Below are 56653 nucleotides of genomic sequence, written 5' to 3' on the forward strand. Positions count from 1 at the left end.
GTTGGCCCGCTGGTTGCCGCCGATCGCCCGGGGCGAGTCCGTGGTGGCCCTGGCCCTGACCGAGCCGGAGCACGGCACGGACGCCGCCAACATCGGGATGCGGGCCCGCCCGGAGGGCGAGGGCTGGGTGGTCAGCGGCGAGAAGACCTCGATCATGGCGGCGGTGTACGCCACCCACGCCCTGCTGTTCGTCCGCACCGGGGGTGCGGGGCCGCGCGGGATCAGCGCCTTCTATCTGTCCCTGGACACCCCGGGGGTACGGGTCGAGGGGCAGTCCGATCTGGGCTGCCGCTCCGGAGGGCGGGGGCGCATCCTGCTGGAGGAGGTCCGGCTCTCCCCCGCCGACCTGGTCGGCGCCGAAGGGATGGGGTTCGTCCAGGTGATGCGCGGGTTCGGGGTGTCCCGGGCGTACATCGCCCTGATGTCCATCGCGGTCGGTCGGGCCGCCCTGGACGCCGCCTTCGCCCATGCCGGGGGACGGGAGGCCTTCGGGCAGCCCCTGAGCCGCTTCCAGGCGGTGACCTTCCCGCTGGTGGAACACCTGACGATGATGCACGCCGCGCGGCTGGTCGCCTTCGAGGCGCTGACCGCGGCGGACACCGGTGGTGACCCTCGGCTGCCGGCCAACATGGCCAAGTGGTGGGCCCCCAAGGCCGCCATGGAGGCGGTGCACCAGTCCCTGCTGACCTTGGGGCACCTGGGCTGGTCGGAGGACGGGCCGATGGCCCAGCGCCTGCGCGATGTCGTGGGCCTGCAACTGGCCGACGGAACGGCCGCCGCCACGAAGCTCGTCGTGGCCCGGCACCTGCTCGGCCGGGAACGCGCACCGTGACCCGAGAAGGGAACTTCGACGGATAGGAAGGGCAGGGGTGGGACATGACCAGGGCGGAAGCGATCGTGGAGGAACGGCGCCGCTACCTGAAGGCGATCCTGGAGTCACGCCGGGGATCGGCGCGCCGGCACCTGAAGGTGCTGCGCCGACTGCGGGGCAACGGTTACTGCGTCTGGGAACGACACGCGGACCGGACCTGGTCGGGGTGACCGGTCAGCTGACCCCCGGCCTCGGGGTCGCCGCCGCGGCGGTGGCCTCCGGGGCCGGTTCCCGCTCGGCCTGACGCCGCCCCTGGCGGTAGACCCGCATCTTGGCCCGGACCCCGCAGATGTCCATCGAACACCACCGACTGCTGCGATTGCGGGACCGGTCGTAGAAGACCCATTCGCAGCGGTGCTCGTGACATGCCTTGAGTCGTGGCCAGGTGCCCTCGACCACGGACCGGGTAACCGCGGCCAGCACGGTGGCCAGCACTCCCCGTACCCCGTCCTGGGTGGGTAGCAGTGCCGGGTCACCGTCGTCCTGAGCGAAGCCGACCACCAGTGGGCACCCGGCCGAGATGTGGGCCACCGTGCGGCGGGCCGTCGTCGCCGGCGGCCCGCCGTTGTGTTCCCGGGCCAGGGCCCGCAGGGCCTCCCGCAGGGCGATCGCGTCCCGCCGGTCGAGCTCGTCCGGTTGCACCTCGGGCCAGCCGTTGCGGGCCAGCCAGCGGGCGAACCCCGCCAGATCGGCGAACTCGTCCGGCCCGAATTCGACATTGACGCTGTTGATGAAGGCCTGTACCAATGCCAGTCCGTCCGGTGCGGCCGTCCTACCTCCGGGCTGTCCTCTCATTCCGCGAACTCTACCGGCTATTCAAATACATCGGTAGCGCTCAAGTCGAGTAGTTGCGCTAATAGCGGCTCCCTTGTCCGCCTCATGTTACCGCCATAGCGTTTTGCTGGTAACCGACCGGCGACGGAGGGACGCATCGTGACGACACTGCTGATCCGAGGCGGCAGCCTCTACCCGGCCGATGACGAGCATCGGGTGCTGCCCGACGGCGCGGTCCTGGTCACCGGCGACCGGATCGCCGCCGTCGGTCCGACCGAGGAGGTGGAGGCGACGCTGCTACCGCAGCAGCGCGCGGAACTCAGGGTGCTGGACGCCCGGGGCATGATGATCCTGCCCGGCTTCGTGAACCCGCACTGGCACGAGATGTTCGCGATGCGCTTCCCGTTCAAGGGGGCGCTGCGCTCCCCCAGCGACCGGGAGGACCGGCCGGTCTTCATGGCCCTGGGCGGCGATGTCCGGGCGATCTCCGGGGCCTTCGACGACTTCACCGACCTGATCGCGGATCTCACCCCGGACGAGGCGACCGCGATCGCGCGGTACTCGATGTGGACCCAGCTGCGGTCCGGGGTCACCACCCTGGGCGACGTCGGATCCTTCAACCACCCGACCGCCCTGGCCGCCGCCGCCCGGAGCCTGGGCATGCGCTGCTCGATCAGCACCTGGGCCAGTGACGCCCGGTGCGCGCCCGGGGAGACCCGCTTCCGTCGCACCCGGGACGCCGACCTGGTGCTGGCCGGCATCGAGGAGGTGGTCCGGGACCTGGCCGGGGACACCACCGGCCTGCTCCGGGCCCGTCCCACCGCGGTCTACAGCCTGAACATGACCGACGAGCTGGGGGCCGGCTTCGCCGAACTCGTCCGGCGCCACGACCTGCCCTTCGCCACCCATGTCGGCGCGCTGCGCAACGAGGTGGAGGTGTCCCGGACCTACTTCGGCGCCACCCCGGTCCGCCGCTTCGCCGACCTGGGGCTGCTCTCGGACCGGTTCATGGCGGTGCACTGCGCCTTCGCCGACGAGGACGAACGCAAGATGCTGGTGGCCGCGAACGCGCACATCAGCTACTCACCGGCCAAGTACGGCCCGGCCGGCGAGGCCACGGTGACCGAGACCCGGGCCATGCCGCACTTCCGTCGGGCCGGACTGGACGTGTCCCTGTCCACCGACGGCGCACCCCTGCCGGTGGGCGGCATGGCGGAGAACATGCGGGCCGTCTGGCAGCAACTCAACGAGATGTCCGCGGACCCGACCGAGGTCCGGCCCACCGACGCCCTGGCGATGGCCACCCGGATCCCGGCCCGAGGGCTGGACTGGGCCGGCATCGGCAGCCTGGAGCCCGGCCACCAGGCCGACATCCAGCTGATCCGTACCCAGGACTGGCGGTACCTGCTCAATCCCCGCCCGTTGGAGGGCTTCCTGGCTCTGGGCGGCTCCCAGGACGTGGACACCGTGCTGGTCGCCGGGCAGGTCCGGGTGCGTGGCGGGCGGCCGGTCGACCTCGACGAGAGCGACCTGCAGGCGCAGTACCTGGACGCTCTCGCCTCCTTCTCCATACGTCGCCTGGGGGTCGATCCCGGGGTCGTGGCGCAGTGGATCCGCCGAGCCACCAACACGGAAGGCGATTGACATGACGAGCGGAACAGCAGTGGTCACCGGGGCCGCGGGAGGCATCGGCGCGGCCGTCGTCCGGGCCCTGGCCGCGGCCGGGGTCGCGGTCGCGGCGCTGGATCGCAACCCGGTGGCCCTGAAGGAACTGGCCGACGAGGTCGAGGGGGTGCGAGCCTATCCGGTCGACGTCTCCGTCAGCGCCGAGGTCGACGAGGTGATCGACCAGGTCGAGCGGGAGCTGGGTGGGATCGGTTACCTGGTCAACGCGGCCGGGATCCTGCGTACCGCAGCGGCCACCGAGCTCACCGACGAGGACTGGAACAACACCTTCGCGGTCAACACGACCGGGGTGTTCCATGTCAGCCGGGCGGTCGCCCGGGCGATGGTGCCCCGCCGCTTCGGGGTGATCGTCACGGTCGCCTCCAACGCCACCGCGGTGCCGCGCTGGCACATGGGTGCCTACGCGGCCTCCAAGGCGGCGGCCACCAGCTTCACCAAGGTGCTCGGGCTGGAGGTGGCCGGGCACGGCATCCGGTGCAACGTGGTCGCGCCCGGCTCCACGGACACCCCGATGCTGACCTCCCTCTGGGCCGACGATGACGCCCGGCGGATCTCCATCGAGGGCACCGCGGACACCTTCCGGGTGGGCATTCCGCTGGGCCGGCTGGCCAGTCCCGCGGACATCGCCGCGGCGGTGCTGTTCCTGCTGTCGGACCGGGCGTCCCACATCACCCTGCACGAACTGGTCGTCGACGGCGGTGCGTCGCTCGGCGCCTGACCCTGCCCCACGAAACCCTGGAGACCACGGAGGCACCCATGTCGATCCCCGCGATCGCGCCGTACCCGATGCCGGCCGAACACGAACTGCCGGTCAACACCGTACGGTGGATCATCGATCCCGCCCGGGCGGTGCTGCTGATCCACGACATGCAGCGCTACTTCCTGCAACCCTTCTCGGCCACCCAGTCACCGGTCAGCGAGCTGGTGCCCAACGTCCAGGCGCTGCGGGAGGCCTTCACCGCGGCCGGCGCACCGGTCACCTACACCGCCCAGCCGGGTGGGATGGACGACCGGCAGCGTGGCCTGCTGAAGGACTTCTGGGGCAGCGGGATGAGCGCCGACCCGCAACACCGGGCGATCATCGACCAGCTGGCCCCGGCCGGGCCGGATGTCGTACACACCAAGTGGCGGCCCAGCGCCTTCTGCCGGACCGGTCTGCTCGACCAGCTCCGCGACCTGGGTCGCGACCAGCTGGTCATCTGCGGGGTGTACGCCCATGTCGGCATCCTGATGACCGCCCACGAGGGCTTCTCCAACGACATCCAGACCTTCCTGGTGGCCGACGCCATCGCCGACTTCACCCCGGAGTTCCACCGCCTGGCGTTGGAGTACGCGGCCTCCCGCTGCTCGGTGACCGTCTCCACCCGCACCGCCCTGGCCATGATGCAGGGGGCACCGCGATGACCTGGCTGGAACGGGTCACCGCCCCGGACGGGCCCCCCTTCGCCCTGCTGCACCGGCCCGGCCACGACCCCGACACCATCGACCTGATCATCGGTACGGCGGACACGGTGGAGCGGATCGCCGACATCCCCCTGCCCGTCGAGGGGGGCAGCGGGGCCCGGCACGACCTGCTGGCGATCCTGCCGTACCGGCAGATCCGCGAGCGCGGCTTCGAGGCCCCGGACGACGCGGCACCCCTGGTCACCATCGCGGTGACCGAACAGCAACGGCTGCCGATCGCCGAGGTGCTGGCCACCCTGCCCCAGGCCCCGATCGAGTACGACGGCGGCCACTTCGACCTGGACGACGACGAGTACGCCGCACTGGTGCAGCAGGTGATCGACGACGAGATCGGCACCGGGGCCGGGGCCAACTTCGTACTCAAAAGGTCCTTCCACACCGAGATCACCGGCTGGTCGACGCGGACCGCCCTGATCTTCTTCCGTCGCCTGCTCGGCCGGGATCCGGGGGCCCACTGGACCTTCCTGGTGCACACCGGCGAGCGCACCCTGATCGGTTCCTCCCCGGAACGGCACGTCACCCTGGACGCCGGCACGGTGACGATGAACCCGATCAGCGGGACCTACCGGTATCCGCCCGGCGGCCCCCACCTGGCCGGGATGCTCGACTTCCTGGCGGACGCCAAGGAGGCCAACGAGCTGTCCATGGTGCTCGACGAGGAACTGAAGATGATGGGCCGGATCTGCGACCGGGGTGCCCGGGCGATCGGTCCGCAGCTCAAGCAGATGGCCCGGGTGGCCCACACCGAGTACCTGATCGAGGGGCGCAGCACCCGGGATGTCCGGGACATCCTGCGGGAGACCCTGTTCGCCCCGACCGTGGTGGGGGGTCCCCTGGAGAGCGCCTGCCGGGTGGTCGCCCGGTACGAGCCCGGGGGGAGGGACTACTACGCCGGGCTGATCGCGTTGATCGGCCGGGACTCCGAGGGGGCCCGGCAGCTCGACTCGGCGATCCTGATCCGCACGGCCGACATCGACCTGGCCGGCCGGATGCGGATCGGGGTGGGTGCCACCCTGGTCCGCGACTCCCAGCCGGTCACCGAGGCGGCCGAGACCCGGGCCAAGGCGGCCGGGCTGCTGGAGGCCCTGGCCGACCAGCCGGGTGCCCCCGCCACCTGGCCGGACACCTCGGTGGGTCTGCACCCCTCGATCCGGCACGCCCTGGCCACCCGCAACCGGCCCCTGGCCGACTTCTGGTTCGACGACCCGGAGGACCGGGATCGGATCCAGCCCGGGCTGGCCGGTCGCCGGGTGCTCGTGATCGACGCCGAGGACACCTTCACGGAGATGCTCCGGCACGCCCTGGTGGCCCTCGGTTTCGAGGTGGAGGTACGCCGCTTCGACGAAGCGTACGACCTGGACCGGCACGATCTGGTGGTGCTCGGCCCCGGGCCCGGGGACCCCCGGCAGTTCACCGACCACAAGATCATGACCCTGCGGACGGCGGCCCGGCGGCTGCTCGCCCTGGGGGTGCCCTTCTTCGCCATCTGCCTGGGCCACCAGGTGCTCAGCACCGTGCTGGGCCTGGAGGTGACCCGGATCCCCTTCCCCAACCAGGGCACCCAGCGGCGGATCCCGTTCCGGCACCGCACCGAACTGGTCGGCTTCTACAACACGTTCGCCGCTCAGAGCCCGACGCCGGAGATCACCAGCCCGGACCGGCCGGGGGCGATCACGGTGTTGCGCGAGGCGGACAGCGGCGAGGTGCACGGGCTGATCGGTCCCGGATTCGCCTCGGTGCAGTTCCACCCGGAATCCGTGCTGACCCCCGGCGGCATTCGGATCATCGGTGAACTGCTCGGTGAAGTACTGCCGCAGAGAGTGAGAAGCATTGCTGATCACCGATCCCTTGTAGCCACCTCGACCGGATTCCTAGCCTCGGAGGCAACGGTGCAAGCGACGGCGAGGAGATGAACATGCAGGCATTGCCCCGCCTCGGTGACTGGGCCGACCTGGACGAACTGCGCGACCTTCAGGCCAAGCAGATCCCCAAGGTCATGGAGTGGGCCTCCCGGGCCCCCTTCTACGCCGGGCGCGACCTCACCGAGCTCACCGAACAACCCCTGACCACCAAGCAGAACCTCCGGGACCAGTACCCCTTCGGGATGCTCGCGGTGCCGCGCCGGGACCTGGCCACCTATCACGAGTCCAGCGGCACCGCCGGCCAGTCCACCCCCTCCTACTACACCGCGGAGGACTGGATCGACCTGGCCGAGCGGTACGCCCGCAAGTGGGTGGGGATAACCCCGGAGGACACCTTCTTCGTCCGCACCCCGTACGCCCTGATGATCACCGGTCATCTGGCCCAGGCCGGGGCCCGGCTGCACGGCGCCACCGTGGTCCCCGGCGACTACCGCTCCCTGGCCATGCCGTACGCCCGGGTGGTGCAGGCCCTGCACGACCTGGAGGTGTCCCTGACCTGGTCGATCCCGACCGAGCCCCTGGTCTGGGCGGCCACCGCCCGGGCGGCCGGGCTGGATCCGGCGCGGGACTTCCCCGCCCTGCGCGCCCTGTTCGTCGGCGGGGAACCCCTGACCGGGGCCCGGCGTCGCCGGATCAGCGAGATCTGGGGGGTGCCGATCGTCGAGGAGTACGGCTCGACCGAGACCGGCAGCCTGGCCGGGGAGTGCCGGCACGGCCGGATGCACCTGTGGGCCGACCGGATGGTCTTCGAGGTGTACGACCCGCAGACCGGCCGGATCAGCCCCGAGGGCCGGGGTCAACTGGTGGTCACCCCGTTGTACCGGGAGGCCATGCCCCTGCTGCGGTACAACCTGGAGGACGACGTCGAGGTGTCCTACGAGGACTGTCCGTGCGACTGGCGGCTGCCCTCCATCCGGGTCATGGGCCGGTCGGTGTACGGCCACCCGGTGGCCGACGGCACGGTGACCCAGCAGCAACTCGAAGAGATCATCTTCAGCCTGCCGATCGAGCACGAGGTGCTGTTCTGGCGGGCCCGCGCCGATCGGGACCTGCTGCGGGTCCAGTTCGAGGTGCCCGCCGAGCACCGGGAGGCCGCGGTCGCCCGGGTACGGGCGGCGATCGCCGATGAGGTGGGGGTACCCGCCGAGGTGACCGCCCTCGAACCGGGCACCCTGCTGCCCTTCCAGGTGCTCACCCAGAAGAAGGACGTCGTGAAGCCTCGCAGTCTGCTGGCGGCGGGCGAGGACTGGAGCAAGGCCCTGCCGTTCAACTGACCGACCCGGAAGGTGACTGTCATGACGACCTCTCAGGCCCCGGCCCCGCCCGCTACGGCGGCCGACCGGGAACGTATCGCCCAACTGGTGTGTGGCCACATGGCCACCCGGACCATCTCCGCCGCGGCGGCGCTGGGGGTGGCCGACATCATCGGCCCCGACGGCTCCGACTCGGCGCAGGTGGCGGCTGCGGCCGGCACCGATCCCGGCGCCACCCTGCGGCTGCTGCGGGCCCTGGCCGCGCTGGAGGTGCTGCGGGAGACCGAGCCGGGGCGGTTCGCCCTCACCGGCATCGGCGAGCTGCTGCGCACCGACCGACCGGATTCGATGGCCGAGTTCGTGGCGATGACCACCGACCCGGCGATGCTGGGCGGCTGGGCCCACCTGGACCAGGCCATCCGCACCGGAGGGGAGGTCTTCTCGACCACCTTCGGTACCTCCTTCTTCGGCCACCTGGCCGGGGACCCGCAACTGTCCGCCCGGTTCAACGCGGCCATGCGGCAGGGCACCCGGCTGGCCGCCCAGGTGCTGCCGCAGGCGTACGACTTCGGTCGCTTCCGTACGGTGGCCGACATCGGGGGCGGGGACGGCACCCTGCTGGCGGCCGTGCTCGCCGCCCACCCGGAGGTCCAGGGCCTGCTGTACGACACGGCCGAGGGCCTGGCCCAGGCGGACACCACCCTGGCCGGGGCCGGGGTGGCCGAGCGCTGCACCCTGGCCACCGGGGACTTCTTCGCCTCGGTGCCCGCCGGGGCGGAGGCCTACCTGCTCAAGAGCATCCTGCACGACTGGGACAACGAGCGAGCCGCGGTCATCCTGCGGCATGTCCGGGCGGTCATCCCGCCGCACGGCCGGCTGCTCATCGTCGACGCGGTGCTGCCGGACCTGGTCGACGCCCAGCGGTCCCCCCTGGGGCATCTGGGTGATCTGAACATGCTGGTGCAGCTCAGCGGCAGGGAGCGCACCCGCAGTGACTTCACCGCCCTGTGTCAGGCCACCGGGTTCCGGCTGACCTCGGTGACCGGGCTGGCCCCGGCCCGGTTCTCGCTGGTGGAGGCGGTGCCGACCGGATGTTGAGGTTCCCGGACGTGGCCAGTTTCGAGGCCTGGCTGACGCAGTGGCACGAGACCGCCGACGAGGTGTGGGTGCTGTTCCCGAAGAAGGGCGTGGAGGTGCCCTCCATCACCCGCTCGGAGACCCTGGACGTGGCCCTCTGCTTCGGCTGGATCGACGGCAAGGCCATGTCCGGTAACGCTCCCCAGGGTTGGTGGAGCCAACGGTTCACCCCCCGACGCAAGCGCAGCACCTGGTCGAAGGTGAACCGGGTACGGGTGGCCAAGCTGATCGCGGCGGGTCGGATGCGTCCGGCCGGGCTGCGTCAGGTGGAGTTGGCCAAGGCGGACGGCCGGTGGGAGGCGGCCTACGACTCGCCCAGCCGGGCGGAGGTGTCCCCGGAGTTCGCCGCCGCCCTGGCCGCCTCGCCGGCCGCCACGGCGGCCTGGGAGAAGCTGGGCTCCGGCCGCCGGTACGTGATGATCGTGACCTTGCAGAAGCTGAAGCGTCCGGAGACCCGACAGCGACGCATCGGCGAGTTCATCGCGACGCTGGCAGCGAGTTCGTGAGGGACTCCAGCCGGTCCAGGTAGTGCGGGCTGTACATGATGCCGAGCACGTTGCCGAAGGGGTCGGTGACGGCGGCCGTGACGAATCCGGCCTCCCGCTTGGTGATGGGCTCGTACTCGACCGCCCCCATGGCCAAGAGCCGGTCGAACATGGCCTCGATGTCGTCCACGTGCCAGTACACCACCGCCCCGCCCGGGACGGCCGCCGCGCCGGGCGGGGCCCAGGCCCGGTCGATGATCCCGAGTTCGTGCTCGTAGTCGCCGATGCGCCATTCGAGGTACGCGCCCCCGCGCTCGAAATACGGCTCGCCGCCGAGCAGCTCGGCGTACCAGGCCCGGGCGGCCGGTACGTCGTCCGCCCAGTAGGTGACCGTACTGAGTCCGCGCAGGGCTGCGACATTTCCCATTTAGTACCCCTTTTGCAGGCGATAGCCGAATAGCACCTTGCGGGAGGATAGCGGCTGACCGCCCGCCATCCCGGGAAGCACCCGCCAAGGTGGACTCCGGCGTGTCCCAGAACCCGGCGGACCCCGGCCGGATTCGAATCGAGCACCCGAGTAGCAGCCCTTATCGCGGGCTCATTGTCCCCCTCCTGTTACCAGCATTACGTTTTTCATGGTAACGACATCGAAGCGCGGAAGGGATCGACGTGACCAGGACCTACCCCGCCTACATCGGCGGCCGGGACGTCTACGGAGACAACCCCCGGTACGTGCACACCATCTCCGCGCGGGCGCTGCTCGACGACACGTTCGCCGCCCTGCGACTCAAGCGCGACCTGGACGAGGGCCGGCCCGGGGTGTCCGTCCCCGACGGCGAGGTGATCGCCGGGGCCTGTCTGGTGGCCGGCGAGGACCTGGCCCAACAGGCCCTGGAGGCCGCCGCCGCGGCGGCTCCGGCCTGGCGCCGGGTGCCCCTGGAGGAACGGATGCGGATCGGCCGCCGGATCATCGAGCGGCTGGCCGAACACGGCGAGACCCTGGTCGAGCTGCTGGTGGCCGAGGGTCAGCCCCGGGACATGTCCGAGGGCATGGTCTTCGGGGTCCCGCACACCACCTGGAGCGCCCAGACCCTGGACTGGTGTGCCGAGCAGATGGCCGTGACCCGCGGCGACGACCAGCGGGAGATGCTGCTGCGCCGGGTCCCCGACGGGGTGGTCTGCCTGAACCCACCGCAGAACGCCGCCACGGTCAACACCCTGAACGGGCTGACCGCCATGCTCGCCGGCAACACCCTGGTCGTCCGGGCCCCGCGCGGGGTGGGACTCAGCTGCATGTACCTGCTGCGGGAGATCGTGGCACCGGTGCTGGAGGAGGCCGGCGCCCCGCCGGGCACCCTGAACGCCCTGTGCGCGCCGCCGCTGCTGGACAGCTGGGTGGCCAGCCCGCTGGTCGACGACATCATCTACTTCGGCGGCAGCACCAAGGGCATCCAGTTCGAACGGGACTGCGTGGCGGCCGGCAAGAAGCCGATCCTGGAGCTGGCCGGCAACGACTGCTGTGTGGTCTGGCACGACGCCGACCTGGACGCCGCGGTGGACTCCCTGGCCCAGTTCTTCATGAACTCCGGGCAGATCTGCAACGTGCCCAACCAGGTGGTCCTGCACCCCGCCATCGCCGACGAGGTGATCGAGAAGCTGGTCTCGGTGCTCAAGGAGATCCGGCCGGGCTACCCGGAGGAGCGCGGGGTGGTGCTCACCCCCGTACTCGGGGCCGACTGGTTCTACGGCTGCCTGGGTGAGGCCCTGGCCAAGGGGGCCAAGCTGGTGCACGGCGGGCGGCGGTTGGAGACCGACGGCAGCGTCTCGGACACCGGCTTCTTCATCGAGCCGACCCTGGTGCGGATCGACGGCCTGACCGGCGCCCGGGACCTGTCCGTGGTCCGCGACGAGACCTTCTTCCCCCTGTTGCCGGTGATCGTGCCGGAGAGCGGCAGCACCGACGAGGAACTGTTCGACCAGGTGCTCGCCTTCGTCGAGGACAACGCGTACGGGCTGCGCAACTCCCTCTGGTCCCGCAGCCAGGCCACCATCACCCGATTCCTGGACTCGATCACCAACGGCGGCAACCTGAAGATCAACGACTCGCACGGCAACTTCCTGCCCTTCCTGCCCAACCAGGGCGGCACCGGACTGACCGGGGGCGTCTTCGGCGAGGCGAGCCATCCGATGTTGCGCACCACCCACCTCCAGGCCGTCAGCATCGGCCGCCTGTAGCGAACGGAGGAACCGACATGACCACGCGCACTCTCAAGGCGGTGACCGGGGGCACCGCCGCCGACCTCATCCGCCGGCTGGCCGACGACGAGACCTTCCCGGCGTACGCCCCGGATCTGGTGGCCGTGCACCGCGACGGCGACCACAGCGACTGGGTCCTCGCCTTCCGGGGCGGGGTGGCCCGCTGGACCCAACGAAGGCGGGTCCTCGCCGACCGGATCGAGTTCGAGCAGACCGACGGTGACTTCCAGGAGTACGCCGGCCACTGGTCGGCCACGGACGGACCGGACGGCTGCGAGGTCGAGTACACCGTCCGGTTCCGGACCAGCGTCCCGCACTTCGCCGGAGCGGTGGAGTCGGCCGCCGGCCGGGTTCTCACCCGTACCGCCCTGGCGGTGTTGGAGGGGGTAGGTCGGACGGCCCGGGTTACCCGGGGCGGACGCATCCTGTCCGACCTTCCCGAGGAGGTTTCCGGCCATGCGATTCGATGACATCTGGGTGGCCGGTACCGGTGCCACCCTGGGTGACCCGGTGCCGGTCTCCGGGGCGGTGGCGGCCGGAGCGTACTCCGCGGAGGCCGCCGCCAGCACCGGGATGATCAGTTACTCCCAGTCCACCCAGGCCCCGCCGGAGATGGCGGTGTCCAGCGGTCGCCAGGCGATCAAGGCCGCCGCCGAACACGCCGTGGAGATCGGCCCGACCAGCCTGCACCTGCACAGCCACGCCGGCTTCCAGGGCATCGACCAGTGGTCCGCCGCCTGCTGGATCGCCGGGGAGCTGATCGGCACCCAGCTCGACACCATGCCGATCACGGTGGCCGCCTGGTCCAACGGATCGATAGCCAGCCTGGAGGTGGCGGCGAACGCGCTGACCGCCAACCCGGCCCTGCCCTCGGCCCTGATCACCGTCGCCGACCGCTTCGGCCCACCCGGGGACCGCTTCCACACCTCCCCCGGCATGGTCTTCGGTGACGGGGCGGCCGCCGCGGTGCTCACCCGGGGCGCCGGCCGGTTCCGACTGCTGTCCTGTGTCGCCGAGGCCGACACCGTCCTCGGCGGGCTGGCCCGGGGCGACGAGCCCTTCCGGCTGTCGCCCAGCCCGGAGCCGGCCGACTCGCGTCGACGTACCCGGGAGTTCCTGGCCCAGGGCGAGGTGTCACTGCGCGACATCCAGACCCGTACCACCCAGCGGGTGCGCAGCGTCGTCAGCCGTGCCCTCGACGAGGCCCAGGTCAGTCCGGACCAGGTGGACTGGATGGTCACCCCCTTCGTCGGCCGCACCCTCTACCACAACAGCTTCGTCCGCCCTCTCGACTTCACCCCCCGCAACACCCTGCTCGAGTTCGGTCTGACGATCGGGCACCTCGGCGCCGCGGACCAGATCCTCGGACTGCACCACCTGGCCGGATCGGACCTGCTCGAACCGGGGTCTCGGATCCTTCTGATCGGCACCGGCATGGGTTTCACCTTCTCCGCCGCGGTGCTCACCGCGGGCGACGACTGACGGAAGGACCAGCGCGATGCACACCGCCCAGAGCACCACCTCACGGATCAGCGCCACCGAACCGCTGATGTCCCCGGCCGGCCTCCGAGCCGACATCCCCCTCCCGGCCCTGCTGGCCGATCGGGTCGAACACGCCCGACACTCCATCGGCCGCATCCTGCACGGCGACGACGACCGCCTGGTGGTGGTCGCCGGCCCCTGCTCCATCCACGACCCACGCGCGGCCCTGACCTACGCGGAGAAACTCGCCGCGGTGGCCGAACGGGTCTCCGGCTCCCTCCAGATCGTGATGCGGGTGTACGTGGAGAAGCCCCGCACCCGGCTCGGCTGGAAGGGCCTGGTCAGCGACCCCCTGCTGGACGACTCGGACGACCTGGCCACCGGGCTGCGGGTGGCCCGCCGCACCATGGTCGACGTGTTGGGGGTGGGCCTGCCGGTGGGCTGCGAGTTCCTCGACCCGACCGTCGGCCGCTACCTGTCCGACCTGGTCTCCTGGGGCTCGATCGGGGCCCGCACGGTGCAGAGTCAACCGCACCGGCAGCTCACCAGCGGTCTGCCGATGCCGGTCGGGTTCAAGAACTCCACCTGCGGCAACGTCGAGGACTCCATCGACGCGATCGTCACGGCCGGACGCGGACACGTGTACCCGGGTCTCACCGACGACGGGCACGGGGCGGTCATGCGTACCAGCGGCAACCCGGACTGCCATGTCGTCCTGCGGGGCGGCGCCGACGGCCCGAACTTCAGCCCGCAACACGTCTCCCAGACCCTGGACCGGCTCCGCGCCGCCGACCTGTCCAGGGGTCTGTTCATCGACGCCAGCCACGGCAACTGCGGCAAGGACCACGTCCGGCAGCCCAAGGTGGTCGAGGACCTGGCGTTGCGGATCGCCGACGGCGAGCGGGGCATCGCCGGGGTGATGATCGAAAGCTTCCTCACCGAGGGCCGGCAGAACCTGGTGCCGGGACAGTCGCACCGGCTCATCTACGGGCAGAGCGTCACCGACAGCTGCGTGGGCTGGGAGCGCACCGAACACCTGATCGACCTGCTCGCCGACGCGGTGAGCACCCGCCGGTCCGCCTACGGCCTGGCGATGGCCGGCTGAAGCCGCTTCGGAGAGAGGAATCCGCCCATGTCCACGACATCCACCTCGTCGCTTCCCCTGGCCGGCTCCGGCCAGGGGGCGGCGCCCGCGCCGGCCCACCGGGTGCCCCTCACCGGCACCCCCGATCCGACCCGGGCGGTCGCCGCCCTGGCCGCCCTGCTGCGCCGCTACACCGGAGAGGACGAGATCCGCATCGGGCGGCGCGCCCCCGGGGTCCACACCACACTGCTCATGTCCTTCCCGGACACGGCCGCCCTCGGCACCCTGACCGAGCCGGCGGTGCAGCTCGGCGAGGAGGTGACCCCCCAGGGGGTCGTGGTCAGCGACGGGCTGCCGGCCCGGGCGGCCGAGGTGCCGACCGTGGTGGTCGGCGAGGCCGGCCTGGAGTTGCTGATGCCGGCCGACATCTTCGACGAGGCGGCCGTGGCCCAGTACGCCCGGCACCTGGAGCGGATCCTGGCCGCCGGGCCGGAGGTCTCGGTCGCCGAGGTGGCTCTGCTGACCGAGGCGGAGACCCGGCGCGCCCTGGTCGAGTGGAACGACACCGACGCCGCCATCCCCGCGCCGTTCATCCACGAGCTGGTCGCCGAGTACGCCCGCACCACCCCGGAGGCCGTCGCGGTGGCCCTCCCCGACGAGCAGGTCACCTACCGGGAGTTGGACAGCCGGGCCAACCAGTTCGCCCACCGGCTCCGGGCGGCCGGGGTACGCCGTGGCGACCGGGTGGGGGTCTGCTTCCCGCGCGGCGCGGACGCCCTGATCGCCCAACTGGCCTGCTTCAAGCTGACCGCGGCGGCGATCCTGATGGATCCCGGCTTCCCGGCCGACCGGCTGCGGTTCATGCTCGAGGACTCCTCCGCCGTCGCCGTGCTGACCAGCACGGAGCACACCGCCCTGGTCGAGGGGGCCGACTGCCCGGTCATCGACCTGTGGGCCACCGACTGGGCCGCCGAGCCGACCACGGAGGTGCACGAGCCGGTCACCGCGGACGACTTCATCCACATCGGATACACCTCCGGCTCCACCGGGGCACCCAAGGCCGTGCAGGCCCGGTTCGGTCCCGCCCGCAACCTGATCCACGCCATGCGTGAGCTGTGCGGGATGACCGCGGCCTCCCAGGGCACCTGGCTGGCCGCACCCGGGTACGGGATGATCCAGGTCGAGTGCTTCCCGGTGCTCGCGGCCGGTGCCACCGTGCACATCCCGGAGGCCAGCGTGGTCGCCTCCCCGGAGCGTCTCCAGGAGTGGATCCTCCGGTACGGCATCACCACCACCCTGCTGATGAAGCCGATGGCCGAGCGGCTGTGGCTGCTGGAGTGGCCGGCCGACACCAGGCTGCGCGACATCCGGGTCTGCGGCGAGCGGATTCAGGCCTGGCCCCCGGCCGGCCTGCCCTTCCGCCTGATCAACCTGTACGGCTCCTCCGAGGCGACCACGGTCTCCGCCTGCGACATCACCGCCCTGGGCCAGTCCCTGGGCGAGGCGGGCCGGGCCCGGGCCCTGCCGCCGATCGGCCGACCGATCGACAACGTGCGGACCTACGTGCTGGATGAGTGGTTCCGTCCGGTGCCCCCGGGGGTGGTCGGGGAATTGTGCGTGACCGGGGACAGTCTCTCCGCCGGGTACGTCAACCGTCCGGAGCTGACCGCCCAGAAGTGGATCAGCAACCCGATCGACCCGGAACGCTCCCCCATCCTGTACCGCACGGGCGACATGGCCCGCTACTGGGCGGACGGCAGCATCGAGATCGTCGGCCGCCGAGACGGCCAGATCAAGGTACGCGGCAACACCGTCCACCTGGCCGAGATCGAGATCGTCCTCGGCGCCCAGCCGGGGGTACGGCGTACGGCCGTGCTGGCCCGCGCGGACGGTCAGGGGGACACCCAGCTCACCGCGTACATCGAGCCGGAGGCGGGGGCCACCCCGGCGGTCCGGGACATCCGCCGGGCCCTGCGCAAGCGCCTGCCGGCCTTCATGGTGCCCTCCTCCTTCGTGGTCGGCGAGATCCCGCTGAACACCAACGGCAAGATCGACCGGGGCGCACTGCCGGAGCCGCCGCGGTCCCGGCCGGACGTGGACAGCCCCTACCAGGCCCCCACCACGGACCTGGAGCGGGAGCTGCACGAGCTGTGGACCGCCGCCCTGGAGGTCGAGGGGCTGGGGGTGCTGGACAACTTCTTCGACCTGGGCGGGGACTCGCTGCGGGCGGCCCGGGTGACCGGCCAGGTGGCCGACCGGTACCAGCTGGAGGTGGAGGTCGGGGACCTGTTCCACGAGCCGACCATCGCCCGGATGGCCGCCTACCTGGCCGCGGAGCGGGAGGCCCGGCCGGCCCTGGCGACGATCTGAACCACAGCGAAGGGGAGGGTCACCCGGTCGGGTGGCCCTCCCCTTCTGCGTTGCCTACGCGGTTCAGTCCCGCAGCTCCCGGTCGACCAGGTCACCGGCCGCCCCGACGTACCCGGCCGGGTCCAGCAGCCGGGTCAGCTCCTGCTCGCTGAGGTGCCCCGCGACCCGGGAATCGGCCCCCAGCACCTGGTGCAGGGGCTGCCCGGTCTGCTCGGCCACCCGGCTGGCCTCGGTGAGCAGGGCCCGGGCGGGGGCCCGGCCCAGGTGCGGCGTCAGTACGGCGGCCACCCGCTCGGTGGCCACCCGGTTGCCCGTCAGGGCCAGATTGGCCCGCATCCGCTCCGGCCGTACCGTCAGCCCGGCGGCCAGCTGTTCCGCGGTGTGCGCGGCGCCGCCGACCAGGCGCAGCAGCTCCCGCAGGGGCAGCCACTCGGCGTGCCAGACCCCGGCGGACCGCTCGTCCTCGGCGACCAGGCACTGGGTCAGGGCCGCCGCGTAGCAGGGGGCTTGCAGGGCGGCGCTGCGGATCAGGGTGGACAGCACCGGGTTGCTCTTGTGCGGCATGGCCGAGGAACTGCCCCGCCCGGCCACGGTCGGCTCGGCCACCTCACCGATCTCGGTACGCACCAGCACCAGCACGTCCGCGGCGAACTTCCCCAGGGCCCCGGCGGTGTGGGCCAGGGCGGCGGCCAGGTCCGCCATCGGGGTACGCAGGGCGTGCCAGGGCAGCACCACCGCGGCCAGCCCGGTCTCCTCGGCGTACGCGGCCGTCAACCTGGCGGGGTATCCCTCGCCATGGTGACCGTCCACATTGGCGTACTCCTGGTATCCGGCCAGGGTGCCGGCGGCGCCGCCCAGGGCCACCGGCAGCACCAGGGCGTCCAGCCGGTCCCGGGCGTCCAGCACCAGCCGACGCCACCCGGCCGCCTTGAGCCCGAAGGTGGTCGGCACCGCGTGCAGGGCCAGGGTCCGCCCGGCCATCACGGTGTCCCGGTGTCGGCCGGCCAGTACGCCCAGCGAGGTGGCCACCGCGGTCAGGTCGGCGCGGATCAGGGCGATCGCCCGCCGAGCCACCAGCATCGCCCCGGTGTCGAAGATGTCCTGGCTGGTGGAGCCGCGGTGCACGTACTCGGCCGCGGCCCGGTCCTTGGCGGCCACCCCGGCGGTCAGCGCCTGGACCAGGGCGACGACCGGGTTGGCGGTCTCCCGGGAGGCCAGGGCGATGGCGCGTACGTCGAAGGCCTCCACCCGGGCGCACCGGGTGATCACCTCGGCGGCCTCCGGCGGCAGGGTGCCCAGCCGGGCCTGGGCCCGGGCCAATGCCGACTCCGCGTCGAGCATGGCCTGGACCCAGGCAGAATCGTCGACGGCCGCCTCGACCGGTGTCCCGGCCCGTACCGGAGACAGCAGTCCGGTGGACTCCGTCACACGATCACCCCTATCGGGTCCTCGTCCGGCGCCTCCGCGAAGGCCCGGCGTACCTCGCGGGGCACCCGGGCCACCTCGGGCAGCCCCAGCACCTCACGGGCGATGGCGTCCGAATCGGCCAGGGTCACCGAGTCGACCCCGGGCCGGATGCCGGCCGCGGTCACCCAGTGCACCGACTCGGTGGGTACCCCGTAGGCGAACCGCCGGGGATGAGGGCGCCCGCAGCCGTCCAGCAGCCGGTAGGGGCGCTCCGTGACGGCCAGCCCGCCGGTCTCGTAGCTGCCGATCCGGTACGGGACCGCCTGATCGGTGTCCAGCAGATGCCGCAGCAGGGGATCCTCCGTACGGCGCAGGTCGGGTTCCGGCAACCGGGCCTCGATCAGCACCCGGGACCGGATCGGCTCACCGGGCACCGCGCTGGACCCGCTGACGAAGGCCGGCTCCGTGGTGTCCAGCCGGATCCAGGTGCCCGGACCGGTCAGGGTGAGCACCCCGGCCTCGATCAGGGCGATCATCTGCTCGACCCGGACGGCGGGGGGTCCGATGGAGAGGTACCCGTTCAGGGGGGTGTACCACCCCTCCAGGTCGTCCCGGTGCGACTCACCACTGAGACCGCCGTGGTCGACCGCCAGCCGGATCTCGTTGCGCAGGTCCCGCAGCACGTCCAGGGCCGCCTTCAGGGGTCCCTCGACATTGCCGGCCCGAGCCGCCCGCACATCGGCGCGCAGGTGCTCCAGCAGCCAGCCCTGGAAGTCCGTCCGGTCGACGAAGGTGCTGTCGCCGTACGGGCGGGCCAGCCGCTCCCAACTGAACCTGCGCCGCGGCGCGATGCCGTACGCCTCCAGCACCTCGGTGGTGTCCCCGCCGATCGGGACGGCCAGGAAGTCGGCCTGGAAGGCCATCGCCTCCGACCCCAGCCCGAGCAGGGTCGTGTAGTAGACGTTCTCCACCTCCCGGGCGATCACCGGCCACAGGTCCCGGGTGAAGTTGATCGGCCGGGGCAGGTCCGCCACGTACTCGGCGGTCAGCAGCAGCGGCAGGTGTCGGCCGGCCGCCCCCTTCTGGTTCTCGCCCCGGGACTGGTAGGGCACCCCCCGCCGGGAGCTGGCGTACAGCCGGGGTTCCCGGCCGGAGGGCCGGTAGGTCAGCCACCCGTCCGGCCTGGTGACGAAGGAGCCACCTCGGCCGACCGTCAGCAGGGCCATGTGGTCGAAGAAGTTCAGCCCCAGCCCACGCAGCAGCACCGGCTCCCCCGGCCCGATCTCGTCCAGATCCAGGTCGGCCGGGTTGGCCGGGGTCAGGTACCGCAGGTGGTGGATGCGGGACAGGCTGGCCGTACGGGCCTCCCGGGCGGTGGGCCGGACCTGCTGGTGACCGAGGGCCAGGACCACCGCGTCCAGGTCGTGCAGCCGGGTCCCGTCGGCCAGCCGTACCCCCTGCGGGCCGCCGGTGACCCCGTCGGTGTCGGCCAGGGCGATGGCCCGGGACCGGTGGCAGCGGACGGTCACATGGCGGGGGGCCTGCTCCACCACCCGCCGGAAGGCGGCCTGGAGGTAGCGGCCGTAGAAGGCCCGGGAGGGGTAGGAGTTCGGGCCGAGGGCACGCGCCTCCTCGTCGGGCTGGTCCAGCGCCCACTCGTACAGGCTGGGGCCGGGCTCGATCGGGCCCTCGATGCGTGAGCTGTCATCCGACCAGACCGTGATCTGGGCGGCCACGGTGTTCGTCATCAGGTGGCGGGACTGGTCACAGCGCCACACCGCCCCGGCGCCCGCCCCGGCCGGGTCGACGACATGCACCACGACCTCGTCGTGCGAGGGTCGGGCGCGTTCGTTGGCACAGAGTCGTTCCAGCACGGACAGTCCGCGAGGCCCGGCCCCGATGATGCAGATCTCGGTCATGCCGCCACTCCCTGCACGGTCGGGCGGACGGGGGCCCCGGCGACCCGGGTGCCGTGCATCCAGGCCAGGTGCTCGCGCAGGTCCTGCTGGGAGAGACCGCGCAGCCGCTCGTTGCGGCGGCGGGCCGCAGCTCCGGCCGGGTGCCACAGCACGACACTGTTCCGGGCCGCCCGCTGCACCGCCGCGGTCCGACCGGCCCGCTCGGCCGCGTACCCCCGCAGTCCGGCCTCGGGCGATGCCCCCGGGGTCAGGTGTCGGGCCAGCACCACCGCGTCCTCCAGGGCCTGGCAGGCACCCTGAGCGGCGTAGTGCAGCATCGGATGAGCAGCATCCCCGAGCAGGGCCACCCGACCCTCGGTCCAGGTGTCCACCGGTTCCCGGTCGACCAGGGTCCAGGTCTTCCACTCCTCGCCGAGGGCCAGCAGCCGCTGGGCCGTCCCGCCCAGGGCGGGGAACTCGGCCCGGGCCCGCTCCCGGCTGACCGGTCTGCCGGCCACCGCGGTGGTGCTGCCGTCGACGCTGCTGGCGGCCAGGTTCAGGTACCGGCCCCCGGCGATCGGGTAGTGCACGAAGTGGCATCCCGGCCCGGCCCACCAGACCACGGACCGGTCGTACCGCAGGTCCGCCGGCACCCGGTCCATCTCGACGACCGCCCGGTAGACCGTGATGCCGGAGACGATCGGATCACCGTCGCCGACCATCTGCTGCCGGATCGCGGAGTGCAGGCCGTCGGCGCCGATGACGACCTCGCCGTCAACCCGTTCCCCGTCCGCCAGGGTCACCCAGACGGAGAGGTCCTCCTGGCCGTACCCGAGGACCGGGGCGTCGCTGCGCAGTTCGATCGCGGCCGTGTCGCGGCAGGCGTCCAGCAGGGCGGTGTGCAGCTCGGCCCGGTGCACCACGACGTACGGGCGCCCGAAGCGACGCCGGTAGGCCTCGGTGAGTTCCAGGCTGGTCACGTGTTCCCCGGTGACCCCGTCCATGAACCGCAACTCGTCCATGCGTACCGCCCCGGCCCGCACGGTGGCCCCGACCCCCAGCTGATCCAGCGCGTGCAGGCCATTGGGGGCCAACTGGATGCCGGCGCCGATCTCGGCGAACCGTGCCGCCTTCTCCAGGACGGTGACCTGGTGGCCGGTGCGGGCCAGGGCCAGGGCGGTGGCGAGTCCGCCGATGCCGCCACCGGCGATGATCACCCGGGACATCAGGCCCTCCCGTCCCCGGCCAACAGCCGCGCCAGCTCCAGCCTCTTGATCTTCGTGGTGGCGGTGTGCGGCAGGTCCCCGATGCGCCACTGGATCGGCTCGCCCATCGCCGGCAGACCGGCTACCGCGGCCCGCCAGGCCACCGGGTCCAACGGGCGGTCGTCCCGGGTGCACACCACCGGCACCGCGCCGCCGTCGGCCCCCGGCACGATGACCACCTCGGCCAGTTCCGGGATCCGGCTGAACAGGGTGTCCTCGGCGGCCAGGGTGGAGCCGAAGCCCTCGATCAGGTCGACCTCGCGGTCCAGCAGGTGCACACACCCCCAGCGGGTGCGATAGCCGACATCCCCCATCCGCCACCAGCCACCGGCGGAGAGCTGGGCGTCGTAGCGCTGCTGCTCGCCCAGGTAGGTGACGATCCGGCCCCCGCTGCGTACCTCGATGAAGCCGGGGTTCTCGGCCGAGGGCGGCTTGCCGTCCCGGCTGACCACCCGTACCCCGGTCATGCCCGGGAAAGGCATCCCCACGCACCGCCCGTCGGCGTCCTCCCCCCGCCCCCGGGTGTAGGTGCGGCCGATCACCGGACCGACCTCGCTCTGGCCGTACAACTGCCCGAAGACCGGGTTGCGTCGACGGGAGGCGTCCAGCAGCCGCCGGATGGTCCTGGGGTGGATGGCGTCGAAGGTGGAGCTGAACAGCTTCACCCCGGCCAGCGGCCCTCGTGGGTCGTCCGCCAACCCCTCCCACTCCATCAGCGAGTTGGGGTGGGCCTCCAGCACCCCGGGGCGCAGCCGACTGAACAGGTCCGCCACCCGATCCGGGTCGGAGTCCACCAGCACCACGATGGGACAGCCCCGCAGCAGGGACATGGCCAGCGCGGTCATCAGCCGGGAGTGCACGAAGGAGACATGGATGGCCACGGTCTCCCGGCGTCGCAACAGCGCGGTGACCACCGAGATCTGCGGCCGGTACCGGGCCTGGAGGGTGAACCCGGTGTGCACGGCCAGCTTGGGGATCCCGGTGGTGCCGGAGGTGTGTGTGATCAACGCCGGACGGTCCGCGGGCACGGTGACCACGGGCACCCGGGGTGCCCCGGCGAATTCACCGAACGACTTCGCCCCGGGGTGACTTCCGGCGGTCAGCAGGATGCCCGCGGCCCGGTCGAAGATCACCTCCGGCAGACCGGCCAGCTTGGCCTCGTCGGTGACGAGGAAGGGCCGGTCGGCCCGGCGTACCAGTTCCGCCACGGTGTCCCCGTCCAGGCTGGGGGAGAGCAGCACCGGCACCCCGCCGATCCGGGAGACCGCGAAGGCCAGCAGGGTGATGTCGAACCCGTTCGTCTTGTGCACGACCACCCGGTCGGCCGGGCGTACTCCGGCGGCCCACAGCCGGGCGGCGTAGTCGTCGATCAGGTCGGCTACCTCACCGACCGTCAGCCGCCGCCCCAGGTCGGGGGCGATCTGCAGATCGTGGTCCAGAGTGACCACATTGGTGGGGTGTCGCCGGGCGGCCCGCTCGAAGAGGGTGCCGAGCTGGATGCCCCGGTTCCTGATGCGTTGCAGCAGCATGGTCAGTCCTCCTCTAGTACCTGGCAGAGACGACCGAGAGTGGCGCGCATGTCGCCGGCGACCTTGGCCCCCCACTCGGCGAAGAACCGCTCCCGCGCGGCGGCGTCCATGTCGGCGGTGATGCCCCGGATGCCCTCCGTGGCCGCGCCCATCCGGAACCGGTGGACCAGCACCGATCCGCCCCCGGGCTGCTCGGCGATGTCGTAGGCCCAGACGCTGTCCTGACGCGCCCCCGCCCGGTTCCGCATGGACCAGGCGAAGGTGCGACCCGGCTCGGCGGTCACCACCTCGGACTCGGTGAACCAGACACCGCGTACGACCGGGGCCCAGGCCACCACGTCGGCCTCCCGCCGGTTCTCGCCGCGGAACACCGCGCCGACCGTGCCGGGTTCACCGGCGATCCACGATCCGCCCACACACTCGGGGCTCCATTCGCCGCTGCGCTCGAGGTCGCTGACCAAGGCATAGACCCGGTCCGGTGGCGCGGACACCTTGCTCTGCACCGACAACTCGAACAGTGGCCGCGAAGCGGTCTGCATCTCGGTCCCCTCACGTCGTGACGTATGTTCGTCTGTTTCGACGCTAGAAAACGTGAGGATCGGTATCGATGGCTGCGCGATAAACCCTTCTACTCGTCATTCGACGGCGTGTGCATGATGTCGATGGCAGGGTGGCACCATGCTGGCTGCGTACATCGAAAGGTTCGGCCCGCCAGAAGAAATTCGGTACGGCCGGCTGCCCGACCCCTCCCCCGGCCCCACGGACGTGCTCGTCGAGGTGTGGGCGAGCACGGTCAACCCGGTCGACACCTTCGTCCGCTCCGGGCTGTTCCGCACCCCGGTGGCCTTCCCCTTCGTCATCGCCCGGGATCTGGTGGGTCGGGTGGTCCGGGCCGGGCCGGGCGCGACGGGGTTCGCCCCCGGCGATCCGGTGTGGTGCAACAGCCTCGGTCACGACGGTCGGCAGGGCGCCGCGGCCGAACTGGCGGTGGTGCCCGCGGACCGGCTGTACCGGCTGCCGGCGGGGGTCGATCCGCTGACCGCGGTGGGGGTGCTGCATCCCACGGCCACCGCCTACCTGGGGCTGTTCCGGCACGGTCAGTTGAGCGCCGGTGACACCGTGCTGGTCGGCGGGGCAGCCGGCAATGTCGGCAGCGCGGCGGTCGTCCTGGCCGCCCAGGCGGGGGCCCGGGTGATCGCCACGGCCGGTCCGAGGGACCTGGCCCGGTGCCGTGCGATGGGCGCCGCCGAGGCGATCCCGTACGACGCCCCGGACCTGGCCGCCCGACTGCGGGCCGCCGCCCCCGAGGGGATCGACGTGCACCTGGACACCTCCGGCCACAACGATCTGCGGCTGGCGGTAGACCTCCTAGCCCACGGGGGTCGGATCGTCCTGCTGGCCGGGGCCCGCACCGAACCGGTGCTACCGGCGGGTCGGCTGTACATGCGGGACGGATCGATCCGGGGCTTCGTCATCTCCCACGCCAGTACGGCCGAACTGGCCGCCGCGGCCCGGACCATCAACCGGCTGCTGCCCTCCGGTCTTCTGCGTACCCGCGAGGTGGCCGTGCTGCCGTTGCAATCCGCAGCCGAGGCGCACGCAATTATCGAGAATGGCACCGATAAGAGGATCTTATTGGGGCTCTGAACGAATGTCGGGCTAGCGTCCTACACATATTACGAGCATCGGCGAGAGGACACCGGAAATGGGCAAGGTATGGTTCGTGACAGGCTCGTCGCGCGGTCTGGGCCGCGAGTTCGTCAGCGCGGCACTGTCCCGTGGTGACCAGGTGGCCGCCACCGCCCGCGACACGAGCGCCCTGGCCGATCTCGTCGCCGAGCACGGCACCGCGATCCTGCCGCTGACCCTGGACGTGACCGACCGGGCCGCCGTCGTAGCCGCGGTCCAGCAGGCGTACGAGCATTTCGGTCGCCTCGACGTGGTGGTGAACAACGCCGGGTTCGGCCTGTTCGGCACGATCGAGGAGATCAGCGAGGCCGACATCCGGGCGCAACTGGAGACCAACGTGCTCGGCGCGCTCTGGGTCTCCCAGGCGGTGCTGCCGTACCTGCGCGAGCAGGGCAGCGGCCACATCGTGCAGGTCTCCAGCGCCGGTGGGGTGCTGGCCTTCCCCGCACTGGGGGGCTACCACGCCTCCAAGTGGGCCCTGGAGGGGTTCAGCGAGTCCCTCTCCCAGGAGGTGGCCGGCTTCGGCATCAAGGTGACCATTGTGGAGCCGGGGTCGTACGGCACCGACTGGGGCGGGCCCTCCGCCTCCTTCTCCGCGCCGCACCCGGCGTACGACGGGCTCCGGCAGGCGATGGCCGGCTTCCAGCTGCGCCAGGGCAGTCCCCGGGCCGCGGCCCAGGCCCTGCTCACCGTGGTGGACGCGGAGAACCCGCCGCTGCGGATCTTCTTCGGCACCCAGCCGTACCAGGCCGCCCAGGGGGTGTACGCCGACCGGCTCAAGACCTGGGCGGACTGGTCCGCCCTGTCCGCCGAGGCCGAGGGCGAACCCGCCCTGCACGGGGTCGTCGCCTGAACCACCGCAGTTGCCCCGCCCCGCTCCCCCGGGGTGGGGCAACTGCGTGTCGGTGACGGGTCCGCCGATAACTGTCGCTGATCGGAACAGAATGACCGACTATCACCGCGTACAGCAGCAAAGTGGTGTTTTCGCCTAGCGTTCCTGACATGACATCACGAACCCAGGTACCAGTGGCAACCCAGACGGACAGGAGGCGCTGGATCGCGCTGGCCATCGTGATGGCCGCGGCCTTCATGGATCTGGTCGACGTCACCATCGTCAACATCGCCATCCCGGCGATCCAGGAGGACATCGGCGCCACGGTCAGTCAGATCCAGTGGATCGTCGCCGGGTACGCCCTGGCCTTCGCGGTCGGCCTGATCACCGGTGGTCGACTCGGCGACATCTACGGCCGCAAGCGACTCTTCCTGGCCGGCATCGCCGGCTTCACCATCGCCTCGGCGCTGTGCGGCATCGCCCAGAGCCCCGAGCTGCTCGTCACCGCACGGATCCTCCAGGGCGCCATGGCCGCGCTGATGGTTCCGCAGGTACTGGCGATCATCCACGCCACCTTCCCGCCGCACGAGAAGGGGAAGGTGTTCGGACTCTGGGGTGCCATCGTCGGGCTCGGCGGCATCTCCGGCCCGCTGATCGGTGCCCTGCTGACCCACTGGAACCTGTTCGGTCTGGAGTGGCGGCCGATCTTCCTGATCAACCTGCCGGTCGGCATCCTGGCCCTGATCCTGGGCGCCAAATACATCGAGGAGTCCCGCTCCCCGCAGGCCCTGCGCCTGGACCTCGTCGGGGTGATCGTGGGTACGGTCGGCCTGCTGATGCTGCTCTACCCGCTGACCCGGGGCGAGGAGACCGGCTGGCCCACCTGGGGCTTCGTCACCATGTTCGCCTCCATCCCGGTCTTCGGCGCCCTCATCGCGTACGAGCGGGCGAAGTCCCGCCGGGACGGCTCCCCCCTGATCGAACTGTCCCTGTTCCGGGTGAAGGGTTTCTCCGCCGGGGTCGCGGTCCAGTTGGCCTTCGGTGTCGTGACCGGCGTCTTCTTCCTGGTGTGGACCCTGTACATGCAGGTGGGCCTGGGCTGGAGTGTGCTGCGGGCCGGGCTCAGCGGCATCCCCTTCTCGGTGGCCACCACCATCGCCGCCGGCATCTCCGTGCAGCTGCTGATCCCCAAGCTGGGCCGCAAGGTGTTGCAGATGGGGGCGCTGCTGATGGGGACCGGCATGGCCCTGTACGGCTGGACGGCCAACCACTTCGGCCAGGAGGTCACCTTCTGGCAGATGGTCCCCGCCCTGCTGGTCATCGGCTTCGGAATGGGCCTGATCGTGTCGCCGCTGATCAACGCGATCCTGGCCGAGGTACCCCTGGCCCACGCCGGCTCGGCCTCCGGCTTGATCCACACCATGTTGCAGGTCGGTCAGGCCCTCGGCCTGGCACTCACCTCGGTGTTCTTCTTCGGGGTGCTCTCCGAGACCAGCTCGGGTGGTCGCTCCCCCTTCGTCGACGCCTTCGAGAACACGGCCTACTGGCTGGCCGGCATCCTCGCCGTGATCGCGGTCCTGATGACCGCCCTGCCGGCCGCGGCGGCTCCGCCGCAGCCGGACGGCCCGCCCCAGGGCCTACCCACCGAGACCGAGCCGGCCGAGGTGAAGATCCCGGTGCCCGCCGGTCGCTGATCCCGTTTCCCCTTTGGGCGGCCCCTGACCTCCAGCCACTGGAGAATCGGCGGGCCGCCCGACTCCGCCAGGCCATCTGACCCGGGAGGATGAGGACATGCTCGACACCCTGCGACATCCGGTGATCGTCGCCCCGATGGCCGGCGGACCCTCGACCGTACGCCTGGTCGCCGCCGCCGCTGGGGCCGGTGGCCTGGGCTTCCTGGCGACCGGGTACCGGTCACCCGAGGTGGTACGGGCCGAGCTGGCGGAAATCCGCGAGACCGGCCTGCCGTACGGGGTCAACGTCTTCATTCCGCAGCCCCCGGTCGAGGTGTCCACTGTCGAGCCCTACCGTGACCTGCTGCTCCCCGAGGCCGAGCGGCTGGGGGTGACCCTGCCGCAGGTGCGCACCCAGGACGACGACCACTACCTGGCCAAGATCGAACTGCTGCGGGCGGCGGCACCCCCGCTGGTCAGCTTCGCCTTCGGCATCCCCTCCGCCGAGGTGGTGGCCACCCTGCGGGCCCAGGGCACGGCCGTCCTGGTCACCGTCACCAATGCCGCCGAGGCCCGGCAGGCCGCCAGGGCCGGGGCGGACGGGCTGGTCGCCCAGGGCGGCACCGCGGGCGGTCACGCCTCGACGACCACACCCCAGACCTACGACCCCGACCGCGCCACCGCCGAAGTGGTCCGGGAGGTGCTACCCGCCGGCCTGCCGGTGATCGCCGCGGGCGGGGTGGGCACCGCCGAGGACGTACGCCTCCTGCTGGCCGCCGGGGCGGTGGCCGTGCAAGCGGGAACGATGTTCCTGCTGGCCGACGAAGCCGGCACCCGGGCGGTGCAGAAGGCGGCGATGATCGGCGGCGAGCACACCGGCACGGTCGTCACCCGGGCCTTCACCGGCCGCCCGGCACGCGCCCTGCGGAACCGCTTCACGGACCGCTTCTCCACGGCGGCCCCGCTGGCCTATCCGGCCGTGCACCACCTGACCGCGCCGCTGCGGGCCGCCGCCGCCGAAGCCGACGATCCGCACGGGCTGAACCTCTGGGCCGGCACCGGCCACCGGCACGCCCGCCCCGGACCGACGGCACAGATCCTGCACTCCTTGGCAGGGGCCCGGTCCACCTGATGCGAGAACCGGTCGGCGACGCCGAGGACCTAGTCGGCCCGGCGATCATATTTCCGCTGCGTCCAGTGACAATTCGGATGAGCCTGTGGATCTGCACGGACTGCGGCCCGGTGAACGGAATGTTCCGCTCCGGACCGGCCGTCGAGATCACCCCTTGCCCCGACGTGCGCCGCCGTGGACTCAGGAGCGAGTTGCGAGAGGTACTCTGACACTTCCTCGGCTACCTCTATTACTGTAGAAAATCGATCTTCAAGAGCGCAAGTTGCCACCAAAGTTACTTCTCTACAAACAAGCGATCAGAGCATCGGTCGCGAGACTGCTTCTCTGGAAGCCCATGAAGAGATCTCGCAGTTTCATACACGTTCAGAACAGCAGCAGAGAAACGTGCGATGTCTACCTCCGCAGATGGGCGGGACCCTAAAACAGGGCGCTGCCCCCAGGTCAGCGATGACCGCCAGCATGCGATCCGCTTCTTCATTCTCGATGGCCTCGGCCACTATCACTCCCCTGTTATGACTTAGCCCTAAACCGATAAGCACCCATGACTATCGCAAAGGGTGCCCTCCGATTGGGCGGAGTGTCAACGAGATGACATGAGCATTAGACGGGACTTCCGCTGGCCTTTCCCCGGATTCGGTCGCAGCGAGCCGATCCAGTCAGTCGCAGGGTACAACGGAGCAGCGACATCGGCTGGAGGTGCGTCAGGTCGAGTGGGGTCCTTTGTCGCCGAGCAATTCACGGCGCCACGCGGCGAATCGGTAACGGAGACTGTCCAGTGCACGCCCGGTGACGCCGTACTGGGCGAAGTCGTCAGGGTCGAGCAGGGTGGCTTGTCCGAGGGCGTCGGCGAAGATGCGCCGGTCGAAACCATGGTCGGCGCGCTGCGCGAGGGTGAGAAGGGCTTCGCGGGTGTACCGGCCGGATCGGAGCGTGGCGTCGATGTCGATGAAGTCACGCGCGAACGCTCGCCCGTAGAGGGCGCTCATCTTGTTGGCGACCGCGTCATCGGGGTGGAGGACGGGGCCGATTGCCATGAGGATCGGCTCGTTGGCCCGCCAGTCCACACCGAGTTCGACCTTGGAAACCCGCACGCCGTCGGTGACGGCCAGGCGGGCGAAGGTGTCGTACTGGCGCTCGGTCTCGACGGTGAGGCCGTCGTCTCGGTAGGCGTGCACGACTGCGGTGACTGCGGCGGTGAACTCCTGCCGACGGTCCCAGGCTGTGAACAGGTCGACGTCCTCGCTGGGGCGCTCTAGAAGCCCGGCGGCCTGGACCGCGTAACCGCCAGCTAAGGCGAAGCCGTATCGATGGGCTGCCCCGAGCCCGGTACGGGCAAGGCGTTCGTGGAAGGGGTCCACCGTTACGCCGCGTCGCTGCGGGTCGCGGCGAGTTCAGGAAAGGCTTGCTCCCAGCGCTGGCGGAGCTGGGGCGGCAGCCAGAGGGTGGGCCAGAGCCGCCGGAGGAGTTCGGCATCGAGCCAGGTGTTCAGATCCTCGACCGTACTGGCTTCGGTGAGCACCACCTTGTACATGCTGGCCAGGCGCGCGGACCGGTTCAGGTCGTACTCGGGGTGCCCGGACCAGTCGAGATGAGGCGGAAGCGTCACCGTGCCGTCGGTCGGGCCGTGCAGTGCGGCAAGGGTTTCGGCCACCACGTAGGGCTTCCGATCGCCGTAGGGCCGGTAGTCCGCCGGTGGCTGGGGCGATGTTTTACGCCGACTGATGTTGGTCGCCCGCCGGACTTCCGGCCGTAGCGCCTGACGGATCGTCTCCCGGCTGTACCCGGTGACCCGCTGCAGATCCACCGGCCGCCAACCGGCCGCATGAAACGCCCGCAGCTGCTCGTCCCGCTCGGTCAACGCCGCCGACCGCGTCTCCTCGTACTTGACGACAACGGCACGCAGATCATCCTCGGAGAACCGACCCATACCAGTCAGCCTACTACGCTAGGCCCAGCGCGCTGGGCCTTTGGCCAACTCCTCAGGCCCGACAAGGCCGGTCAACGCCGATAGCAGGACCGACTCACTACAGGGCTTGCGGAAGTAGCTGATCGCGCCGACTTAACACCTGTTTCCCACTAGTGCCTCGTCATGCAGCCTTGAACAGGTAATCCGGGTGGCGGATCTTGGAGCCGGTAGCGAATCCGGTTTTCGGTTTCTTCGCCTCCGGCATGGACTCGTTGACCGCCATCGAGCTCAGACGCAACCTCCAGCGACCCCTGCGAACCGATCTCAAGGCCACGCCCCTGTTCGTCCGCCGTACGGTGGAGTCACTCGCCGCGCACCTGATCGACGACCTGCGCCTGCCCAAGGGGGTGCTGGAGGAGCTCGGGCAGGACCTGGGCTTCCGGCAGGGTGACCGTGCCGGGCTGCGACGCCTAGCTCTCTGCCGGGGCCTGTTGATCAGCGTCATGCCGGTCGGGCCCTTTGCTCAACCAGGCGGATGGTTCAGCCCCGGCGGTCGCGCGCGAACTGCGCAAAGTGGGAGAGGCCGGTCGGTCGGCGGCGCCGATAACGTTGCCATGCGCCCACCACACAGGGTGGAGCACCCGACGAACCAGCCGGAGGGTAAGCCATGACCAGCTCCGCTCCCGCGCCTGTCGTGGCCGGTGGACCGTTGGCAACCGTACGCGCGGTCCGCGGCGCCATCCAGGTGAACCGGGACGAGCCCCCGGCCGTCACCGGCGCGACCCGGATACTGCTGGCCGAGGTGATGCACCGCAACGAGTTGCACCCGGACGACCTGATCAGTCTCTTCTTCACCACCACCGCGGACCTGGTCAGCTGCTTCCCCGCCGAGGCGGCCCGGCAACTGGGCATGGCCGATGTGCCTCTGCTCTGCGCACGGGAGATCGACGTCCCGGGCGCCCTGCCCCGCGTCGTCCGGCTGCTGGCGCACGTCCGAACAACCCGGTCCCGCGCCGAGATCACCCACGTCTACCTGGGCGGGGCCGCCCGCCTCCGGCCGGACCTGGCCGGATGAACCGCCCAGGAGATGCCGGGGTCGGGTAGCGGCAGGCTCTCCGGGAAACCTCGGCCGGCCGGGGCGGGGGTCTCCCCCGCGCTCCCGGCCGACCGATCGGCTCAGCGCACGATCTGCATCTGCGCCATCATCCCGTACGCGGAGTGCTCCAGCATGTGGCAGTGGTACACGTATCGGCCCAGGAAGCCGCTGAAGGTCGCCTGCACCCGCACCGAGTCGCCCGGCGCGATGAACACGGTGTCCTTCAACCCGCGCTCGTTGGGCGCCGGTGGCCGGCCGTTGCGATCCAGGACCCGGAACTGCACCAGGTGCAGGTGGAAGGTGTGGTTGACCCCGCCGAAGTCGGTGTCCACGTTGGTGATCCGCCAGGTCTCCGTCGCACCGTGCCGGATGGTGGCGTCGATCCGGTTCGGGTCCCAGAGCTTGCCGTTGATCAGGCTCTCGATAGTGTTGAAGTCGGTGCTGAGGACCACCTCGCGGTTGACGGTGGACTTCGGCATCGGCGGCAGCGACCGGAGCGTGTCCGGCACCCGGCTGTTGTCGCGGGCCTCCCGGGTGACGTCGAAGCGGAGCACCGGCCCGCGGGCCTCCTCTAGCACCACCTTGCTGCCCACTCGGCGCTTGGAGAAGTCGACGACCACATCGGCACGCTCGGCCGGGCCCAGGGTCAGTTCGGTCAGCCGTACCGGTTTGGGCAGCAGACCGCCGTCGGAGCCCACCTGCACCATCGGCAGGCCGTCCAGCCGCAGGGTCAGGGTGCCGTGGGTGGAGGCGTTCAGCAGTCGCAGCCGGTACCGGCGCGCGGCGACCGGGAAGTACGGCTGGGAGCGGCCGTTGACCAGCACCACCGGACGGTCGAAGTCGAAGGGGTCGAAGTACAGGTTGCCCTTCTCGTCGAAGCGGGACTCCCGCAGCATGATCGGCACGTCGTACTGCCCCTCGGGCAGTCGCAGGTGCCGCTCCTGCGGGTCGTCGATCAGGTAGAAGCCGTGCAGCCCGCGGAACACGTGCTCGGCCTCGGTGTGGTGGCTGTGGTCGTGGTACCAGAGGGTGGTGCCGCGCTGGCGATTCGGGTATTCGTAGACCCTCGACTTGCCGGGCTTGATCACGTCCATCGGGTGGCCGTCATGCTCCGGCGCGACATGCCCGCCGTGCAGGTGGACGTTGGCCGGTACGCCCAGTTGGTTGCGGTACTCCACCGACACCGGCCGACCGGCGCGGGCGCGGATGGTCGGGCCGATGAACCGACCGCCGTACGACAGCACCGGGGTACGCACCCCGGGCAGCAGCTCAGCGGTGGTCTGCACGATCGGGAAGCTGTAGTGGTCGACGCCCCCGCGAGTGCGGATCGGTGCGGCGACCGGCGGCAGCGGCATCAGCACGCGGAACGGCCCACCGGTCGGTGGGGTGCCACTCGGCTTCGGCTTGGGTTTCGGTCCGTGCCCGGGTCCGTGCCCGTGGTGTCCCCCGGGTGTCCCCGGAGGGCCGCCGGCCAGGGCGTTCAGCGCCGGAGTGGCCGTTACCGCCAGCGCGGCGCCGGAGAGTGCGCCGCCCACCAGGAGGTTCCTTCTGTTGATCATGTCTCCCCAGTTCTTCCCGGTGGCGGGCCGTCGTCCTCGACCACCCGCCACCCGGGATGCGGTGCCACGCTCAGCGCAGCGAACGGATGAAGTTCCGGAGGTCCTCGACGAGGAGGGTGGGCTGCTCCAGGGCGGCGAAGTGACCGCCCTGGTCGAATACGGTCCACTGGTTCAGGGTCGGCAGAATCTGCTCGGCCCACCGGCGCACCGGGCGGACGGCGTCGGCGGGGAGGACCGCCACCCCGACCGGCATGGTCAGGTTCCAGGGGCCGGCCCAGGTGCGGATGAAGTCGGCGTCCAGCCGGTTGGACTCGTAGTACAGCTGGGCGCTGGAGCCGGCCGTGGCGGTCAGCCAGTAGACCATCACGTTGGTGAGCAGGAAGTCCCGGTCGACAGCGTCCTCCGGCACCTTGGCCGAGTCGGTCCACTCGTAGAACTTCTCGACGATCCAGGCGAGCTGGCCGACCGGGGAGTCGGTGAGGCCGTACGACAGGGTCTGCGGGCGGGTCGACTGGATCTTGCGCCAGCCGGCGCCGTCCTGCTCGAAGTTCTGGGCGAACTCCAGGCGGGCCAGGTCCTCGTCGGGCAGTCCGGCGAAGAGGGCCGGGTCCTGGGGCGGGAAGGTGGCGAGCATGTTGACGTGTACGCCGGCCACGTGCTCCGGGTCGGCCAGACCGACCTCCAGCGAGATCGGCGAACCCCAGTCCCCGCCCTGGGCCACATAGCGGTCGTAGCCGAGCCGCCGCATCAGTTCGGCCCAGGCCCGGGCCACCCGTCGGGTGTCCCAGCCGGTCTCCCGGGTCGGCCCGGAGAAGCCGTACCCGGGGATCGAGGGGATCACGACGTGGCAGGCGTCGGCGGGGTCGCCGCCGTGCGCGGCCGGGTCGGTGAGCGGCCCGATCAGGTCCAGGAACTCCACGAAGGAGCCCGGCCAGCCGTGGGTGAGGATCACCGCAGTGGCGTCCGGTACCGCCGACCGGACGTGCACGAAGTGCACGTTGGCGCCGTCGATCTCGGTGGTGAACTGCGGGAACTCGTTCAGCCAGCGCTCCGCGGCCCGCCAGTCGAAGCGGTGCCGCCAGTGGTCGACCAGGTCGCGTAGGTAGTCCAGCGGTACCCCGCGCTCCCAGCCCACGCCGGGCAGTTCGGCCGGCCAACGGACGGCGGCCAGCCGGCGGTCCAGGTCGTCGAGGTCAGCCTGCGGAATGTCGATTCGGAACGGACGCATCGGTTCCTCCGTTGGTCAGGCCCGGCCGAGCAGACGCTCTGCTGCGGCAGGATCGGGGGTGGTGTCCCGGACGCGGCCCTGACGGAGCACCCGGAGCATGGTGGTCGGCCGCATCAGCGACGACGGCGGATCGATCAGCCCGGCCACCCGGATGAAGGCGTCGGTCAGCCGGGCATCGCGGGTGGCGGCCCGTTGCAGCCGGGCCACATAGGCGTTGGCGAACCGGATCTTCGCCGTACGCCGTCCTTCGACCCCGGGGAATCCCAGGTCCGCGCCGGCGGAGAAGTCCCAGGGCGAGTCGAGCTGGGCGCCCAGCTCACGGAAGAAGGCGATGGGATCGGGGTCACCACCACGCCGGAGCTGTTCGGCCAGCACGAGTGAGCCGAGCCCGGCGGCGGTCATCCCCTGGGCGTAGATCGGGTTGAAGCTGCACACCGCGTCACCGAGCACCAGCAGGCCGGCCGGGAACCGGTCGAGTCGCTCGTAGCGGCGGCGGACACTGGCCGGGAAGCGGAACATCACCGGGTCGTCCAGCGGCTCGCCGTCCCGAATCGCGCGGTAGATGGCCGGCACCGGCAGGGACTTGGCGAAGGCCAGGAAGCCGTCCGGGTCGGTCGGCGGATGGTCGCCGAGGACGCCGGTCAGAGAGAGTTCCACCCGACCGTCCGTGCCGGGCATCCGGTAGAAGAAGGCACCGCGCGGGCTGCCCGGGGTGGCGGCCGGGATGATCGCCAGGTCGTCGCCGAAGGGGTCCTTGGCCAGCCGGTAGTGTCGGGTGGTGTACGCCAGATCGACCTTGATCCGATCCTCGGGGGGTCGCGCATAGCCGAGTTCGGCGAGCCAGGTCGGGGTACGGGAGCCACGGCCGGTGCTGTCGATCACCAGGTCGGCGTCGAGCACCTCCTCCTGGCTGCCCTCGACACGCTGCTGTACCCGCGCACCGATCACCCGACTCCGGTCGGGGGTGGTGACCAGCCCGACGATGTCGTGCCGTTCGAGGACACGCACGTTCGGCAGGGCCTGCACCCGAGCCCGGACCAGGTGCTCCAGCACCGGCCGGGTGGCCGGCACCGAGACCAGCCCGGAGTGCGACGGCAGCATCCGCCGCCCCTCGACGTACCACTGGATGTCGCCGCTGAAGTCGCCGGGGGTCACCCCGGCACCCCGCAGGTCCTCGGTCAGGCCGGGGAAGTGGCCCTCCAGGATCTGGTATCCCCGGGCGACCAGCCCGTGGGCGTGTCGACCGTGCGGTACGCCCTGGCGGTAGCCACTGACCCCGGTCACCTCGTCGCGGTCGACCAGCAGCACCTCGGCGTACCGGTCGGCGAGCACCCTGGCCGCCAGCAGACCGCCCATGCTCGCGCCGAGCACCACGACCCGTCCGGTGCGATGATCACTCATCACGTCACCTCCTCGGTCGCTCGACGCCTTCAGGAGGGGTTCGCCGGTGAGTTCTGGTACGCGGTGAGCAGCCACTGGCCGTCCCGCCGCACCAGCAGCCAGCTCGCCCGGACCGCCCGCGCGGCGGAGGGCTCGGTCTCGTTCGGGGCCAGCACCCCGCCCTCGGTGAGCACCAGCACGGTGTCCGGGCCCAGCACCTTCAGCGCGGTGGGGCTGCCGGTCACCCGGGTGCCGCGGTACGGGCCGGCGAACGCCTGGCCCATGAAGCCGCAGATCTCGTCCCGGCCCTGCCGGAAGACCCCGGGCAGGATCATGCTGCCGTCCTCGGTGAAGGTGGCGGCGAAAGCCTCCGCGTCGTGCGCGGCCCAGGCGGCGACGATGCGCTGGGGTACCGCACGCACCGCGGCCTCGTCCTCGGCGCTCAGCATCGAAGTGGTGCTCTTCGACATGGGATGGTCCTCTCTCGATCTGGTGAACCGGACGGACCACGGTCGGTACGCCGGCGAAGGACCGCCTCCGAACCCCGTCGGGGCAGGCGACACCGGCGGCACACACGGCGCCGGCAGGACGGTCTGGGGTAGAGCGACACGACGTCCGCGGTCCGGTCCGTCGGCGACGTGCGCAGTGCTAATTCTCCGGCGTACCCGGAAATGGCTCACCTTCGAAATTGCGAGGCCCGGCCGGGCCCGGTCAGCAGGCGAAGGGGCAGGTAGGCAGACGGGCGCCCCCCTTTCGGAGGACGCCCGTCGCGGGTGCCGCAGCCGTACGGAATGAATCGTCGAGGCTGGGCGGGAGGCGGGCGGCTAGCCGCCCTGGGAATCAGATGAACAGGGTGTTCGGACCGAGGCCGCAGAGGATCCGGCCGTACAGCTCCAGGTTGGTGTTGGGGTGCATGATGGCGTGCAGGTTGAGGGTCTGCACGTCCCGCTCGATCCGCTGGATCGGCACGTCCTGGTAGATCGAGGAGCCGCCGCTGGCGGTGTTCAGCAGGTCGACGGCCTCCTTCGACCGCTGGCAGACCGCGCCCAGGTCGAGGCGGACCCGGGCCCGCTCCTCCAGCGTCCAGTCCTCACCCGCGCCGGCCTTACGGTCGAGCATCTCGGCCGACCGGTACGCGTGGAAGTCCGCCTCATCGATCTTGACGGTGGCGTCCGCCACCTGGATGTGGGTGATCGGCGCCTGGCTCTGGTCCTCGTACTCCGTGTAGGTGATCTTCCGGCCGGGCAGCCGCTCGAAGAACACCTCCTTGGCGGCCTTAGCCAACCCCAGGCAGCTGGCGCCGACCGCCGTGCACGCCATCGACATGAAGGGCACCCGGTAGATCGACGAGCCGGCGTTGGAGTTGGTCAGCGGCACACCCTGGATGATCGGCCCCATCCGCACCAGCCGGTGCTCCGGGACGAAGAGCCCGTCGGCCACCGTGGTGACGCTGCCCGAACCCCGCATGCCGGCGGTGTGCCAGTCGTCGATGATCTGGAGATCCTTGATCGGCAACGCCACCATCACCGGCTCGTGGCTGCCGTCCGGGTTGGCGAGCACGGCCGCGTTCGTGTTCCAGTGGCTCTGGGTCGCCCCGGTGTTGAACGACCACCGACCGTTCAGGATGTACCCGCCCTCGGTGGGGATGGCCATCGCACCGGGGCTGAGGATGCCACTGATCCGGACGTCCGGGGTGGAGAAGATCTCGTCCTGGGTCTGGTCCGGGAAGAGGCCCGCCATCCAGCTGCTGATCATCCAGACCGCCATCGTCCAGCCGGCGGAGCCGTCCCCACGGCCCACCTCGGAGACGACGTCCACGACCGTCCGCATGTCCGACTCGTAGCCGCCGTAGCGGGCCGGCATCCGCATCTTGAGCAGGCCGGCGTCGGTGAGGGCGGCGATCGTCTTCTCCGGCAGGCGGCGCTGCTCCTCGGCCTCCAGCGCGCCTTCCCGCAACAACGGCACCAGTTCCGCGGCGCGTCGCGCCAGCTCGCTACGGCCGGGAGCTGCCATGGTTTCCATCGAACCTCCAGTTAGGACAAAGGGCTGAACAATGATGAGCGAGTCGGGGAAGGCTGTGCATCACCGACCCTGGCACCCCGTCGATGGGCCTGCACCTTTGAAAATGCGGCGCCCGGCGGGCCTTCGATCACCTATACGGCGACCCGCACCGATTCGCGGGCGGCATCCGGATCGACCAGCATCTCCCGCAGGACCTCCTGGAAGCCGCTGACCCACCCGGCGACGGTCGCCTCGTCGAACAGACCGCTCTTGTAGGCGACGCTGCCGACGACCTCACCGGAGGGGTCCAGGTTCAGGGTCCACAGGGCGCCGTCCGGGACGTCCGAGACGAGCGGCTGGGACACCAGGCGGTACCGGATCTCGGTGTACTCGAGATCGCCGATCAGCTCCTCGTCCAGCAGGAACGGGAACGCGAAGACCTGGAACACACAGGGCGCCCGGTCGTCGGAGATGGCCGGCAGCATCAGCTCCGGGGCGTGGGCCAGGATCTGCGGCACGTCCTGCGAGTACGACTCGACGCACTGGTTCCGGGTGGCGATCACCACCTCCCGGAAAGTGCGGCACTTGGCCAGGTCCACCCGGATCGGCATGAAGTTGAAGAAGGACCCGACGGTGTACGGGAACTCCTCGTCGCCCCGACCGGGGCTGAAGGTCGGTACGACCACGTCCGAGTTTCCGCCGAGCCGCTCGGCCAGTACGGCGAAGGCGGCGAAGAGCACCATGAACGGCGAGCTGCGGGTGGCCTTGCCGAGCTTGAGCGCCGGAGTGATCACCTCCGAGCCGATCACGAAACGGTGCATCGCGGTGGTCGTCTCGACGGCCACCGAACGGGGGCGGTCCAGCTTCATCGTGTGCACCCGGGCACCGGCCAGGTTCTGCTGCCAGAACTCGCTCGGCTCCGCCATCCGGACCGGATCGCCCACCAGCTCCCGCTGCCACTCCGCGAACTCCCGGTACTGACGCGGCTCCGGCAGTGCCGGCACCTCGTGGCCCCGCCGGGCGGCGTACCGGTTGGCCAGGTCCCGGATGATCAGACGCATCGACCAGCCGTCGGTGGCGGTGTGGTGGGAGATCAGCACCAGGACCGAGTCGCGGTCGTCGAACCGGACCAGGACCGCGCGCAGCAGCGGGAGCTCCGTGCTGGGGAAGGTGTCCGCCTCGGCCTCGATCAGCAACTGCTCGGCCACCGCGTCCCGCTCGTCCTCGGGCACCACGGACAGGTCCCGCAGGATCAGCTGCACCGGGGCGGTCTCCGGGCTGATCACCTGGTACCGCTCCTGCGGCGTACGCACCACGATGGTGCGCAGCGCCTCGTGCCGGGCCACCACGTCGTCCAGGGCACCCTGCAACGACTCGACATCGACCTCGCCGCGCAGCCGCCATCCGTGCACGATGTGGTAGCGCGGGCCGAAGGGACCCTCCTCGTCGCCCTTGTCGTACATGCAGAGGAAGTCCTGGTTGAGCGAGAGGGGTGCCCGGTGCGGCGCCTGGGTGTCGGGGGTGTTCATCTGGCCATCAGCCCTTTCGTAGTCGTCGGCTAGGAGGTCGGTGCGGGCGTGGCCTGGGCGGCCAGCCGCTCGGCAAGGCCGGCCACCGTGGGGGTGTCGAAGAGGGTGCGCAGCGGCAGCTTGGTCCCCAGTACGGCCTCGATCCGGCTGATCAGCCGCATGGCCAGGAGGGACTGCCCGCCGAGTTGGAAGAAGTCGTCGTCCACGCCTACCCGGTCCACCCCGAGCACCTCGGAGAAGATCTCGCTGAGGATCTCCTCCCGCGGGTCGCGGGGTGCCCGGTAGGCCACCCACGCCTCCGGGTCCGGCTCCGGCAACGCCCGCCGGTCCAACTTGCCGTTGGCGGTCAGCGGCAGGGTGGTCAGCGCCACGAAGGCGTCCGGCACCATGAAGTCGGGCAGGGTCGCGATCGCGAAGGCCCGCAGCGCGGCCAGGTCGACAGTGCGCTCACCGACCACCACGTATGCGGTTAGGGACCGCTCACCCGTCGGCAACTGCCGGGCCACCACGGCCACGTCGGAGAGTTCGGGGAACCGGGCCAGCACCGCCTCCACCTCGGCCAACTCGACCCGGAAGCCCCGGATCTTGACCTGGTCGTCGGCGCGGCCGAGGAAGTCGAACATGCCGTCGCTGGTCAACCGCACCAGGTCGCCGGTGCGGTACATCCGTTCCCCCTCCCCGGTGAACGGATCGGCGACGAAGCGTTCGGCGGTCAGGTCCGGCCGGCCGAGGTAGCCGCTGGCCAGTCGGGGCCCGGCCACGTACAGCTCGCCCACCTCCCCGTCGGGGACCTGACGGAGCCGCTCGTCCAGGACGTACGCCCGGATGTCCGTCATCGGGCGGCCCACCGGAACGGTCGGGCCCGGCAGGAACAGGTCGGACATCGGCGAGTGGGTGGTGAACAGGGTGGACTCGGTCGAGCCGTACATGGCCCGGACGACCAGACCGGGGCAGGCGTCCAGCACCCGCCGGACCGCCCCGGGGGAGATCACGTCGCCACCGGTCATCACCTCCTGCACCCCGGTCAGGCAGTCCGGCGCCTCGTCGGCCACCACCCGGAACAGCCCGGCCGTCAGGTGCACGGCGGTGATCGCGTGCTCGGTGATCAGCTGGCGCAGGGTGGACACGTCGAGGTCGGCGGAGGGCCCCAGCACGACCGTGCCACCACGGCTCAGCGGCACCCAGAACTCGTAGCTGGAGACCTGGAAGGCGTACGGAGCCACGGAGAGGACCCGCTGGTGCCGGCTGCCGTTCCAGGCCGGATCGGAGATGAGCCGGGTCACCGCGCGCTGTGGGATGGCCACCCCCTTGGGGTCCCCGGTCGACCCGGAGGTGTACATGACGTACGCGAAGTCCTCCGGGCCGGTGGGCACGGCCGGGTCGGTGCCGGGGAACTCGCCCGGCTCCTCGTCGACCAGCAGCACCCGCCCACCCTCCGGCAGGCCGCGGCGCCGGGTGTCGTCGTCGGCCAGCAGCACCGGGCCGCCCGCCTGGTCCAGGATCCAGCGCATCCGCGCCATCGGGTACGCCGCATGCAGCGGCAGGTACCACGCACCGGCCTTGAGGACCGCCAGCAGTGCCACCGGCAGGTCGGCGGTCCGGCCGGTCAGCACCGCGACCGGCTGCCCCGGCTGGACCCCCTCGGCGATCAGACGGTGCGCCAGCCGGTTCGCCCGCTCGTCCAGATCCCGGTACGTCAAGGTGCGGTCACCGGCCACCACGGCCACCGCGTCCGGAGTCCGGCTCGCCTGCGCGGCGAGCATCTGCTGCACAGAAGTGAAGGTCATCAGACGCTCCATTCAGATGGTTAGGCCGGTAGAACCGGTTTCAGGTGGTTCCGCCGGGCTTGAGCGTCACCGGCAGGCTGGTGTAACCGCGCAGGAAGGTCGAGTACAGCGGGCGCGGTTGGCCGTGTAGTTCGAAGGTGTCGACCCGCCGACGCAGCGAGTCCAGCACCGCCCGAACCTCCGCCCGGCCCAGGAAGGCACCGAGGCAGAAGTGCGGCCCGTGTCCGAAGGTGAGGTGCTTGTTGGGCGTACGGCCCAGATCGAATTCGTCCGGCCGGTCGAAGACCGTTTCGTCCCGGTTGGCCGAGGCGTTCCAGACGGTGACGACGTCGCCGGCCGGGATGGTCTGCCCGCCGAGTGTGGTGTCCCGCCGGGCCACCCGCCCGACATGCATGGCCGGGGTGTTCCAGCGCAGGATCTCCTCCACCGCGTCGTCCAGCGACACCTCGCCCCGGCGCAGCGCCCCCCACTGATCCGGGTACTCGACGAAGTTCAGCACCGCGCTGATCATCGCCAGCCGGCTCGTCTCGTCCCCGGCGAGGATCAGGCCGTAGCAGTTGAGGACGACCTCCTCCTCGGTCAGCGGCGCTCCCTCGATCTCGCAGGTCACGAGGCTGCTGATCACGTCGTCCCGCGGGTCCCGGCGACGCTCGGCGGCGATCCCGCTGAAATAGAGCAGGATCTCGTTGCGGGCCAGCCAGGTCTCGTGGCCGGGCTGATCCGGATCGTCGGAACTGAGGGCCTGCTTGCTCAGTCGCAACAGCTCGGCCCGGTCCGCCGACGGAACGCCGAGCAGGTCGCTGATGGTGCCCATGGGCAGTTCGTCGGCGACCTGGGCGGCGAAGTCCCCGCCACCGGCCGCCACGGCCTGCGCCACCAGTTGATCCGCGCGGGCCAGCACCCCGGACAGCACCGGCCGCAGCATCCGGGGGGAGAACGACCTCAGCAGGTGGTTGCGCACGGCGGTGTGCCGGGGGGCGTCGGAGACGGCCAACAGCTTCCCCCCGGCGGTGTCCCCGCCGGTGAGCAGCGAGGTGAGCATGTTGCCCCGGCCCGAGCCGAAGGTCTCCGGGTCCTTGTAGACCCGCAGCGCCTCGGCGTACCGGGTGACCACCCAGAAGTGGGTTCCCTGCGGGGTGCTCGGGTGCCGCCACACCGGGGCGTTGCGGCGCAGCCAGCGCCACACGTTCTCCACCTCCGGGCCGACGAAGGTTCTCGGGTCGGCCAGGTTGACCCCGTCGAGGTCGGTGGCGCGGATGCCTGTGCTCACCGAAGTCAGTCCCGTTCCGCTTGCCGTTGCAGCTCCACGGCCTCGTACAGCGCCTTGACGTTGCCGCTGCCGAAGGTCTGCGCGCCGAGCCGTTCGATCAGCTCCAGGAAGAAGGTCTTCCGGGGGTGCGCCGAGCGGGTGAAGATCTGGAAGAGCTGACCGTGGTGATCGGCGTCGACCAGCACGTTGACCTCCCGCAGGTCCGACACGGTGTGCCGGGCCAGCTCCATGCGGGAGGCGAGCATCGTGTAGTAGGTGTCCGGGGTGGACAGGAACTCCACTCCCCGCCGCTGGATGTTCTGCACGGCGGCGACGATGTCGTCCGCGTTGAACGCCACGTGCTGCACACCCGCGCCGCCGTGGTTCTTCAGGAACTCGTCGATCTGCCCCGGCGAGCGGGTCACGTCCGGCTCGATCAGGGTCAGCGTCACCGCACCCCCGACGGACTGCACCACCTTGGAGTTCATGGCCTGGTTACCGACCACGATCTGCTCCTCGAAGATCATGCGGAAGTCGAGGACCTCCTCGTAGAAGCGGACCGTCGGGTCCAGCTGGCCGGCCTCCAGGCAGACCGCGAAGTGGTCCACCGCGGACAGCCCGCTGTCCCAGGTCGGCTCGGCCTCCGGGCGGGGCAGCAGGCCGGGCAGGTGCCGGGCGTCCATTCCCTCGGGGCGCCGGACGAAGGTGTGCGCGACATCGCCGAAGCCCATGATGGTGGCCCGTACCACGCCTTCGACGTCGTGCGGGGCCGCTACCGGCCGGGCCCCCCGGCGTACCGCCTCGGCGAAGGCCGCCGCCGGGTCGGCGACACCGAGGCTGATGTCGGCGACCCCGTCTCCGTGCCGCTCCACGTACGCGGCGGCCGGGTGGTCCTCGACCAACGGCTGGGTCAGCACCAGCCGGATCTCCCCCCGGCCCAGCCCGGCGGACCGGGCCTCCGGCGGGGCGGCCGGGTCGGTCCCGGAGTAGACGGCCAGACCGAAGCCGTCCACCAGCCGTTGGGTCTCCGCGGCCAGGTCGCTGACGTAGAACTCGATGTGGTCGAGCGAAATCTGACCGAAGATCGAAGTCTGTGGCGTGCTCATCGGGTCATCTCCCCCTTGTCATCAGCCCCGGGGGCCGACCGGCGGCCCGGGTGGGGCACGTTTCAGTGCGAGCCGGCGAGCCGGCGCGGGCGAGGGTCGATCCAGTTGTCGCTGACGTACCGCAGGCACTCGGTGCGGCCGGCCGGACCGCACACCGCACCCCAGCCCTGCGGCACATCGGCGAAGGCGGGCCACAGACAGTGCTCGCCCGCAGCGTTCACCAGCACCAGGAAATCGCCGTCGACGGCGTCGAATGGATTGTTCATTCCTTTTCCTCCAGCCCGAATCCGTCGGTCGACACAAGAAATTGGCGCACCGGTCGCTAGCGAATTCTTCGGCGAACCTGGCCGCCCTCAGAGGCTGTCATTACGACCCTGTGCCACGCATCTTCCGTAGTGCGCAGCGCACGCCTGATCGACAGAAAGCAAGCGAGGGCAGGTCGCCGGCGACGCCGTTTTGACGGCACCGCGACGACCTGCCCCCGCCGACCGGAAAAGGCGGTCAGTTGTTGCTGGGATCAGCCCCAGATTCCGACCCGGTAGCAGTCGGGACCACGCGGCCCGGCACCGACGCATCGGGCGTTGTACGCGTCGAGGAGCCGCTGGGCGCGAGCGTCGGCCAGCCGGAATCGCTCCACCGGGTTGGCCCGGCGCAGCAGCACGTCATCCATCGCCAGGACCAGCTCGTTCTGGATCCCGTCGAACGCGCCGACCACCACGCCGAGACTGGCCGGCGACTTCGGGGCCTTGCGGATCTGGTCCAACGCCACCTTCGGCGCCGGGTGCTGGGCGAACCAGCGCTCCCGCTGGAGGAGGTCCACCGCCTGCCCGGTCATCGGCAGGTAGGCGGTGCTCTTGTGCCACTGCGCCGAGTTGCGCGGGCTGTTCAGGAACTGCATGAAGGCGAGGGCGCCGTCCTGGGTCTCCCGGTCCAGACCGGCCCGCAGGAAGAGCGAGTCACCGGAGTTGACGTTCCCGACCGCCTTGCCGCGACCGGGGTGCGGCAACGAGCCCGCGGCGACGTTGAACCCGAACTCGGCCCCCATCTGGGCGAAGGTGTCACCCTGGTTGGCCCCGTCGAAGGTGAAGGCGACCTGCTGGGTCACGAACGACTCGAAGTTGCCGCCCCAGTCCTCCGGCATGCCGGTGTACCGGTAGTGGCCCGCCTGGTGCATCCGCTTCCACCAGGAGACGTAGTTGAGGATCTGCGGCGAGTCCAGGTTGACCTTGGTGGCCCGGCCGGTACGCCCGTTGTTGTTGTTGGTCAGCAGGCCGCCCTGCTGGGCGATGGCCTGCTGGAAGAACCAGTTGTGGTTGGGCCAGGTCACGCAGTTCGCCGGGCCGTTCGGCATCCGCGCGATCTTCGTGCAGGCGGCCTCCAGCTCCTGCCAGGTCTGCGGAAGCTTGGACACCCCCGCCTTCTTCAGCAGGGTGGTGTTGGCGTACAGCACGCTGGTCATGCTGGTGACCGGGAAGGAGAACATGTCACCCCGGTCGGTGTGGTACGCCCGGACCTGCGGCAGCAGGTCCCGCACCACCACCCGCTCGTTGAGGATCTGGTGGCGACCGCCGATGGCCCGCTGCACGGACGTGAACAGCGGTCGGCCGGAGCGGTCCTTCATGTCCCGAGCGACCTGGCTGACGTTGTAGTAGTAGTTGGCGATCGCCGGCGGGTTGCCCTCCCGGACGGCCCGGTCCACGTCAGCCGGCAGCGCCGTGTAGTCCCGCGCCTCGACGTTGATCTGGTAGCGCGGGTACTTACGGTTGAACTCCTCGGCCAGCCGCTTGCGCTCGTCCAGATAACCCGGGAACGGATAGTCCGCGAGCCAGACGTCAATGTTGATTTTCTTCTTCTTGTGGGCGCCGGCCTCCGCCGCCCCGGCGGTTGCGGTGACGGATGACAGGACAACCGCTACGCCGAGCGACGATGCAATCAGTGCGCGCAATGGTCGCATGGAACCTCCAGTTTCCGGTCAATCAAGGACGATCAACTGTCACCGTTCATCCTGTTGGTCGGCCGGGGTCAATTCATCTTTCCAAGTGCGCACTAGTCGCCACCGACGGGGAATCAGCCGACTCTTTCCCACCGGTGGGTCGACGCAGGGCCAGGGCGATCAGGACCGCCAGGGCCACCGATACGGCGGCCGCGACCAGCCCCACCGTGGCCAACGCCCCGGCGTACGCCTCCTGGGCCGGACCGAGCACGCCGGGCACCCGGTCGGCCAGCTCCATGGCCCCGGTCATCCCGTCCAGGGCCTTGGCCGCGACCTCCGGTCCCAGGTTCTCGGGGAGGGCGTCCTCCAGCCGCGCCCGGTAGACGGCGGCGGCCAGGCTGCCCAGCACCGCGATCCCGGCGGCGAAGCCGAGTTCGCTGCTCGTCTCGGAGATCCCGGATGCCGCTCCGGCCCGCTCCGGTGGAACGGACCCGACCACCAGGTCCACCCCCAGACCCGCGGGCAGCCCGTTGCCGACGGCCACCACCACCCAGCCGGCCAGGACCATCGTCTGGCCGCCGACGTCGGCGGTGGCGACCAGCAGGAATCCCGCGGCGGCGATCACGAGCCCGGCCGCCATCACCGGCCCGGCCCCGAACCGGCCGGCCAGCATCGGGGCGACCATCACCGCCAGGATCATCGCCACGGTGGAGGGCAGCAGCCACAACCCGGCTCGCAGCGGCGACAGTTCGGCGACCAGTTGCAGGTACTGGGTCACCAGCAGGGTGCTCCCGCCGAGCAGCATTCCCCCGACCACCAGCACCACCAGCACCGGGCGGACCGACCGGCGGGCGAAGAGTCCCAGATCCAGCAGCGGGTCGGGCAGGGCCCGCTGCCGCCGGATGAACACGGCTCCGGTCACCACCCCGACCAGCAGCAGCAGCCCCACCAGGGGTTCCAACCCGTACCGGGCGACATGTTTGACGGCGTACACCAGGGACAGCACCGCCACCAGCGAGAGCAACACGCTGGACAGGTCGACCCGTACGCTGCCGCGCCGTTGCCCCTTAGGTAGCAGCACCGGACCGGCCAGCAGCAGCACCGCCATCACCGGGACCCCCAGCAGGAAGACCGACCCCCACCAGAAGAACTCCAACAGCACCCCACCGACCAGCGGTCCGGCGGCGTTGCCGGCGAGGAAACAGCTCATCCAGACCGCGATCGCGGTGGACCGCTGGGCGGGCTGCCGGAACAGGTCACTGATCAGCGCCAGGGTCGACGGCATGAGGGTGGCACCGGCCACCCCCAGCAGGGCCCGGCTGACGACGAGCATTCCGCTGCTCGTCGAGAAGGCGGCCAGCAGCGAGAACGCGGCGAAGGCCGCCGCACCTACCAGCAGCAGTCGCCGTCGGCCGATCCGGTCGCCGAGGGCGCCCATGGTCACCAGCAGGCCGGCCACCATGAAGCCGTACACGTCGCCGATCCACAGTTGGGTCACGGCATCGGCGCCCAGGTCCACGGCGAGCTGCGGCAGGGCCAGGAAGAGCACGCTCAGGTCGACGGCGACGAGCAGTGTCGGCAGGGCGAGCACGGCGAGGGCCAGCCATTCGCGCCGGCCGGCGGGGGCGGGTGCGTCCAGCACCGGACCGTTCTGTGTCATGGGGCCGACCCTGGCATTCCCCCTCGGCCGCGCTCACCTTCCACAGTGCGCAGCCCGCTTCCTACCTGCTCCGGACCGGATCCGGCACGGCCTGCCCGAGGACCCGGGCCACCTCGGCCGGCTCCCGCATCGGGAAGAAGTGCCCGCCCGGGACCGCCCGCAGCAGGAAGTCCCCGGTGGTGATGTCGGCCCACCGGGTCAGCGCGGCCGGCGAGGTCAACGGGTCGTCGATCCCGTGCAGCACGACCACCGGGGTGGCCAACCGGGGCCGCCTCGGTCCGGGCCGGTAGGCCTGGGCCAGTCGCAGGTCGGCGCGGAGCATCGGGAGGAAGGTGCGGTAGGTCAGCGGGCCGGCCGCCCGGGCATCGGCACCCCCGAGGGCCACCAGCCGGGCGAACAACTCCTCATCGGGCAGGTCCACGGCGTGCCACAACGCCGACCCGGGGGCCATCCAGGGCGGGTTCCGTCCACTGAGGGCCAGCAGGTCCGCGGGATGACCGGCGTCGCGCAGCGCGTGGGCCAGCTCGTAGCCGACAAGGGCCCCCAGGCTGTGCCCGAACAGCCCGTACGGGGTGCCGTCCAACTCGCCGAGGATCCGGTCGGACAGGTCGGCGAGCAGGTCCGGCCAGCCCTGGCAGGGCGGCTCGCGCCACCGGTTTCCCCGGCCGGGCCGCTCCACCGGGACCATCGTGAGACCCTCGGCGTGCCGATCGACCACTGAGGCGAAGGACCCCGCTGACCCGCCCGCGTGTCCCAGGCAGTAGATGCGCATCTACTTGTGCCCGAACTCGTGCAGGGACATGGTCCGGATCCGGCTCGGCCACTCGGTTCGGACGAGTTTTCGGCGCAGCTGGCGGCGTACCTCCTCGGACTCGGTCGGCCCCACCTCGTGCAGGTAGAGGTCCAGGTCGAAGCGGGTGCCCAGCGGTGTCTGGTAGATACGGGTCTTCGAGGCCACGACGTTGGGCAGGGCGTTGGCGATCCGGCGTACCGAGGCCAGCGACACCTTCGCACCGCCGGTCACCACGAAGTCCGACAGGCGGCCCCGGAAGTGCAGGTAGCCCTCCTCGTCGATGTGGAACAGGTCGCCGGTGGCGATCTGGTTCGGGCCGACCAGGCAGTCGCCCACCCGCCCCTCGGCCATCCCCACCTTGCGACGCAGCACCGTGTCGGAGGTGACGAGCAGCTCGCCCACCCCCTCCGGGTCCGGGTTCCGCAGCTGCACCTGGACCCCCTCCAGGGGGCGTCCCACGGTCGCCAGCCGGTGGTACGGCTCGCGGTGGGCGGCCAGGGTGGCCACCCGGGGCCCGGCCTCGGTCAGCCCGTAGGTGAGATACAGCTCCAGCTCCGGTGACCGCTCCCGCAGCACCCCGGCGACCACCGGGCTCAACTGCTCCCCGCCGACCGTCAGCATCCGCAGCCGCTGCGGCGGTCGCCAGTCCGCGGCGATCATCTGCCGCACCATGTACGGGGTCACCGAGGAGCTCGTCACCCCGTGGTCCCGCAGGGCGGCCTGGTAGGTGGTGGTGGTGAAGGGCGGCCCGGTGACCACCAGCCGCGCACCGGTCGTCAGGCCGGCGAGCGCCTGGGCCACCAGGGCGTACGAGAAGTTCAGCGGCAGGTTCACCAGCACGGTGTCCTCGGGGCGCAACCCCACCGACCGGGCGTGCCGCGAGGCGTTGCGCAGCAGGGCCGGGAAGCTGTGCAGACAGCCGCTGGCCACCCCGGAGGTGCCGGAGGTCAGGATGATGACGTGGCCCGGATCGTGCCGCTGCGGGTCCACGCCGTCCAGGGTCTCCACCCGCACCGGGCCCACCTGTCCCGACGCCGGCTGCTCCCCGGCCCGGGCCGGAGTGACTAGGGTCCGGGCGCCCAGCCCCTCGGCGATCTCCCGGACCCGGCCGGCCGGGGTGCCGGGGGCCAGCAGGGCCGGTACGCAGCCGGCGTGCAGCACCCCGAAGAAGCAGCGCAGCAGCGCCGCGCCGTTGGCCAGGGCGACCAGCACCACCTCGCCGGACTGAAGGCCCCGCCGGTGCAGTTCGTCGGCGATCCCGTCGAGCAGGATCTCCGCGCCCGGGGTGGGCTCCAGGTCGATCACCGTGTCCAGGTACGTGGCGACCTGGTCGCGACTGAAAGGCGGTTCGAGCCCGGACATGTCAACGCTCCCGCGAGGTGAGGACAACGGTGTTCACACGGTGCACGCCCGACGGGTGCCTGCGGTGCTCGGCGACGACCAGTCGGGTGCAGGAGGCACCGAGCCAGGCCCCGGCCAGCACCGCCACGGCCGGGCGGGCCGCATCGGGTGCCATCGACAGCAGCAGGCTCGGGCCACGGAGTCCGTGCACGATGCAGGCCAGGCCGGCGACCGAGCCCGGAGCCGCCCCGGCGAACCGCAGCGGGGAGACCCGCCCCCGTTCGCGTACGGCGTCGGCGACCTCCCGCATGGTGTGGCCGGTGGCGTGTTCGCTGACCGCCACCATGCCGACCTCCGTCCCGGCCGTCGGCCCCGGCAATCCCGCCGCCTCCAGGGCGGTCCCGACCGCGTCGGCCACCAGCCAGGCCACCGGGTCGGCGTAGAACCCGACCCCACGCGGGCGTCCCGGACCGTCCGTGCCCTCCAGGGTGGCCGTGCCGAGCATCGCGAAGGCCCCCTGCTCAGCCCAGTCCATCGGCTGCTCCGGCGAAGACCAGGCTGGTGTTGAAGCCACCGAACCCCAGGGTGACGCTGAGCCCGGCGCCCGGCCCCAGGGCCACCGGCGCGCCCTGCGGCACCGGAAAAGCCAACCCGGGGGCGGAGGTGTCCAGGCCGTACACCGGCGGGACCTTGCCGTGCCGCAACGCCTGGACCAGGGCGATCGCCTCGATCGCACCGGTGGCCCCCAGGGTGTGCCCGAAGGCACCCTTGGTGGCGAAGAGGACCGGCCGGTCGGCCGCCGGGAAGAGTCGGTCGAAGCTGGCCGCCTCCACCGCGTCGTTGACCGGGGTGCCGGTGGCGTGCGCGTTGACCACGGCGACCTGGTCGGTGCTCAGACCGGCGGCGGCCAGGGAGCGCCGCACCGCCAGCAGCACGGCCGCGCCGGAGGGGTCGGGCGCCGTCATGCCGGCGGCGTCGTTGGCCGAACCACCACCGAGCAGTTCGGCGTACGCGCGAGCCTGGCGCCGCTGCGCCCGACCCGCCTCCTCCAGCACGACGATCCCGGCGCCCTCGCCCAGCAGGGTGCCGTCGGCGGCCTCGTCGAAGGCGCGTAGCAGGGTGGGCGACATGGTGCCCAGCGCGCTGTGGCCCAGGCGTTTGGCCGCGGTGAGGATGTCCACCCCGCCGCAGACGGCCACCCCCGTCATCCCGGCGGCGATGAGGTGCCCTCCCACCAGGATCGCGTCGGCCCCCGACGAGCAGGCGGTCGACACCGACACCGGAGGGCGGGTGAAGCCGAGCCCTCTCGCCACCGCCGCCGCCCAGTCGTGCAGCCCGCCGGCCCGGGTGTCGTCCAGGTGGGCGCCGTAGCTGGTGCCGAGCACCAGCAGCGCCTCACCCGGATCGCCGTCGATCCCGGCGTCCTGAAGGGCCCGGCCGACCGTACGGGTACCGAGGGAGATCTGGCGGCGGGCCGGTGTCCACCCGGCGGGCGGATCATCCACGGTCGCCGCCAGGCGATTTCGCAGCCGGTGCGGCGAGGGCACCTCACGCAGGCCGGTCTCCCCCGCCAGCAACCGGGACCACACCCCGTCCAGGTCGTCGCCGAGGGCGGTGTCCCAGGCCATCCCGGTGACCAGCACCTGGCGGGTCACCACAACTGACGTCCCAGTTCGTCGACCTTTGTTCGCACCAGTGACCCACGGAACGCCGCCACCCGGGCGCCATTCACGGTGGCCCGGCAGGAGAAGTGGAACGAGGCCTGGTACAGCCGGTCACAGCGCAGGTCGAAGATGACCTGGTCGCCGGGGACGACCACCCGGGTGAACCGGCTCTGCACCGAGCCGATCAGGGTCAGCTCGTCGTCGGCCAGGGGCGAGGTGCTCAGCTGGTAGAGGATGATCCCGGACTGGGCGAAGGCCTGCATCAGGTGGCTGCCGGGGAAGACCGCCCGCTCCGGGAAGTGACCGGCGATGGCGTCCATCGTGCCGGAGACCGACATCAGGCTGCGCAGGTACTCGCCGGGCCGGTGGTCCAGCACCCGGTCGATGTAGATCATCGGGTGGCGGTGCCGCAGCCAGCTCTTGATCTCGGTGAACCCGAGGGAAGTGTCGGTAGCCTCAGTCATCACAGTTCCTCTTCCGTCCCGGTTTCCCGCTTCCAATCCCCCATTGCTCGGCGCAGCGACGACGGCAGGGGCGCCGCCCGGCCGGTGGCCCGTTCGACGACGCAGAGCACCAAGGTCCCGCTGGCCAGCAGCTCGCCAGGGGTGCCGTCGTCCGACTCCCGGTGCACCGCACCGGACACCTCGCAGGTGGCTCCGGCGACCCGTTGCACCCGGACCGCCACCCGCACCCGGTCCAGGAACCGCGCGGACGCGGCGTACCGCATCCGCAGGTCCCGTACGGTCAGCTCCAGGCCCTCCGCGCCGAGTTCCCGGACCCCCACCCCCAGTCGGTCGAGGTTCTCCAGCAGCGCCGACTCCAACAGCGAGGCGTACCGGGTGAAGTGGACGACGCCTCCTGCGTCGGTGTCCACATGCTCCACTCGCCAGCGCAGCTCGCGTACGGCCGTCATCCCAGCGACCTCTGGAAGGTCCGGGAGCCCTCGGCGATGCGGCCCACCAGCTCGACGGCCTCGTCCGGCGTGGTGATCAGCGGGGGTGCGATCCGCATCGTGGGGAAGACGTACCGCAGGCCCCGCGAGCGGCGGCCCGCGCCGGCCATGAACTCGACGTACGCCCCGGCCCGCACGACATGCTCCCGCAGCCGCGCCAAACCGGCCGCCGCCCGCTCGGTCAGCTCGACGCCGTGCATCACACCGGTACCACGGGACTCCTGGTAGAGGTCCGGGAAGGCATCCACCAGCTCGCGCTGGAGCAGCTCGGCGAGCTGGGCGCCGAGGGCGGCGGAGTGGTCGATCAGCTTGTCGGTGACCACCAGCTCCAGGCCGTCACGGATCACCGCGCAGGCCAGCGGACGCAGGTCCGAGGTGGCCACCGCGCCGGACCCGCGCGGAGACAGTCCTCGCCGGGCGATCACCATGGACAGCGACAGGGCGCCCATTCCCAGGCTCTTGCCGATCACGGTCACATCGGTCCGGATCGGGCCCTGGTCGTCGGCCATCGCGAAGAAGCGACCGGACTTGGCGAAGGTGAGCACCTCGTCGGCGACGAGCAGGGCGCCGTACTCCTGGCAGAGCCCCGCCAGCCCGCGCAGGTAGCCCGGCGGCGGCTGGAGGATGCCGGCATCGCCCTGCACCGGCTCCACCACCACCCCGAGCACCCGGTGGCCGTTCTCGGCGAACCAGTCCGCGAGCACCGCGGGGTCGCCGAAGGGCAGGTGCACCACGCTCACCCCGTAGGGCCCCTCCGGAGCCAGGGAGGGCAGCCCCACCCGGTAGTGCCGGCGGTTCAACAGCGGCACCAGGCCGCTGGTCCAGCCGTGCCAGGCCCCCTCGAAGGCGAGGATGAGGTCCCGTCCGGCGGCCTCCGGCACCGGCCGCAGCCGGTTTCCGTCGAACCGGGACTCCAGGACCAGACGCAGCGCCAACTCCATGCCCTCGGAGCCGGAGTTACGGCCGCTGACGTGGTATTCGCCGGTCGGGAACTGTTCCGTCCACAGCCCGTCCGGGCCGAAGAGGGTGTTCAGCAGTCGAGCCCGCTCCAGGGAACCCACCTCGTCGGTGGCCTGCCCGCCCTCGGTGACCCCCCGGGCCAACGCCCGGCGCACCGTCTCGTGACCGGCGCCGAGGCAGGCGCTGCCGTACGCGCCGCTGGCGTCGATCACCTCGAACTCCCGGCCGGCGTCCGGGCCGTCGAGGGCCATCAGCCGGCTGTGCACGCCCTGCCCACCGAGCACCGCGTACGGCAGCCGGTTCGACTGGTAGTGGTCCAGGTGCAGGTCCCGGCCGGCCCGCAGCAGCCGGAGGGTTTCCTCGGACCCCAGCCCGGTCACTGCTTGGCCTCCGCGCGCAGCCGGTTGATCAGGTCGGTGACCGTCCGGACGCTCTGGAAGTTCTCCGGGGTGAAGTCCTCGTCGGAGATACGCACATCGAACATGTCCTCGCACTGCACCCGCAGTTCCACGAAGCCGAGGGAGTCCAGGCCGTACCCGGCCCGCAGACTCTCGTCGAGGCCGATCTGCTCGGGCGGCACCTCGACGAAGAGCTCGGAATTAAGGATCTTGCGAATGCCGTTCTCGATCTCCATGGAGGCACCTTCGTCTCAGGTTGGGGGTCGCTTCGTCGACAGGCCCGGTCCGCGATCCGCACGGTCTGCATCAGGCGGTGACATTCGCGGGGCGGGGTCGGTACGGCACTGCCGCGAGCCGGTCCGGAGCCGGCGGCCGTTCGCGTCCGCCGAGGTCGGCGGTAGTGACCACCACATCGTGCGCGAGGCGTGAGAGAGCATGCATCTCTTGAATTGCGGGCCGCCCGCCGGCCCTTCGGGAAAGGCGGCGGCGCCGGTGACCCGCAGGTCACCGGCGCCGCCGAGGTGAATGCCGCTGCGACTAGCGCACGACCCGGTAGCTCAGGTGGGTCACCTCCGGGGTGTGCAACGCGTCGATGCTCTCCAGGGTCACCGAGCCACCCAGGTTGTCGAACAGCCGCAGACCGTTGTCGATGAGCACCGGACGCACCGCGACCCTGATCTCGTCGACCAGGCCGGCCGCCAGGCACTGCTGGGCGATCTGGGCGCCGCCCCCGACCACCACGTCCTTGTCACCGGCCGCCGCCTTGGCCTGGCGTACGGCGGACTCCACCCCGTCGCTGACGAAGATGAAACTGGTGTCCCCCTTGGCCAGCTCGTCGGGGGTGTCATGCGACACGATGAAGTGCTCGACCTTGAACGGGTTGTCCACGAAACCGCCCTGGCTGGCCCCCATGTCGTAGGTCCGCCGACCCATGACCATGGCGCCGATGGCGTCCATCTGCCGCTGCACCATCGCCTGGTTCTCCGGCGACGGGGAGAAGAACCAGTCGTGCAGCCCCTCCGGCTCATCCTCCGGGCCGGCGACGCAGCCGTTCACCGACATCGTCATGTCCAACACGACCTTGCCCACTGAGACCTCCATCTGTTGGTTTCCGATAGTTGGACGGGCCCGGTGCCGGGTGGCACCGACGCCCGCTGGTACTTCGTCCGGCCGTACCCGACCCTGCCATCCCCTGCACCTTCACGGGAAACGATGCGCAATCTGGGAGGCGGCCCGCCTCCGCCGCCGGTGCCACGATGAGGCGGCGGCGGCGACCCGTCGCCGTGGCTCGGCCACGGCCGGGCGGCACATCTGCCGAGGGGACCGAATCGATGCGGTGGAACGACGTCTGGATCAGTGCGGCGGGCGCCTCCCTGGGGCGCGCCGAAACCACGGAGACGGCGGTCGCTGAGGGCCACTACCAGGAGAAGGACCGCGACGGTGACGGCTACCTGGCCGTCCGGGTGGTGGACGACGGGCCCGCCGTCGAGCTGGCCGTGGCGGCCGGGAAGTTGGCGGTCGAGCGGTCCGGACGTCGGCCCGAGGAGTTCGCCCTGGTGACCCACTCCCACGTCGGCTTCCAGGGTCTCGACGACTTCGCCTCCGCCGCGTACGTGCAGCAACGCACCGTCGGCGGCTCGGCGACCGCCACCGAGGTCCGGCAGGCCTCCAACGGTGGGATGGCCGCCCTGGAACTCGCCGCCGCCTACCTCTCCGCCGACCCCGGACGCCCGGCCGCGCTGCTCACCACCAGCGATCTCTTCCACCCGCCGAGCTATAACCGGTGGAGCACCAGCGGAACCCTCTACGGCGACGGAGGCACCGCCCTGGTGCTCAGTCGGGGCAGCGGGGTGGCCCGGCTGCTCGCCAGCGTCTCCGTGGCCGACACCAGCCACGAGGGACTGCAACGCGGCGACGAGCCGTGGACCGGGGTCAGCGGCGGCAACGGCTGGCCGATCAACACCGAGGCCCGGATCGCCGGGTACGTCCGTCAGCACGGCGAAGAGGTCTTCGTGGACCTGGTCCGGCGGATCTTCGAGGCGGAGCGGCGCACGGTCGAGGGGGCGCTGGCCGACGCGGGAGTCACCGCCGCGGACATCGCCCTGTGGGTCTTCCCCAACATGGGCCTGTCCCTCACCGACTGGGACGCCCGCGCCTCGATCGGGGTGGACCCGGAGCTGACCACCTGGCCGTGGGGGCAGCGGACCGGCCACCTCGGCGCCGGGGACCAGTTCGCCGCGCTGGCCCACGTGCTGGAGTCGCGGCGCGTCCGAGCCGGGGATCTGGTGCTGGTCAACGGGGCCGGCAGCGGCTTCACCTTCACCTCCGCCGTACTGGAGATCCAGGCCGAGCCGGAGTGGACCACCAGCGCCGAATAGCTCGCGGGGCACCACGCACCGACCGGGGAGAGGAATTCGATGATCACGAAAGAGCGGTTCATCCACGCCGTTCGCGACGAGTTGAAGCTGCCCCTGGTCAACCCGGACCTGGAGCACGACTTCGACCAGAAGGTGCACTGGCGTTCCATGCACCGAGTTCGACTCTTCGCCGCCCTCGAACGGCTGACCGGCCGCAAGGTGCCGGTGCGGCGGCTGTTCGAGCAGACCACGGTCAGCGGCGTCTACCAGCTCTACACCGAGCCGATCGAAGAGGAGCAGCCCGCGTGAGTACCATCCCCACCCTCTACGACTGGTTCGCGGAGTCAGCACGACGGCACCCGGATCGGCTCGCGCTGCGCGCCGGCGGCCTCGACTTCAGCTACCGTCAGCTCACCGCGGCCGCCGCCCAACTCGCGGAGGACATCGTGGCCCGGCAGGGCCGTCGGCCGGCCCGGGTCGGAGTGTTCGTCTCGCGTACGGCGGGCACCTATGTGGCCTACCTGGCGGCGTTGCGGCTCGGGGTGACGGTGGTGCCACTCAACACCGACTTCCCGCCCGCCCGGCACGCCCGCATCGCCCGCACCGCCGGCCTGGACCTGCTGCTGCACACCGCCGTCGACGCGGACCTGGCCGAGGCGGTGGGGACCCAGACCGGCACCGCCCGGATGGCCGCGCCGGACGAGCACCGGGGACCGACCGCACCGGCCGGGCCGCCGGAGGAGTACCGCCCCGACCCGGACGAACTCGCGTACATCGTCTTCACCTCCGGGTCCACCGGCACCCCCAAGGGGGTTCCGATCCGGCACCGCAATGTCGCCCACTGGCTGCCGTACGTGCTGGACTACTTCGAGGCCGGCCCGGACATCCGGGTCTCCCAGACCTCCGACCTGGCCTGGGACCTGTCGGTGTGGAACGTCTTCCTGCCCTGGGCGACCGGGGGTGCCCTGGTCGTACCGGAGCGCACGGAGTTGCTGGCGCCGAGCCGGCACATCAACGACGACGGGATCACCCACTGGTTCTCCACCCCCTCCTCGATCGTGACCGCCCGGATGCTCGACGACCTGACCCCGGACACCATGCCCGGGCTGCGGTGGAGCTGCTTCGGTGGTGAGCCCCTCACCCTGGACAAGGCCCGGGCCTGGCGGGACGCCGCACCGAACAGCGTGATCGCCAACGTCTACGGGCCGACCGAGACCACGGTCACCTGCCTCACCTACCGGGCGCCCGCGGATCCCCTCCGGTGGCCACGGGCCGCCCTCGGGGCCCTGCCCCTGGGTCCGGCGTACCCGACCGTGGAGTGCGACCTGATGGACGAGGAGGGCCGCCCCGCCGACGAGGGAGAGCTGCTGATCCGGGGCCCGCAACGCTTCGACGGCTACCTCGACCCGGCCGACAACGTGGGCCGGTTCACCCGCTGGCAGGGGGACCGCTGGCGGATGGAGGAGGGCGAGCCGCTCACCGAGGAGCACTGGTTCCGCACCGGGGACCGGGTCCGCCGCACCGACAACGGGTACGTCTTCCTCG

The 56653-nt window shown here is 71.1% G+C and carries 53 protein-coding genes (2 of these 53 only partly in view); 23 read left to right on the top strand and 30 right to left on the bottom strand.

The genetic code is table 11. The annotated features are described in order from the left end of the window. Positions 1-832, top strand: the 3' portion of a protein-coding gene (locus ACGFIK_RS21210; RefSeq protein ID WP_393340792.1) for an acyl-CoA dehydrogenase family protein. The gene continues 314 nt to the left of window position 1, outside the view; the window shows 832 of its 1146 coding nt (coding positions 315-1146); its start codon lies off the left edge, out of view; it ends in the stop codon at positions 830-832. Between the two features lie 44 nt (positions 833-876). Next, on the top strand, positions 877-1041 hold the full coding sequence (locus ACGFIK_RS21215; protein ID WP_327022919.1) for a hypothetical protein: 165 nt from the start codon (positions 877-879) through the stop codon (positions 1039-1041). 4 nt (positions 1042-1045) lie between these two features. On the opposite strand, the gene ACGFIK_RS21220 is transcribed toward ACGFIK_RS21215, so the two are convergent. Continuing rightward, entirely contained in the window at positions 1046-1666 is a 621-nt protein-coding gene (locus ACGFIK_RS21220) for a CGNR zinc finger domain-containing protein (RefSeq protein ID WP_327022920.1), read from the bottom strand. Positions 1667-1804: 138 nt separating this feature from the next. Here ACGFIK_RS21220 and ACGFIK_RS21225 point away from each other — a divergent pair, with 138 nt between their 5' ends. The 7 genes from ACGFIK_RS21225 to ACGFIK_RS21255 are packed head-to-tail and all read left to right on the top strand — an operon-like array spanning position 1805 to position 9613. Then, on the top strand, positions 1805-3289 hold the full coding sequence (locus ACGFIK_RS21225; RefSeq protein ID WP_327022921.1) for an amidohydrolase family protein: 1485 nt from the start codon (positions 1805-1807) through the stop codon (positions 3287-3289). Position 3290: 1 nt separating this feature from the next. Then, a complete protein-coding gene (locus ACGFIK_RS21230; RefSeq protein WP_327022922.1) occupies positions 3291-4049 on the top strand; it encodes a 2,3-dihydro-2,3-dihydroxybenzoate dehydrogenase in 759 nt (252 codons plus the stop codon). 38 nt (positions 4050-4087) lie between these two features. Then, a complete protein-coding gene (locus ACGFIK_RS21235) occupies positions 4088-4735 on the top strand; it encodes an isochorismatase family protein (protein ID WP_327022923.1) in 648 nt (215 codons plus the stop codon). Continuing rightward, entirely contained in the window at positions 4732-6708 is a 1977-nt protein-coding gene (locus ACGFIK_RS21240) for an anthranilate synthase family protein (RefSeq protein ID WP_393340797.1), read from the top strand. The genes ACGFIK_RS21235 and ACGFIK_RS21240 overlap by 4 nt, the downstream gene beginning before the upstream one ends. Before the next feature lie 2 nt (positions 6709-6710). After that, entirely contained in the window at positions 6711-7991 is a 1281-nt protein-coding gene (locus ACGFIK_RS21245; RefSeq protein ID WP_327022925.1) for an AMP-binding protein, read from the top strand. Between the two features lie 21 nt (positions 7992-8012). Then, the gene (locus ACGFIK_RS21250) at positions 8013-9068 is read left to right on the top strand and encodes a methyltransferase (RefSeq protein WP_393340800.1); all 1056 of its coding nucleotides are present in this window, start codon (positions 8013-8015) and stop codon (positions 9066-9068) included. An 11-nt stretch (positions 9069-9079) separates the two neighbouring features. Beyond that, the gene (locus tag ACGFIK_RS21255; protein ID WP_357531160.1) at positions 9080-9613 is read left to right on the top strand and encodes a YdeI/OmpD-associated family protein; all 534 of its coding nucleotides are present in this window, start codon (positions 9080-9082) and stop codon (positions 9611-9613) included. Here ACGFIK_RS21255 and ACGFIK_RS21260 read toward each other — a convergent pair. Continuing rightward, on the bottom strand, positions 9585-10019 hold the full coding sequence (locus ACGFIK_RS21260) for a VOC family protein (protein WP_393340803.1): 435 nt from the start codon (positions 10017-10019) through the stop codon (positions 9585-9587). The genes ACGFIK_RS21255 and ACGFIK_RS21260 overlap by 29 nt on opposite strands. A 242-nt stretch (positions 10020-10261) precedes the next feature. Between ACGFIK_RS21260 and ACGFIK_RS21265 the strand changes: the two genes are divergently transcribed. The 5 genes from ACGFIK_RS21265 to ACGFIK_RS21285 are packed head-to-tail and all read left to right on the top strand — an operon-like array spanning position 10262 to position 16784. After that, entirely contained in the window at positions 10262-11827 is a 1566-nt protein-coding gene (locus ACGFIK_RS21265) for an aldehyde dehydrogenase (RefSeq protein WP_327022929.1), read from the top strand. A 17-nt stretch (positions 11828-11844) separates the two neighbouring features. After that, entirely contained in the window at positions 11845-12318 is a 474-nt protein-coding gene (locus ACGFIK_RS21270; protein WP_393340808.1) for a type II toxin-antitoxin system RatA family toxin, read from the top strand. Then, complete coding sequence (locus ACGFIK_RS21275; protein WP_327022931.1) at positions 12305-13330, top strand: ketoacyl-ACP synthase III family protein; 1026 nt, start codon at positions 12305-12307, stop codon at positions 13328-13330. Before ACGFIK_RS21270 ends, ACGFIK_RS21275 begins: the two co-directional genes overlap by 14 nt. Before the next feature lie 16 nt (positions 13331-13346). Then, a complete protein-coding gene (locus ACGFIK_RS21280; RefSeq protein WP_327022932.1) occupies positions 13347-14435 on the top strand; it encodes a 3-deoxy-7-phosphoheptulonate synthase in 1089 nt (362 codons plus the stop codon). Positions 14436-14462: 27 nt separating this feature from the next. After that, positions 14463-16784, top strand: coding sequence for an amino acid adenylation domain-containing protein (locus tag ACGFIK_RS21285; protein ID WP_393340811.1), 2322 nt, complete (start codon positions 14463-14465; stop codon positions 16782-16784). Positions 16785-16847: 63 nt separating this feature from the next. Here ACGFIK_RS21285 and ACGFIK_RS21290 read toward each other — a convergent pair whose 3' ends face one another. From ACGFIK_RS21290 to ACGFIK_RS21310, 5 genes are read right to left on the bottom strand one after another with little or no spacing between them, the layout of a single operon-like run. Further along, complete coding sequence (locus ACGFIK_RS21290) at positions 16848-18212, bottom strand: adenylosuccinate lyase family protein (protein WP_393340814.1); 1365 nt, start codon at positions 18210-18212, stop codon at positions 16848-16850. Further along, complete coding sequence (locus tag ACGFIK_RS21295) at positions 18209-20110, bottom strand: FAD/NAD(P)-binding protein (RefSeq protein WP_393340817.1); 1902 nt, start codon at positions 20108-20110, stop codon at positions 18209-18211. The genes ACGFIK_RS21290 and ACGFIK_RS21295 overlap by 4 nt, the downstream gene beginning before the upstream one ends. Next, on the bottom strand, positions 20107-21315 hold the full coding sequence (locus tag ACGFIK_RS21300) for an FAD-dependent monooxygenase (protein WP_393340820.1): 1209 nt from the start codon (positions 21313-21315) through the stop codon (positions 20107-20109). The genes ACGFIK_RS21295 and ACGFIK_RS21300 overlap by 4 nt, the downstream gene beginning before the upstream one ends. Beyond that, positions 21315-22883 carry a class I adenylate-forming enzyme family protein gene (locus ACGFIK_RS21305; protein ID WP_357531152.1) on the bottom strand — a complete coding sequence of 523 codons (1569 nt, stop codon included), beginning with the start codon at positions 22881-22883 and terminating at the stop codon, positions 21315-21317. The genes ACGFIK_RS21300 and ACGFIK_RS21305 overlap by 1 nt, the downstream gene beginning before the upstream one ends. Positions 22884-22885: 2 nt before the next feature. Next, on the bottom strand, positions 22886-23422 hold the full coding sequence (locus ACGFIK_RS21310) for an SRPBCC family protein (protein WP_327022938.1): 537 nt from the start codon (positions 23420-23422) through the stop codon (positions 22886-22888). Between the two features lie 139 nt (positions 23423-23561). On the opposite strand from ACGFIK_RS21310, the gene ACGFIK_RS21315 reads away from it, so the two are divergent. From ACGFIK_RS21315 to ACGFIK_RS21330, 4 genes are all read left to right on the top strand, one after another. Continuing rightward, entirely contained in the window at positions 23562-24530 is a 969-nt protein-coding gene (locus tag ACGFIK_RS21315; RefSeq protein ID WP_393340823.1) for an NADPH:quinone reductase, read from the top strand. A 58-nt stretch (positions 24531-24588) separates the two neighbouring features. Then, a complete protein-coding gene (locus ACGFIK_RS21320; protein WP_357531150.1) occupies positions 24589-25425 on the top strand; it encodes an SDR family NAD(P)-dependent oxidoreductase in 837 nt (278 codons plus the stop codon). A 149-nt stretch (positions 25426-25574) separates the two neighbouring features. Further along, positions 25575-27098: an MFS transporter gene (locus ACGFIK_RS21325; RefSeq protein WP_327022941.1), complete on the top strand. Its 1524-nt coding sequence runs from the start codon at positions 25575-25577 to the stop codon at positions 27096-27098. Positions 27099-27195: 97 nt separating this feature from the next. Next, positions 27196-28209: a nitronate monooxygenase gene (locus tag ACGFIK_RS21330; protein WP_327022942.1), complete on the top strand. Its 1014-nt coding sequence runs from the start codon at positions 27196-27198 to the stop codon at positions 28207-28209. 701 nt (positions 28210-28910) lie between these two features. Here ACGFIK_RS21330 and ACGFIK_RS21335 read toward each other — a convergent pair. Further along, complete coding sequence (locus ACGFIK_RS21335; protein WP_393340827.1) at positions 28911-29567, bottom strand: nucleotidyl transferase AbiEii/AbiGii toxin family protein; 657 nt, start codon at positions 29565-29567, stop codon at positions 28911-28913. Positions 29568-29569: 2 nt separating this feature from the next. After that, entirely contained in the window at positions 29570-30136 is a 567-nt protein-coding gene (locus tag ACGFIK_RS21340; protein ID WP_393340829.1) for a hypothetical protein, read from the bottom strand. Positions 30137-30333: 197 nt separating this feature from the next. Between ACGFIK_RS21340 and ACGFIK_RS21345 the strand changes: the two genes are divergently transcribed. Together ACGFIK_RS21345 and aroH are read left to right on the top strand one after the other, a co-directional pair. Next, a complete protein-coding gene (locus ACGFIK_RS21345; RefSeq protein WP_327022944.1) occupies positions 30334-30786 on the top strand; it encodes an acyl carrier protein in 453 nt (150 codons plus the stop codon). Continuing rightward, positions 30783-31190, top strand: coding sequence for a chorismate mutase (gene aroH, locus ACGFIK_RS21350; RefSeq protein WP_327022945.1), 408 nt, complete (start codon positions 30783-30785; stop codon positions 31188-31190). The genes ACGFIK_RS21345 and aroH overlap by 4 nt, the downstream gene beginning before the upstream one ends. A gap of 101 nt (positions 31191-31291) precedes the next feature. Here aroH and ACGFIK_RS21355 read toward each other — a convergent pair whose 3' ends face one another. The 21 genes from ACGFIK_RS21355 to ACGFIK_RS21455 form a co-directional block, all read right to left on the bottom strand. Continuing rightward, positions 31292-32746 carry a multicopper oxidase family protein gene (locus tag ACGFIK_RS21355; RefSeq protein ID WP_327022946.1) on the bottom strand — a complete coding sequence of 485 codons (1455 nt, stop codon included), beginning with the start codon at positions 32744-32746 and terminating at the stop codon, positions 31292-31294. 94 nt (positions 32747-32840) lie between these two features. Further along, on the bottom strand, positions 32841-33998 hold the full coding sequence (locus ACGFIK_RS21360) for an epoxide hydrolase family protein (RefSeq protein ID WP_393340832.1): 1158 nt from the start codon (positions 33996-33998) through the stop codon (positions 32841-32843). A gap of 15 nt (positions 33999-34013) precedes the next feature. Beyond that, on the bottom strand, positions 34014-35399 hold the full coding sequence (locus ACGFIK_RS21365; RefSeq protein WP_327022948.1) for an FAD-dependent oxidoreductase: 1386 nt from the start codon (positions 35397-35399) through the stop codon (positions 34014-34016). A 29-nt stretch (positions 35400-35428) separates the two neighbouring features. Beyond that, the gene (locus ACGFIK_RS21370; protein WP_327022949.1) at positions 35429-35848 is read right to left on the bottom strand and encodes an SgcJ/EcaC family oxidoreductase; all 420 of its coding nucleotides are present in this window, start codon (positions 35846-35848) and stop codon (positions 35429-35431) included. A 370-nt stretch (positions 35849-36218) separates the two neighbouring features. Continuing rightward, positions 36219-37391, bottom strand: a complete 1173-nt coding sequence (locus ACGFIK_RS21375; protein ID WP_393340835.1) for an acyl-CoA dehydrogenase family protein — start codon at positions 37389-37391, stop codon at positions 36219-36221. A 140-nt stretch (positions 37392-37531) separates the two neighbouring features. After that, a complete protein-coding gene (locus tag ACGFIK_RS21380) occupies positions 37532-38908 on the bottom strand; it encodes a condensation domain-containing protein (RefSeq protein ID WP_393340838.1) in 1377 nt (458 codons plus the stop codon). Between the two features lie 29 nt (positions 38909-38937). Further along, the gene (locus tag ACGFIK_RS21385) at positions 38938-40695 is read right to left on the bottom strand and encodes a non-ribosomal peptide synthetase (RefSeq protein WP_327022952.1); all 1758 of its coding nucleotides are present in this window, start codon (positions 40693-40695) and stop codon (positions 38938-38940) included. 40 nt (positions 40696-40735) lie between these two features. After that, a complete protein-coding gene (locus tag ACGFIK_RS21390; RefSeq protein ID WP_327022953.1) occupies positions 40736-41965 on the bottom strand; it encodes a cytochrome P450 in 1230 nt (409 codons plus the stop codon). A 5-nt stretch (positions 41966-41970) separates the two neighbouring features. Next, entirely contained in the window at positions 41971-43050 is a 1080-nt protein-coding gene (gene hppD, locus ACGFIK_RS21395) for a 4-hydroxyphenylpyruvate dioxygenase (RefSeq protein WP_327022954.1), read from the bottom strand. A 62-nt stretch (positions 43051-43112) separates the two neighbouring features. Continuing rightward, entirely contained in the window at positions 43113-43316 is a 204-nt protein-coding gene (locus ACGFIK_RS21400) for an MbtH family protein (protein ID WP_327022955.1), read from the bottom strand. 251 nt (positions 43317-43567) lie between these two features. Then, positions 43568-44995, bottom strand: coding sequence for an extracellular solute-binding protein (locus ACGFIK_RS21405; protein WP_327022956.1), 1428 nt, complete (start codon positions 44993-44995; stop codon positions 43568-43570). An 82-nt stretch (positions 44996-45077) separates the two neighbouring features. Next, a complete protein-coding gene (locus ACGFIK_RS21410; RefSeq protein WP_327022957.1) occupies positions 45078-46643 on the bottom strand; it encodes an MFS transporter in 1566 nt (521 codons plus the stop codon). 61 nt (positions 46644-46704) lie between these two features. Further along, the gene (locus ACGFIK_RS21415; RefSeq protein WP_393340843.1) at positions 46705-47415 is read right to left on the bottom strand and encodes a thioesterase II family protein; all 711 of its coding nucleotides are present in this window, start codon (positions 47413-47415) and stop codon (positions 46705-46707) included. Beyond that, positions 47416-48798: a class I adenylate-forming enzyme family protein gene (locus ACGFIK_RS21420; protein ID WP_393340846.1), complete on the bottom strand. Its 1383-nt coding sequence runs from the start codon at positions 48796-48798 to the stop codon at positions 47416-47418. Position 48799: 1 nt separating this feature from the next. After that, a complete protein-coding gene (locus ACGFIK_RS21425) occupies positions 48800-49312 on the bottom strand; it encodes a hypothetical protein (RefSeq protein WP_393340849.1) in 513 nt (170 codons plus the stop codon). Continuing rightward, positions 49299-50432, bottom strand: a complete 1134-nt coding sequence (locus ACGFIK_RS21430) for a beta-ketoacyl-[acyl-carrier-protein] synthase family protein (protein WP_393340852.1) — start codon at positions 50430-50432, stop codon at positions 49299-49301. Before ACGFIK_RS21430 ends, ACGFIK_RS21425 begins: the two co-directional genes overlap by 14 nt. Next, positions 50429-50905 carry a hypothetical protein gene (locus ACGFIK_RS21435; protein WP_327022962.1) on the bottom strand — a complete coding sequence of 159 codons (477 nt, stop codon included), beginning with the start codon at positions 50903-50905 and terminating at the stop codon, positions 50429-50431. Before ACGFIK_RS21435 ends, ACGFIK_RS21430 begins: the two co-directional genes overlap by 4 nt. Further along, complete coding sequence (locus tag ACGFIK_RS21440) at positions 50905-51354, bottom strand: thioesterase family protein (RefSeq protein ID WP_327022963.1); 450 nt, start codon at positions 51352-51354, stop codon at positions 50905-50907. Before ACGFIK_RS21440 ends, ACGFIK_RS21435 begins: the two co-directional genes overlap by 1 nt. After that, on the bottom strand, positions 51351-52733 hold the full coding sequence (locus ACGFIK_RS21445; protein WP_327022964.1) for an aminotransferase class III-fold pyridoxal phosphate-dependent enzyme: 1383 nt from the start codon (positions 52731-52733) through the stop codon (positions 51351-51353). The genes ACGFIK_RS21440 and ACGFIK_RS21445 overlap by 4 nt, the downstream gene beginning before the upstream one ends. Further along, complete coding sequence (locus tag ACGFIK_RS21450; RefSeq protein ID WP_327022965.1) at positions 52730-52987, bottom strand: acyl carrier protein; 258 nt, start codon at positions 52985-52987, stop codon at positions 52730-52732. The genes ACGFIK_RS21445 and ACGFIK_RS21450 overlap by 4 nt, the downstream gene beginning before the upstream one ends. 301 nt (positions 52988-53288) lie before the next feature. Further along, on the bottom strand, positions 53289-53852 hold the full coding sequence (locus ACGFIK_RS21455) for a dihydrofolate reductase family protein (protein WP_327022967.1): 564 nt from the start codon (positions 53850-53852) through the stop codon (positions 53289-53291). Positions 53853-54082: 230 nt separating this feature from the next. Between ACGFIK_RS21455 and ACGFIK_RS21460 the strand changes: the two genes are divergently transcribed. The 3 genes in view from ACGFIK_RS21460 to ACGFIK_RS21470 are tightly spaced (at most 39 nt apart) and all read left to right on the top strand, a layout consistent with a single transcriptional unit that may run on beyond the window. Further along, positions 54083-55129 carry a ketoacyl-ACP synthase III family protein gene (locus tag ACGFIK_RS21460; protein WP_327022968.1) on the top strand — a complete coding sequence of 349 codons (1047 nt, stop codon included), beginning with the start codon at positions 54083-54085 and terminating at the stop codon, positions 55127-55129. 39 nt (positions 55130-55168) lie between these two features. Beyond that, on the top strand, positions 55169-55417 hold the full coding sequence (locus ACGFIK_RS21465) for an acyl carrier protein (RefSeq protein WP_327022969.1): 249 nt from the start codon (positions 55169-55171) through the stop codon (positions 55415-55417). Beyond that, positions 55414-56653 carry the 5' portion of an amino acid adenylation domain-containing protein gene (locus ACGFIK_RS21470; RefSeq protein WP_327022970.1) on the top strand. Its footprint extends 320 nt past the window's final position, so 1240 of the gene's 1560 nt are visible here — the first part of the coding sequence; the start codon lies at positions 55414-55416; its stop codon lies beyond the right edge, outside the window. The genes ACGFIK_RS21465 and ACGFIK_RS21470 overlap by 4 nt, the downstream gene beginning before the upstream one ends.

This window comes from Micromonospora sp. NPDC048871, assembly GCF_043198155.1.
In the GTDB taxonomy this organism is placed as follows: domain Bacteria; phylum Actinomycetota; class Actinomycetes; order Mycobacteriales; family Micromonosporaceae; genus Micromonospora.

Coding starts and splice junctions, on each gene's coding strand:
- ACGFIK_RS21455 (WP_327022967.1), bottom strand. CDS start 53,852: ATGGAGGTCTCAGTGGGCAAGGTCGTGTTGGACATGACGATGTCGGTG.
- ACGFIK_RS21400 (WP_327022955.1), bottom strand. CDS start 43,316: ATGAACAATCCATTCGACGCCGTCGACGGCGATTTCCTGGTGCTGGTG.
- ACGFIK_RS21435 (WP_327022962.1), bottom strand. CDS start 50,905: ATGACTGAGGCTACCGACACTTCCCTCGGGTTCACCGAGATCAAGAGC.
- ACGFIK_RS21380 (WP_393340838.1), bottom strand. CDS start 38,908: ATGAACACCCCCGACACCCAGGCGCCGCACCGGGCACCCCTCTCGCTC.
- ACGFIK_RS21410 (WP_327022957.1), bottom strand. CDS start 46,643: ATGACACAGAACGGTCCGGTGCTGGACGCACCCGCCCCCGCCGGCCGG.
- ACGFIK_RS21385 (WP_327022952.1), bottom strand. CDS start 40,695: ATGACCTTCACTTCTGTGCAGCAGATGCTCGCCGCGCAGGCGAGCCGG.
- ACGFIK_RS21275 (WP_327022931.1), top strand. CDS start 12,305: ATGCGATTCGATGACATCTGGGTGGCCGGTACCGGTGCCACCCTGGGT.
- ACGFIK_RS21310 (WP_327022938.1), bottom strand. CDS start 23,422: ATGCAGACCGCTTCGCGGCCACTGTTCGAGTTGTCGGTGCAGAGCAAG.
- ACGFIK_RS21440 (WP_327022963.1), bottom strand. CDS start 51,354: ATGACGGCCGTACGCGAGCTGCGCTGGCGAGTGGAGCATGTGGACACC.
- ACGFIK_RS21370 (WP_327022949.1), bottom strand. CDS start 35,848: ATGTCGAAGAGCACCACTTCGATGCTGAGCGCCGAGGACGAGGCCGCG.
- ACGFIK_RS21245 (WP_327022925.1), top strand. CDS start 6,711: ATGCAGGCATTGCCCCGCCTCGGTGACTGGGCCGACCTGGACGAACTG.
- ACGFIK_RS21375 (WP_393340835.1), bottom strand. CDS start 37,391: ATGGCAGCTCCCGGCCGTAGCGAGCTGGCGCGACGCGCCGCGGAACTG.
- ACGFIK_RS21330 (WP_327022942.1), top strand. CDS start 27,196: ATGCTCGACACCCTGCGACATCCGGTGATCGTCGCCCCGATGGCCGGC.
- ACGFIK_RS21315 (WP_393340823.1), top strand. CDS start 23,562: ATGCTGGCTGCGTACATCGAAAGGTTCGGCCCGCCAGAAGAAATTCGG.
- ACGFIK_RS21300 (WP_393340820.1), bottom strand. CDS start 21,315: ATGTCCCGGGTGATCATCGCCGGTGGCGGCATCGGCGGACTCGCCACC.
- ACGFIK_RS21465 (WP_327022969.1), top strand. CDS start 55,169: ATGATCACGAAAGAGCGGTTCATCCACGCCGTTCGCGACGAGTTGAAG.
- ACGFIK_RS21340 (WP_393340829.1), bottom strand. CDS start 30,136: ATGGGTCGGTTCTCCGAGGATGATCTGCGTGCCGTTGTCGTCAAGTAC.
- ACGFIK_RS21305 (WP_357531152.1), bottom strand. CDS start 22,883: ATGCTGCTGCAACGCATCAGGAACCGGGGCATCCAGCTCGGCACCCTC.
- ACGFIK_RS21280 (WP_327022932.1), top strand. CDS start 13,347: ATGCACACCGCCCAGAGCACCACCTCACGGATCAGCGCCACCGAACCG.
- ACGFIK_RS21360 (WP_393340832.1), bottom strand. CDS start 33,998: ATGCGTCCGTTCCGAATCGACATTCCGCAGGCTGACCTCGACGACCTG.
- ACGFIK_RS21250 (WP_393340800.1), top strand. CDS start 8,013: ATGACGACCTCTCAGGCCCCGGCCCCGCCCGCTACGGCGGCCGACCGG.
- ACGFIK_RS21240 (WP_393340797.1), top strand. CDS start 4,732: ATGACCTGGCTGGAACGGGTCACCGCCCCGGACGGGCCCCCCTTCGCC.
- ACGFIK_RS21270 (WP_393340808.1), top strand. CDS start 11,845: ATGACCACGCGCACTCTCAAGGCGGTGACCGGGGGCACCGCCGCCGAC.
- ACGFIK_RS21285 (WP_393340811.1), top strand. CDS start 14,463: ATGTCCACGACATCCACCTCGTCGCTTCCCCTGGCCGGCTCCGGCCAG.
- aroH (WP_327022945.1), top strand. CDS start 30,783: ATGACCAGCTCCGCTCCCGCGCCTGTCGTGGCCGGTGGACCGTTGGCA.
- ACGFIK_RS21260 (WP_393340803.1), bottom strand. CDS start 10,019: ATGGGAAATGTCGCAGCCCTGCGCGGACTCAGTACGGTCACCTACTGG.
- ACGFIK_RS21295 (WP_393340817.1), bottom strand. CDS start 20,110: ATGACCGAGATCTGCATCATCGGGGCCGGGCCTCGCGGACTGTCCGTG.
- ACGFIK_RS21450 (WP_327022965.1), bottom strand. CDS start 52,987: ATGGAGATCGAGAACGGCATTCGCAAGATCCTTAATTCCGAGCTCTTC.
- ACGFIK_RS21420 (WP_393340846.1), bottom strand. CDS start 48,798: ATGTCCGGGCTCGAACCGCCTTTCAGTCGCGACCAGGTCGCCACGTAC.
- ACGFIK_RS21220 (WP_327022920.1), bottom strand. CDS start 1,666: ATGAGAGGACAGCCCGGAGGTAGGACGGCCGCACCGGACGGACTGGCA.
- ACGFIK_RS21460 (WP_327022968.1), top strand. CDS start 54,083: ATGCGGTGGAACGACGTCTGGATCAGTGCGGCGGGCGCCTCCCTGGGG.
- ACGFIK_RS21230 (WP_327022922.1), top strand. CDS start 3,291: ATGACGAGCGGAACAGCAGTGGTCACCGGGGCCGCGGGAGGCATCGGC.
- ACGFIK_RS21215 (WP_327022919.1), top strand. CDS start 877: ATGACCAGGGCGGAAGCGATCGTGGAGGAACGGCGCCGCTACCTGAAG.
- hppD (WP_327022954.1), bottom strand. CDS start 43,050: ATGAGCACGCCACAGACTTCGATCTTCGGTCAGATTTCGCTCGACCAC.
- ACGFIK_RS21365 (WP_327022948.1), bottom strand. CDS start 35,399: ATGAGTGATCATCGCACCGGACGGGTCGTGGTGCTCGGCGCGAGCATG.
- ACGFIK_RS21235 (WP_327022923.1), top strand. CDS start 4,088: ATGTCGATCCCCGCGATCGCGCCGTACCCGATGCCGGCCGAACACGAA.
- ACGFIK_RS21320 (WP_357531150.1), top strand. CDS start 24,589: ATGGGCAAGGTATGGTTCGTGACAGGCTCGTCGCGCGGTCTGGGCCGC.
- ACGFIK_RS21325 (WP_327022941.1), top strand. CDS start 25,575: ATGACATCACGAACCCAGGTACCAGTGGCAACCCAGACGGACAGGAGG.
- ACGFIK_RS21425 (WP_393340849.1), bottom strand. CDS start 49,312: ATGGACTGGGCTGAGCAGGGGGCCTTCGCGATGCTCGGCACGGCCACC.
- ACGFIK_RS21415 (WP_393340843.1), bottom strand. CDS start 47,415: ATGCGCATCTACTGCCTGGGACACGCGGGCGGGTCAGCGGGGTCCTTC.